Here is a 51708-nt window from a genome sequence, read left to right on the forward strand (position 1 = left end):
TTATCACTTCTCGCGTGATATTTCGGCTCTGGGGTGATCCTACATCTGTGCGTGGGCGTCTAATCCCCCCGGCGCGGGCCCTGCGGAATCCTTCCGCCAGGGCCCGCGCCGCTCTCGTGTGCGCACAGGGGCGCTGACCAGGCACTTCCCGGCAGAGGGGCGGCGGGAGCGGGTTTCCGGCCTGTCGGAACGATCAATTCCGGTCGTGATGATCCGTGGCGCGCGGCCCAAGCGAATGGCACGGACCTTGTCGAATGGGTGGCCAGGACGTCCGGGAGGGGTGATCATGAGAAGTCCAGAGCGCACTTCCCATGAGGAGGCACGGGTGGCCGAGACTCTGAAGAAGGGCAGCCGGGTGACCGGCGCCGCGCGCGACAAGCTCGCGGCAGACCTGAAGAAGAAGTACGACTCCGGTGCGAGCATCCGGGCGCTGGCCGAGGAAACCGGTCGCTCCTACGGATTCGTCCACCGGATGCTCAGCGAGTCCGGAGTCACGCTGCGCGGACGCGGCGGAGCGACACGGGGCAAGAAGGCGGCCTCGGCCTGACATCGGGGCGGCTCGATCGGTCCACCGGGTCTTTCGGTGGCCACCCGGTCGGCCGTGTGGTCGACCGGGTGGTTACTGTGCAGTCACTTAGCATCGGATGCAGTGCTGCACCGGAACCGGAGGCGCCCCATGACTTCGCTCCACGACTCTGAGCACGAAGAGCTCGTTTTCGACAAGGACGGTGTACGGCTCACCGTCGAGGACGCCGTTGCCACGGTGACCCTGACCAACCCGGCGAAGCGCAACGCCCAGTCTCCCGCTCTGTGGCGGGCGTTGACGGAGGCCGGCCGGTCACTGCCGGGCAGCGTGCGGATCGTGGTCCTGCGCGGTGAGGGCAAGTCCTTCTCCGCGGGCCTCGACCGGCAGGCCTTCACGCCCGAGGGCTTCGACGGAGAGCCGTCCTTCCTCGACCTCGCCCGCGGTTCCGACGCGGACCTCGACGCGGTCATCGCCGAGTACCAGGAGGCGTTCACCTGGTGGCGCCGCAGCGACATCGTGTCGATCGCGGCCGTCCAGGGACACGCCATCGGCGCGGGCTTCCAGCTCGCGCTCGCCTGCGACCTGCGGGTCGTCGCCGACGACGTGCAGTTCGCCATGCGCGAGACCAGCCTGGGCCTCGTCCCGGATCTCACCGGGACCCACCCGCTCGTCTCCCTCGTGGGGTACGCGCGGGCCCTGGAGATCTGCGCCACCGGGCGGTTCGTGCACGCCGAGGAGGCCGAGCGCATCGGCCTGGCCAACCTCGCCGTGCCCGTCGCCGAACTCGACGGCGCCGTACGGGACCTGGGCGCCGCCCTGCTCGCGGCCCCGCGCTCGGCCGTCATCGAGACCAAGGCCCTGCTGCAGGGCGTCACCGGACGCTCGTACGAGGAGCAGCGGGTCGCCGAGCGGGCCGCGCAGGCCCGCCGGCTGCGCGACCTGGCAGGGCTCGGCGACTGAGCCGTCCCGCGGCCGAAGCGTGTCCTCCGCCCCGGCCGTTCCCGGCGGTCCTGCGCGTCGAGTCCGTGCGGCGCCGCGGCCGCGCCGCCGCCGGCCTGTCAGCGCAGCTCCGACACCAGCACCGTGACCGCCGTCGCCTCCGGGGCGGCGGCGGTCACGGCTGCCCGGACCCCGCGGACCACGTCCAGCGGGTGGCGGCCCTCGGTGACCGCCAGCTCCACCCGGAGCCGGCCGTCGTCCTGCCGCACCGGAGAGCCGAAGACGTCCGTCAGGGCCGCGACACCCTCGACCGCCAAGGCCGCGAGCGCGATGGGGGAATCGGGGACCGGCGGCGTCGTTCGCCCGGGCGGCGGAGCGGGGGGCGTCGAATCCGGAGCCGCGTCGAGCAGCGCCGTCACCCGTAGGTTCACCGCGTCGACCGTGAGCCCCAGCCTCTCCTCCGCCGAGCCCAGCAGGGCGCTGCGGAGCCGTTCCGCCAGTACGGGCAGGGGGCGGCCCGCCACCGCCGCGAAGTCCAGCGAGATCACCAGGCCCCCGGGCGGTAGACCGCCCGGCGGCACGGGCAAGGGCGTTCCCGTCTCCCGGGCGAGCCGGAACCGCGGGCGCCCCGGCACCACGCCCCGTACGCCCTCCGCCGCCGTCACGAGCAGTGCCCGCACCGCCTGCTCCGCGATCCACGCGCCGTCCGCCGCCTCGCCGAGCGGCAGCAGCCGGTCCGTCGTGCGCCACACCTCAACCGTCGTCATTCCTCCAGACTGCCGCATACCCGGCGCGAGATCGGGCAACTGGCCCTAATGTGGGGCAAACGAGACAAAACGGAGAGAAGGGATGGCTGGCGATGGCCGACAGCCCGCGTTCCGAACAGCAGAACCCCACCCCCGTGACCAAGCGCGGGGGCGGCGACCCGGCCTCCCGGGGCCGTACGACGATCGCCGACGGGGTCGTCGAGAAGATCGCCGGCATGGCCGCCCGCGACGTCATGGGCGTCCACGCCATGGGCAGCGGGCTCTCCCGCACCCTCGGCGCCGTCCGCGACCGGGTGCCCGGCGGTGGTACGAAGTCCGGCGTGACCCGGGGCGTCAAGGCCGAGGTCGGCGAGCTGCAGACCGCGCTCGACCTGGAGATCGTCGTCGACTACGGCGTGTCCATCTCCGAGGTCGCCGGCGCCGTCCGGGAGAACGTCATCGCCTCTGTCGAGCGCATGACGGGACTCGAGGTCGTCGAGGTCAACATCGCGGTCAGCGACGTCAAGCTGCCGGAGGAAGAGGAAGAGGAGCCGGAGTCCCGGCTTCAGTAGGCGACGGCGGTAACGGCGGAAAGGGCTCAGCATGAGCATGGCGATGGTCGGCCTGGTGGCCGGCATGGCGCTCGGCTTCGCCGGGTACTTCGGCGGCTTCGGGGCGTTCGTCCTGGTGGCGGCGCTCGGGGTGATCGGTTTCGTGGTCGGCAGGTTCCTGGACGGGGACCTGGAGCCCGGTGAATTCTTCCGGGGCCGCGAGCGCGGCGACCGGCGGCGGTGACGGCGGGTGGCGGACCTGGTGAAGGACCGGGTAGGGGCGGCCGCCCGGGGAGCGACGACGATCGCCGACCGGGTCGTCGCGAAGATCGCCGCCCAGGCGGCGCGCGAGGCGCTCGACGCGGTGCCCAAGGAGGGTTCCGCGCCGCACGCCTCCGTCGTCGTGCACCGTGACGCGGCCCGGGTCTCGGTGAGTCTGGAACTCGACTACCCGGCCGACATCGCGCGCCAGTGCGGCGCCGTGCGCGGCCGGGTACGCCGCCAGGTGGTCGAACTGGCCGGCATCGAGGTGCACGAGGTGTCCGTCCACGTGGAGCGGCTGCACTCCGCGCGCACCGCCCACGACCGGAAACGGGGGCGACTGAAATGACCACGCCGACCCTGCCGGCCCCCGAGGAGGACGCGCCGCCCTCCGGACCGACCCCGCGGCGCTTCTGGGCCGTGCGGCGGATCCCCGCCGCCGTCCTCGCCGCCGTCCTGCTCGGCGGGGCGGGGCTGCTGCTGTACGACGTGGCCGCCGTCCGCGCGGAGCACCAGGCCATGGCCTGGCGCCGCTCCCTCGCCGACGAGCTCGCCACCCGCCCCCTCGACGACACCTGGGTGCTCGCCGGCGCCGCGCTCGCTCTGCTCGTCGGGCTGTGGCTGCTCCTCCTGGCGGCCACGCCGGGCCTGCGGGCCGTGCTGCCCATGCGGCGCGAACACGCCGACGTACGGGCGGGGCTCGACCGTGAGGCCGCGGCGTTCGCGCTGCGCGACCGCGCCATGGAGGTGTCCGGCGTGCAGTCCGTGCGGGTCCGGATGGGCCGGACCAAGGTGGGCGTCCGGGCCGTCTCGCACTTCCGCGGGCTCGACGAGGTCCAGTCCGACCTGGAGACCGTCCTCGGCGCCGGCATCGACGAACTGGGGCTCGCGCACCCGCCGGCCCTGACCGTACGGGTGGCCCGGCCGCCCAGGAAGGGGTGACGCGGTGACCGTCGTGCTCCGGCGCGTCAACCGGATCGTGCTGGCCCTCGTCGGCCTGCTGCTCGTCGTGGTCGGCGGCGCCGTGCTGGCCGCCGGCTTCGACCTGCCCGTCCCCTCGTGGTGGCCCTGGTCCGGGCCGGACGACGTGCTCCTCACCCGTTCCCAGCGGCAGCACTGGCGCGCCGAGAGCTGGTGGTGGCCGGTGGTCATCGCCGTGCTCGGCCTGGTCGTGCTGCTCGCCCTGTGGTGGCTCATCGCCCAGTTCCGCCGGGCCCGGCTCCGCGAGGTGGTCGTCGACAGCGGCGACGGCGAAGGGGCCGTCGTGCGCGGCCGGGCCCTGGAGGCCGTCCTCGAGGCCGACGCCGCCGCCCAGGAGGGCGTGGCCCGGGCCCGGGTGGCGCTCACCGGCCGACGCGCCGCGCCCCGGAGCCGGGTCGCGCTGCAGCTGGAGCCGTACGCCTCGCCGGCCGACGCCCTGACCGCCCTGTCCACCCAGGCGCTGGGCAACGCCCGTACGTCCACGGGGATTCCGGCCCTGCCCACCGAGGCCCGGCTGCGCGCGGTCAAGCACCGGGCCCGGCGGGTGACCTGAGGAGACGCCCTAGAAGCCGCTGCGCGCCCCGCCGTCCACCGGCAGCATCACGCCCGTGAGGTACGAGGCGGCGGGGGAGAGCAGGAACGCGGCCGTGCGGCCGAACTCCTCCGGGGTGCCGTAGCGGCGCAGCGGGATCTGGGCCTCGTTCGCCGCGCGCGTCGCGTCCGCGTCCCCGGACAGCCCGTCGAGATAGCGCACCCGGTCGGTGTCGATGCGGCTCGGGAGCAGGCCGACGACCCGGATGCCGCGCGGGCCCAGGTCGTTGGAGAGGGACTTGGCGAAGCCGGCCAGTCCGGGGCGCAGACCGTTGGAGATGGCCAGGCCCGGGATCGGCTCGTGCACCGAGCCGGACAGCACGAGGCCGATGACCCCGCCCTCGGTCAGCGTGTCGGCCGCCGCGCGGGCCAGCCGTACGGCGCCCAGGAAGACGGTGTCGAAGGCGGCAGCCCACTGCTCGTCGGTGTTGTCGGCGCCGAAGCCCGGCGCCGGGCCGCCCACGCTGATCAGGATGCCGTCGAAGCCGCCGAACCGGGACCGCGCCTCCGCGATCAGCCGGGCCGGGGTCTCCGGGTCGGCGTTGTCGGCGGCGACGCCCGCCGCGTTCGGGCCGAGCTCGGCCGCCGCCTCGGCGACGGTCTTCTCCTCGCGCCCGGTGAGCAGCACCTTCGCGCCCTCGGCCAGCAGCGCCTCCGCCGAGGCCCGGCCGAGCCCTCGGGTCGCGCCGGTCACCACGTACACACGGTCCTTCAGCCCAAGATCCATGGCCCGATTCTAGGTTGCCGCCTCCGGGCCCGCCGTGGACACCCGTACGGTGTGCGGCACCGGGCGTATGGCGGAGCCGTTCCTTCCGGACGGGTGACCCAACTCGGCCGCGTCCGCGCCGGATTCCCGTGGGCCCCGGCTCACGTGTCCTCGGCGGCCAGTTCGATCGCCGTGCCCACCAGGCCGATGTGGCTGAAGGCCTGCGGGAAGTTCCCGAGCTGCCGCCCGGTCGCCGGGTCGTACTCCTCGGCCAGCAGCCCCACGTCGCTGCACAGTCCGACGAGCCGCTCGAACAGCTCGCGGGCCTCCTTCACCCGGCCGGTCATCCGCAGCGCGTCCGCCAGCCAGAAGGAGCACACCAGGAAGGTGCCCTCCTCTCCCGGCAGGCCGTCGACCGAGGCGCCCTCGGTCGAGTAGCGGCGTACGAGCCCGTGCTGCGTCAGCTCCGCCCGTACCGCGTCCACCGTGCCCGTCACCCGCGGATCGTCCGGCGGCAGGAAGCCGACCCGCGGGATCAGCAGGGTCGCCGCGTCCAGCTCGACCGAACCGTAGGACTGCGTGAAGGTGTTCCGCACCGGGTCGTAGCCCTTCGCGCACACCTCCGCGTGGATCTCGTCCCGCAGCGTCCGCCAGCGCGCCGCGTCCCCGGGCAGCGAGGGATCGTCCTCCAGGGTGCGCACCGCCCGGTCGGCCGCCACCCACGCCATCACCTTGGAGTGCACGAAGTGCCGGCGCGGCCCGCGCACCTCCCACAGCCCCTCGTCGGGCTCCCGCCAGGTCGACTCCAGGAAGCCGAGCAGACTCAACTGCAGGTTCCAGGCGTGCCGCTGCGCCGGGATCCCGGCCTTGCGCGCCCGGTACAGCGAGTCCATCACCTCGCCGTACACGTCCAGCTGGAACTGCTCCACGGCCGCGTTCCCGGTCCGTACCGGCGCCGAGTCCGCGTAGCCGCGCAGCCAGGGGAGCGCCGTCTCGGGCAGCCGGCGCTCCCCGGCGGGCCCGTACATGATCTGCAGGTCGGCCGGGTCGCCGGCCACCGCGCGCAGCAGCCAGTCGCGCCAGGCCGCCGCCTCCTCGACGTACCCGGCGGACAGCAGGGCGTTGAGCGTGAGGGAGGAGTCGCGCAGCCAGCAGGCCCGGTAGTCCCAGTTGCGCACGCCGCCGAGCTCCTCCGGCAGGGAGGTGGTGGGCGCGGCGACGATGCCGCCGGTCGGGGCGTAGGTGAGCGCCTTGAGCGTGATCAGGGAGCGCACCACCGCGTCCCGGCAGGGCCCCTCGTAGGTGCAGCGGGCGGCCCACTCCCGCCAGTCGGCGAGCGACTGCTCCAGTGCCTCGTAGGGGTCGACGAGCACGGGGCGCCGCTCGTGGGAGGGGTGCCAGGTGAGGACGAAGGCCACCTTCTCGCCGGCGCCGACGGTGAACGCCGAGCAGGTCGCGAACTGCTGACCCCAGGTCTTCACCGGCGGTTCGCTGCGCAGCCACGCCGAGTCGGGCCCGGCGACGGCGACCCGGTGGCCGTCGGAGCGGCGCACCCACGGCACGATCGAGCCGTAGTCGAAGCGCAGCCGCAGCACCGAGCTCATGTCCACGCGCCCGCTGACGCCCTCCACGATCCGTACGACGTCGGGCGCCTTGTCGCGCTGCGGCATGAAGTCGACGACCTTGACCGTGCCGGTCCGCGTCTCCCACACGGTCTCCAGGACCAGACTGTCCTCGGCGTAGCGCCGGCTCGTACAGGTCGTGGCGCCCTGGGGGGCGATCCGCCAGTGGCCGTTGTTCTCGTCGCCGAGGAGCGCGGCGAAGCAGGCGGCCGAGTCGAAGCGGGGCAGACACAGCCAGTCGATCGACCCGTCGCGGCCGACGAGCGCGGCGGTCTGGAGATCCCCGATGAGGGCGTAGTCGTCGATACGTTGCGTCACGCTTTGGGCTGTTCCCGCAAGCGGCGACGGTCAATCAGCCCGGCGGGTGACCGAGGTGCGCTCGGACGGTCGGGCAGGCGGTCGCCCCGGCCCGCCCGGGAGTGCTCGGGCGGTCGCCGCGGCGGGCCCCGGCGGGCTCAGGCGGTCGGCCCGGCGGGCTCGGCCGGGCTCAGGCGGTCGCCCCGGCGGGCTCGGGGGCCCCCTCCGACGCGTCCGCCCCGGCGGCCGCCGCCTCCCGGTCGCGCTTCTCGCGCCGCGCGAGGACGAACCAGCCGACCGGGACGCCGGCCGAGAAGAGCCACCACTGCACGGCGTACGCCATGTGCGAGCCGATCGAGTCGTGGTCGGGATCGGGGATCAGCTCGGGAGTGCCGCCGGCCGGGTCGGGTGCGGTCTGCTCCAGGTAGCCGCCGAGGACGGCACGGCCGATGAGCTCGCTCTGCTGGGCGCTGTCGATCAGCATGACCTGACGGTCGGGCAGTCCCTTGAGGTCCTTGATGCCGCTGGCGCCGGTGGTCTCGTCGGCCATGAGCCGGCCGGTGACGGTCACCTCGCCCCGGGGGGCCGGCGGCACCGCCGGATAGGCGCGCTGGTCGCCGGCCGCCTCGATCCAGCCGCGGTTGACCAGGACGACCTTGCCGTCCTTCAGGACCAGCGGGGTCAGCACGTGCACGCCGACCCGCTCGTCGGACGAGACGCGCCGGCGGACGACGACCTCGTGCGCGGTGTCGAAGGTGCCGGTGGCGGTCACATGACGCCAGTAGTCGGCACGGGGGACGGTGTGCCCGGGGGAGGTGAGCTCCTCGACCGGGACGGGCTTCGCCTCGAGGTTGTCCGCGATCAGGGTGTTCTGGGCGACCCGGCGCTCGTGCCGGTGGAACTGCCAGAAGCCCAGCTCGATCATCACGGGGATGAGGACGAGGGCCACGAGGGTGAGGATCACCCACTGCCGGGACAACAGGAAGCGGTACACCCCACGACCGTACATCCGAGGCGGTGGGGTGACCGCACGGGGGTTCCGGTCACCGGGGCCGGCGACCAGAGGATCGTTTCGTCACACCTTGTCGACGATGCCCACCTTCCCCTCCGCGCGGGCGCAGTGGCCCCCGCAGTACCAGCTGCCCTCGACCTCGACGCCCTGCCCGATGATCTGGACCCGGCAGTGCTCGCAGATGGGTGCCATGCGGTGGATGGCGCAGGCGAAGCAGTCGAAGACGTGCACCGCGCCCTGCGCGTGCACCTCGAAGGACATGCCGTAATCGTTTCCGCAGACCTCACAACGTGCCATGCGCCACAGGGTGGGGCCCCGCGCGGGCGAAGGCCGGGCGGCGCGCCCGGCCGTCACCCGTCTGCCGTCGTCAGTCCTCGGCGGGGGCCACGTCCCGCAGCAGCTGCGTGTAGGCGGCCTCGTCGACGACCGGAGTGCCGAAGGCCTTCGCCTTCACGGTCTTGGAGGTGGCGGAGTCCGGATCGTTGGTGACCAGCAGGCTGGTGAGCCGCGACACACTCGTCGCCACGTGGAGCCCCGCCTCGACCGTACGGTCCTCCAGGAGCTCGCGGTCGACGGAGGTGTCACCCGAAAACGCCACCCTCATGCCCTGTTTGAGCGGTTTGTCCGCCTCGTAGCGCCCGGGGTTCGGGTACGGGCACGGGGGCCGCTTCCGCGCGGGCCGCCAGCTGTTCGCCCGGTACGAGGCCTGGTAGCCGATCCGCGGCTGCGCCGGCGCCGAGGCCCACTCGGTCAGCGGCCGGCACTCCAGCAGCGGCAGCCGCACATTGCGCTCGGCGGCCGCGTGCAGGCTCGGCCGGAACGCCTCCGCGAGCACCCGGGCGTCGTCGAGCGCGTTGTGCGCCCGCTGCTGCACCACGCCGAAGTGCGCGGCGAGCGACTCCAGCTTGTGGTTGGGCAGCGGCAGCGACAGCTCCTTGGACAGCGCGATCGTGCACAGCCGCTGCCGGACGGGCGCTGCGCTCTCGGCCCGCGCGTACTCGCGGGCGATCATCTGCCAGTCGAACATCGCGTTGTGTGCCACGAGCACCCGGCCGTCGAGCCGGGCGGAGAACTCCTCGGCGATCTCCGGGAACAGCGGCGCCCCTTCGAGCACGTCGCTCGTCAGTCCGTGGATCCACACCGGCCCGGGATCCCGCTCGGGATTGACCAGCGTGTACCAGTGGTCCTCGACGTTCCCCTGGGCGTCCAGCCGGTAGACGGCAGCCGACACTATCCGGTCGTCGCGGGCGAGTCCGGTGGTCTCCACGTCGACGACCGCGTACCCCTGTGGGTAGGCGGCCGGCCACGTCGCTGCTGTCGTACGGTCGTCGAGCATGGTCACTGAGAATACGGGCCCCCACCGACAGCCGGACCCCCGGTGCCCGATCAGCGACCGGAACCGGTCATCCCGTCCGACGCCCCGAGGGTCGCCGGGCGGCGAGCAGCCCGGTCACCAGAGCCCGTACGGAGGTGGCGAAGAGCGCCTCGGTGTCGATCGGCGCCGCGAGCGCGCGCGCCAGGGCCGGATCCGCGTCGGCGGTTCCGGCGGCGGCCTCCGCCGCCCAGAGGTCGGTCTCGGCCGGGGACTGGGCGGGGGCGCGGTCGCGGTTGCGTTCGACGAGGACGTGGCCGACGACCTGGAACTGGACGGCGCGCACCAGTTCGGCCGCGCGGGGCCCGCGCAGGCCGGCCTCGTGGGCCTCGTGGACGAGGGCGCGCTGGGCGGGCAGGAACATGCGTTCCGTCAGGCCGCGTTCGTGGACCAGGGCGACGAGATGCGGACGCTCGCGCAGGGCGCGGCGCAGCAGGACGGCCACCGAGACGATCCGGGCGGCCGGGTCGGTGCCGCGCGGGCGGAGGGTGCCGAGGTCGGCGACGGTGCGTTCGACGAGGGCGTCGAGGAGCGACTCGCGGTTGCCCACGTGCCAGTAGATCGAGGTCACCGCGGTGCCGAGTTCGGCGGCGAGGCGGCGCATGGTGAGGGCCGCGGGGCCGTGCTCCTTGACCAGGGCGGCGGCCGTGTCCAGGACCTCGTCACGGGTCAGCGCGGTGCGTGCCATCGGATCGATCCCCCAACTCGCTTGTGTGTCACGCCTCTTTACCCCTCCGGCCGGTGCGTGTAACTGTGTTACAGGCCGATACGTTCCCGGAAGGCGGTACGTCATGGCACGAGTACGGTACGGGGCGCGCACCGAGGCGGAGATCGCCGCGACCCGAGAGAAGAGCGCCGCGATCCCCGACATCTGGTCCACCGGAGTGGTGGCCGTCTGGGAGACCGATCCCGACGTCGTGGCGGCGGTCCTGCCGCCCCCGCTCAAGCCGACCGGGCGCCCGCTCGTCCGGGTCAACATCAGCAAGGTCGACCTGCCCGGCTATCCGCTCGGCGCGGGATCCGTCGCCGTCGCCGCCGCCCACGGCGACCAGGAGGGCTGGTATCCGCTGGTCATGCCGATGACCCACGAGCGCGCCCTGACCGGCGGGCGCGAGGTCTTCGGCGAGCCGAAGAAGCTGGGCGAGGTCCGCGTCGAGCGGGAGGGGCTCGTGGTGTCCGCGTCCCTCGCCCGGCACGGCATCGCCTTCGTCGAGGTACGGGGCGCCGTCTCGGGCGCGCTGCCGCTGCCCGAACCCGCCGAGAAGACCGACTTCTACTTCAAGTTCCTCCCGGCGGTGGACGGTTCGGGCTTCGACGGCGACCCCGTCCTGGTCCACTGCGTGCGCAACGAGAAGGTGCGCAGGCTGGAGAGGATCACCGGCGACGTCGTGCTGCGCGAGTCGATGTACGACCCGGTCGCCGACCTGCCGGTCCGCCGGCTCGTCGAGATCACCATCGGCGAGAAGACCACCGACCAGAAGGGGCGGGTCGTCGAACAGGTCAGCGCCCAGGACCTCCTGCCCTATCTGCACCAGCGGTACGACGACCCCCGACAGGCGCTCGACGCGCCGCCGGAAGGGAGCCGTGCCTGATGGAGCTGCGTGAGGGACAGGTCGCCGTCGTCACCGGCGCGGCCGGTGGCATCGGCCTCGCGATGGCCCGCCGCTTCGCCGCCGAGGGCCTCGCGGTCGTCATGGGAGACGTCGAGGAGGGCGCGCTCGCCCAGGCCGCCGAGGAGCTGATGGAGGGCGGGGCGCAGATCCTCGCCCGGATCGTCGACGTGAGCGAGCCCGACTCCGTCCGCGCCTTCGCCGACGCCGCGTACGAGACCTTCGGCGCCGTCCACGTGCTGTGCAACAACGCCGGGGTCGGCTCCGGCGCCGAGGGCCGCATGTGGGAGCACGAGCCCAACGACTGGAAGTGGGCCTTCGCGGTGAACGTGTGGGGCGTCTTCCACGGCATCCAGGCCTTCGTGCCCCGGATGATCGCGGGCGGCGAGCCCGGCCACGTCGTCAACACCTCCTCCGGCGACGGCGGCATCGCCCCGCTGCCCACGGCCTCCGTCTACGCCGTCACCAAGTCCGCCGTCGTCACCATGACCGAGTCGCTGTACGCGCACCTGAGGGCGGAACGGGCCCGGGTCGGCGCCTCCGTGCTGTTCCCCGGCCCGCACATGCTGCGCACCGGCCTGTGGGAGTCGCACCGCAACCGGCCCGAGCGGTACGCCAAACAGCGCCCCCGCAAGACCCCGTACCGCAGCCTCGACCAGTGGGAGGCCGCGATGAAGGAGGCCGGGCACGAGGTCGCCTTCACCCCGGTCGAGGAGGTCGCCGAGCACGTCGTCGACGGGATCAGGGCCGACCGGTTCTGGATGCTCCCGCCGAGCGAGCACAGCGACCGGCAGATCAGAGCGCGTTCGCGGTCGATGCTCGAGCGCGCGAACCCGTCGTACCTGGAGAGCTTCATCCTCGACTGAGAAGGGCTTGGCCATGAGCCACGAGGACCCGTATCTGATCATCTCCTCCGACTGCCATGCCGGCCTCCCCACCGAGGAGTACCGGCCCTATCTCGCGTCCCGCTTCCACCGCGCCTTCGACGAGTTCCTCGCCGGGCGCGAGGCCCGCCGCGAGGCCATGACCCGGCTCGGGGTGCGCAACGAGGACTTCGCGAACAAGTGGTTCAGCGACAACGAGGAAGGGCTGCGCGGCGGTTGGGACGCCGCCCAGCGGATCAAGGAGCTCGACGGCGACGGGGTGGCCGCCGAGGTCGTCTTCCCCGACGCGGACGCCGTCGACAGCCAGACCGCCGCGCCCTTCGGCGTCGGCCTCGGACTCTCCGGCGACCAGGACCCCGAGCTCGGCATGGCGGGCGCGCAGGCCCACAACCGCTGGCTCGCCGAGTTCGTCGGCCGGCACCCCGAACGCCACTGCGGGGTGGCCCTGTTGCCCGTCACCGCCGAGCCGGCCGCGGTCGTCGCCGAGATCCACCGTGCCAAGGAGTCCGGGCTCGGCGCGCTGATGATCCCCTCCATGTGGGTGGACAAGGAGCCGTACCACGACCCGCGGTACGACCCGGTGTGGGCGGCCGCCGCCGAGACCGGGATGCCGGTGGTCACCCACTCGGGCGCCGCGCCGCGCCACGAGTACGGCGACCACCTCGGGATCTACGTCTCCGAGGTCACCTGGTGGCCGGCCAGGCCGCTGTGGTTCCTGCTCTGGTCCGGGGTCTTCGAGCGCCACCCGGGGCTGCGCTTCGGCGTCGCCGAGTCCGGCTGCTGGTGGCTGCCGAACCTGCTGTGGTTCATGGACCGGCTCTATCTCGGCGCGCACGGCGGGAAGAAGCTGTCGCCGTTCGCCGAGCTGAAGCGCCCGCCGAGCGAGTACCTGGACCGGCAGGTGTTCGTCTGCGCCACCAACACCAAGCGGCGGGAGCTCGCCCAGCGCTACGAGATCGGCGTCGACAACATCCTGTGGGGCTCGGACTTCCCGCACCCGGAGGGCACCTGGCCCAGCACGCGCGCGTGGCTGCGGAACACCTTCCACGACATCCCGGTGGCGGAGACCCGGCGGATGCTGGGCCTGGCGGCCGCCGAGGTCTTCGGATTCGACGTCGGGAAACTGGATCCGATCGCCCGGCGGATCGGCCCCACGCCCGCCGAACTCGGGCAGCCCGCCGACCAGGCGGCCGTCGAGGCCTCCTGGGCCCGCTCCCGCGAGGTCGGCCGTCACTGGCTCACCGAGCACGACTTCCCGGTCCTGGGGGTGACCCCGTGACCGACCGCTACACCGTGATCTCCGCCGACTGCCATGCCGGCGCCGACCTGCTCGACTACAAGCCGTACCTGGAGAAGAGGCACCACGACGACTTCGACGCGTGGGCGGCCGCCTACGTCAACCCGTACGAGGACCTGCTCGCCGACACGGCCGACCGCAACTGGAACTCGCAGCGCCGGCTGAGCGAGCTGGAGGCGGACGGCATCGTGGCCGAGGTCGTCTTCCCCAACACCATCCCGCCGTTCTTCCCCAAGGCCTCGCTGATGGCCCAGCCGCCGAGTCGGGCCGAGTACGAGCAGCGCTGGGCCGGGCTCCAGGCGCACAACCGCTGGCTCGCCGACTTCTGCGCGGAGGCGCCGGGCCGCCGGGCGGGCGTGGCGCAGATCCTGCTCAACGACGTGGACGCGGCGGTCGCGGAGATCCGCCGTGCCCGCGAGGCCGGGCTCACCGGAGGCATCCTGCTGCCCGGTGTCCCGCCCGGCTCGCCGGTCCCCGAGCTGTACTCGGAGGCGTACGACCCGATCTGGGCGGTCTGCGCCGAACTCGACGTGCCGGTCAACCACCACGGCGGCTCGGCCTCGCCGCCGCTCGGCGACGAACCGGCGGCCCGGGCGGTGTTCATGGTGGAGACCACCTGGTTCTCGCACCGGGCGCTGTGGCACCTGGTCTTCGGCGGCGCCTTCCGGCGCCACCCGGGGCTCAAGCTGGTCCTGACCGAGCAGGGCTCGGGCTGGATCCCGGGCGTGCTCGACATGCTGGACTACTACCACGGGCGCCTGGTGTCGGCCGCGACGAAGGCCGCCACCGCGGAGTCCAAGTTCGGCGCCGGGCTCGCCGAGTCCATGGGGAAGGGGCCGCGCGAGGTCTGGCGGGACAACTGCTTCGTCGGCGCGAGCTTCATGCGCCCGCACGAGGTGCCGCTGCGCGAGCGGATCGGCCTCGACAAGATCATGTGGGGCAGCGACTACCCCCATGACGAGGGCACGACCCCGTACTCCCGCGAAGGCCTCCGCATCGCCTACGCGGGCCTGCCGCGGGAGGAGGTCGCCGCCATGGCCGGCGGCAACGCCGCCCGGGTGTACGGCTTCGACCTCGGCTACCTCGACACCCTGGCCGCGGTGCACGGCCCGACCGTGGAGGAGATCGCCGAACCCCTGAAGGAGGTGCCGGCGGGCGCCACGAGTCCCGCGTTCGCGCCGGGCGGGTCGGTCCGCGTGTGGTGACGTGCCGGGTGCGACCCTCCTGGGGTGACTGAAGCCCCCGCACACGACGAGGCCCACGGTGCCGGCCTCGGCTCCCGGCTCAACTGGCTCCGGGCCGCCGTGCTCGGAGCCAACGACGGAGTCGTCTCCACCGCGGGCCTCGTCGTCGGCGTCGCCGGCGCCACCGAGTCCCGGTCCGCCCTGCTCACCGCGGGTCTCGCCGGCCTGCTCGCCGGTTCGATGTCCATGGCGGCGGGGGAGTACGTCTCCGTGTCCACCCAGCGCGACTCCGAGCGGGCCGCCCTCGCCCTGGAACGCCGCGAGCTGCGCGAGCAGCCCGAGGCCGAACTCGCCGAGCTCACCGAGATCCTCGCCGGCCGCGGGCTGTCCCCGGACGTCGCCCGCGAGGCCGCCGTCCAGCTCACCGAACGCGACGCCCTGCGCGCCCACGCGCGCGTGGAGCTGGGCATCGACCCGGACGACCTGACCAACCCCTGGCACGCGGCCGGCGCCAGCTTCCTCGCCTTCACCGCCGGCGCCCTGCTCCCGCTCCTGGCGATCACCCTGCCCCCGGCCTCGTACCGCCTCTGGATCACGGTCCTGTCGGTCCTCGCCGCGCTCTCCCTGACCGGCTGGTCGTCGGCCCGCCTCGGCGCCGCCCCACCCGCCCGCGCGGTCCTCCGCAACGTCGTCGGCGGCGCGCTCGCCATGGCGGTGACCTACGGGGCGGGCTCGCTGCTGGGGGCGGCCGGGGTCTAGGGAGGGGAGGCGGCGCCTGTCGGAAGGTGCCACACCTCACGTTCTCCGGGCGGCGCCGCGGCTCCGCCCCCCTGCTCACCGCGATGGCGTACCGGTCGAGCGCCGTGGGCGCGGTCGCCGGGACCGGCGGCGCCCTCTTCCCGCTGTCCGACACCCTCATCGCCACCGGCGTCGCCGACCGGCCCCCGGCTGCCGGTGCCCGACTTCTGGGTCATGCTGACCTACGTCGCGGCGCAGTACCTGCTGACCGAGGGAGCCCTGCGCTCGATGTACGGTGAACGTCGTACAACCGCCTGAGCGCAGCTCAGCACAGCACAGCGAGGTCCCATGCGCGCCACCACCATCCACGCCCCCTTCGACATGCGCGTGGAGGACGTGCCCGACCCCGTCATCCAGGACGCCACGGACGTCGTCGTCCGCGTGCTCCGCGCCTGCATCTGCGGCAGCGACCTGTGGGCCTACCGCGGCGAGTCCGCCCGGCAGCCCGGCCAGCGCATCGGCCACGAGTTCCTCGGCATCGTGGAGCAGACGGGCGCCGACGTCCGCGGCTTCCGCGCGGGCGACCTCGTCGTCGCGCCCTTCGTCTGGTCCGACGGCAGCTGCGACTACTGCGCCGAAGGCCTTCAGACCTCCTGCCCCAACGGCGGCTTCTGGGGTTCCGTCGGCTCCGACGGCGGCCAGGGCGAGGCCGTCCGCGTCCCGTACGGCGACGGCACCCTCGTCAAGCTGCCCGCCGAGGCGGCCGGCGACGACCGCCTGCTCACCGCCCTGCTCGCGCTCTCCGACGTCATGGGCACCGGCCACCACGCCGCCCTCGGCGCGGGCGTGACCAAGGGCTCCACCGTCGCCGTCGTCGGTGACGGCGCCGTCGGCCTGTGCGGCGTCCTCGCCGCCAAGCGGCTCGGCGCCGAGCGGATCATCGCGCTCGGCCGGCACACCGCCCGCACCGACATCGCCCGCGCCTTCGGTGCCACCGACGTGGTCGCCGAGCGCGGCGAGGCCGCCGAGGCCGCCGTGCGCGAGCTCACCGGCGGCCAGGGCGCCCACGCCGTCATCGAGGCCGTCGGCACCGAACAGTCCATGCGCACCGCCGTGAACATCACCCGCGACGGCGGCTCCGTCGGCTACGTCGGCGTCCCGCACGGCAGCGGCACCGGCCTCGACCTGTCCGTCATGTTCGACCGGAACATCGCCCTGCGCGGCGGCGTCGCCCCGGTCCGCGCATACATCCCGGAGCTGCTCCCGGACGTCCTCGACGGCACGATCGACCCGTCCCCGGTCTTCGACCTGACCGTCGGCCTGGACGGCGTCCCCGGCGGCTACCGGGCGATGGACGAGCGCACCGCCCTGAAGGTGCTCGTCAAGCCGTGAGCCACGCGGGGTCGTCGGCCCCCGCGACGCCCGGCGGGCGCGACCAGTCCGCCGGGCCGCCCTCGTAGGACACGGGGGAGAGCGCGTACCGCAGCCGGCCCAGCGGGCCGTCCGCCTCCGCGAGGTGGTGCTCCGGCCGGTAGCGGGGGAGGGTGTGCGTCAGCCAGTGCCCGGTCTGCGCGAGCGCCAGCCGGACGAGGCGGGTACCGCCGTCCCGGTCCTGCTCGGTGAGCGACCGCAGGACCGCCGCCGCCAGGAGATAGCCGGTGCCGTGGTCCAGGGCCTGCGCCGGCAGCGCGCCCGGCTCCGCCGCCGACCCCTCCACGGCCGCGATGCCCGTCGCCACCTGCACCAGGCTGTCGAAGCCGCGCCGCTCTCCCCACGGCCCGTAGTCGCCCCAGGCCGACAGCCGGGCGATCACCAGACCGGGCCGGCCCAGGTCGAAGCGGTCCAGCGCGCCGGGCCGGTAGCCCGTCACCAACACGTCCGCCGCGCCGAGGAGTTCCTCGAAGGTGCGCCGGTCCGAGGGGCGCTCCAGGTCCAGCGCCGCCGTCCGCTTCCCGATGTCCGTGTCGGCGTGCTGGTCCGGCAGCTCGGGACTGCCGGGCGGGTCGATCCGCAGCACGTCCGCGCCGAGCAGCGCGAGCGTCCGGGTGGCGACCGGCCCCGCGATCACCCGGGTCAGGTCCAGGACCCGCAGCGGCCGGCCGGCCCGCCGCCCGGGCGCCGCGTCGTCGAGCCGCTCCCGGGTCAGCAGCGGGCGCGCCGCCACCTCCCGGCCCTGCTCGTGCGCCGCCCACTCCTCGGGCGTGCGCAGGGCGACCGCCAGGCCCCCGGCCGCGTACACCGCCGTCTCGACCTCGACCGCCTTGCGTTCGGCGATCGCCGCCGTCACGGCCTCCACCGAGTCGGCGACGCCGAGGGCGGCGAGCAACGCGGCCTTGTGGTGGGGGTAGTTGGCGTGCGTACGGACCCAGCCGTCGGCGGCCCGCCAGAAGCGCGACAGAGGTGCGAAGTTCACCGGCGCCCGGCCGTCCACCCGCAGGTGCCGCTCGCTCACGAAGGCGGTCGCCACCGCCCCGTCGTCCACCCGGACCGGCCCCGCGACTCCCGCCCGCTCCACCGCGGCGAGACCCGCCACGGCGACCGTGGCCCGCGCCAGGTCCATCACCGGCAGCCGTGCGGACAGCAGCCCCGAGACCCCGCCGTACGCGATCCGGTCGAGCAGGGCGGGATCGCCGCCCAGGGCCGACCACAACAACTCCGTACCGCTTCGCACTGTGGTGTTCATGGGAGAACTATGAACCGCCTGTGGCACTCAGTGCCACAGGCGGTCGGTCGGCTGCCGCAGCGGTTACTTGCGGACCGCGGCGAGCGCGTCCACGATGCCCGCGCCGTAGAAGCCGTTCTTCTTGTCGGCGCCTTCCTCGCAGACCCCGTCGACCACGCCGTCCCCGTTGATGTCGTACGGGTCGGTGCACGCGTGCTCGTCGGCCTGCGCGTACAGCAGCGCCTTGAGGGCCGCCGGGCTGGCGTTCGGGTGGGTCGACTTGAGCAGCGCGAGGACGCCCGCCACGTGCGGCGAGGCCATCGACGTGCCGGCCTTGTAGTTGTAGCCGCCGTTGACCGTGGTCGACAGGATGCGGCCGTTGACCGCCGGCGCGTCCGGGGTCTGGTACTCGGTGCGGTCGCCGCCGGGCGCCGCCACGTCGATGACGTCGTAACCGTAGTTGGAGTACGACGCCTTCAGGCCCTTGGCGCCGGTCGCGGAGACCGTCACCACGCCCGGCAGCATGCCCGGGTAGTCGAAGCACTGCTTCGGGTCGATGACCCGGTTGCCCGGCGTGGTGTCGTTCGGGCTGCTGGTGTCCAGGATCGAGTCGGCCGCGAGGTCGAACTTCGAGTTGCCGGCCGCCGCCACGTTGACCGTGCCCCTGCGCTCCGCGTAGCGGGTGGCGCGGGAGACCGCCTCGATGAGGGCCTTCTGGTCCTCGTCGTTCTTGCAGGCGAACATCCACGGGTCGGTGTAGTAGCTGTTGTTGGTCACGTCGACGCCGTGCTCGGCCGCCCACACGAAGCCGCAGACCACGGCCTCGGTGTAGAAGAAGCCGTCCGGGGTCGAGACCTTGATGCCGGCGAGCTTCACGCCCGGCGCGACACCGGTGACGCCGATGCCGTTCTTGGCGGCGCCGATGGTGCCGGCCACGTGCGTGCCGTGGTCGCTCTCGCCCGCCTTGGGACGCCACGAGCCGGGGGTCGTGTCGGCCTTGCCGGTCACGCAGTTCGCGGACGCGGCGGCGTCGAAGTTCGGCGCCAGGTCCGGGTGGGTGTCGTCCACGCCGGTGTCGATGATGCCGACGGTGACGCGCTTGCTGCCCAGGGTCTTCTGGTGGGCCTTGTCGGCCTTGATCGCCGGGAGGTCCCACTGCAGGGGCTCCAGCGGGTCCTGCTCGTCCGAGGCGGCGGCCGCGGCGGCCTTGATCTCGGCCGGGGTCAGCGCCTGGGCGCTCTCGCCGACGGAGTCGTCGGACTGCGCGGTCAGCGGGGCCGTACGGGTCGCGCCGGCCGAGACCACACCGCGCGCCTGCCGGATCGCCTTCGCGAAGTCCGGGTTCTGCGAGTGGACGACGATGACGCCTATCTGGTCGTAGGACACGACCACCTCGCCGCCGGCGGCGGCTATCGCCTTCTTCACCGACGCGGCCGACCAGGGGGCGTTGTCGACGTTGACGACGTACGACAGCTTCGGGCCGTCGGTGGCCACGGTCGCCGTCGGTGCGTCGCTCAGTTCCGCGGCGGAGGCGGCGCCGGAGGGAAGGAAGCCGAGCGAGGCCGTGAGCGCGAGACCGGCCGGCAGAGCGAGTACTCGGCCGCGCCTCGATCCCAGATGAGCCATGGGTTCTCCACATCATCCGTATGTACTGTCCGCGCGCCGATTGCGCGTGGACAGGTGCATGACGGGTGAAGCTATCGCCGATCTTCCCCGGTCAGCAATGAGTTGAGAAGACTTCATGAAGATCCGGGCAAAGAAAACCACCCGCGTGAACCACTTCGCCGCGGGCTCCGTGCCGTTGTGCAGGGGAGGAGCTCCGTTTCCGGGCTCCGCTTCCCGCATCCCTGGTGAGGCCCCCCTTGTCCATGCCGTCCGCCCCCGCGTCACGAGGAGAGTCCGTGGCTACCGAAGCACCGCCGCCGCCGAGAGACGGAGCGGAGACCGAGACCGGTCCCGTCCAGCCCACGACGGAGCAGTTCATCGAGGTCCAGGAAAGCGAGGAATTCGGCGAACTGCGCCGAACATACCGTTCGTTCGCCTTTCCGCTGACGATCGCCTTCATCGCCTGGTACCTGCTGTACGTGCTGCTCTCCAACTACGCGGGCGACTTCATGGGGACCAAGCTGATCGGCAACGTCAACGTGGCGCTCGTCCTCGGCCTCGGCCAGTTCGCCACCACGTTCCTCATCGCCTGGCTCTACTCGCGGCACGCCGCCGCGAAGCTCGACCCGAGGTCCGAGGCGATCAAGCACCGCATGGAGGCCGACGCATGAGCAACCCGGCACCCCTCGCGCACACCGTGCTCGCCGCCTCCTCCACCGAGCACCGGCCCCTGATCATCACCCTGTTCGCGGTGTTCGTCGCCGCGACCCTCGGCATCACCGTGTGGGCCGGCCGGCAGACCAGGAGCGCCTCCGACTTCTACGCGGGCGGACGGCAGTTCACCGCGTTCCAGAACGGCCTCGCGGTCTCCGGCGACTACATGTCCGCCGCCTCCTTCCTGGGCATCGCCGGCGCCATCGCCCTCTTCGGCTACGACGGCTTCCTGTACTCGATCGGCTTCCTCGTCGCCTGGCTGGTCGCACTGCTGCTCGTCGCCGAGCCGCTGCGCAACTCCGGCCGCTACACGATGGGCGACGTCCTCGCGTACCGGATGAGGCAGCGTCCCGTCCGCACCGCCGCCGGCACCTCCACCATCGTCGTGTCGATCTTCTACCTGCTGGCCCAGATGGCCGGCGCCGGCGTGCTCGTCTCGCTGCTGCTCGGGATCACCAGCGACGCCGGCAAGATCCTCATCGTGGCCCTGGTCGGCGTGCTGATGATCGTGTACGTGACCATCGGCGGCATGAAGGGCACCACCTGGGTGCAGATGGTCAAGGCGGTGCTGCTCATCGCGGGCGCGCTGCTGATGACCTTCCTGGTGCTGCTGAAGTTCGACTTCAACATCTCCGACCTGCTCGGCACCGCGGCCGAGAGGAGCACCAAGGGAGCGGCCTTCCTGGAGCCCGGCCTAAAGTACGGCGCCAGCGGCACCTCCAAGCTGGACTTCCTCTCGCTCGGCCTCGCGCTGGTGCTCGGCACGGCCGGTCTGCCGCACATCCTGATCCGCTTCTACACGGTGCCGACCGCCAAGGCCGCCCGGAAGTCGGTGAACTGGGCGATCGGCATCATCGGCGCCTTCTACCTGATGACGATCGCGCTCGGCTTCGGCGCCGCCGCCCTGGTCGGCCCGGCCGCCATCAAGGCCCAGAACCCGGCGGGCAACACGGCCGCCCCGCAGCTCGCCGAGTACCTCGGCGGCGGTGTCGGCACCACCGGCGGCGCCATCCTGCTCGCCGTCATCTCCGCCGTCGCCTTCGCCACCATCCTCGCCGTCGTCGCGGGCCTGACCCTCGCCTCCTCGTCCTCCTTCGCCCACGACATCTACGCCAATGTCATCCGCAAGGGGAAGGCCACGGAGAAGGAGGAGATGCGGGCCGCCCGCTGGGCCACCGTGCTCATCGGCGCCGTCGCGATCGTGCTCGGCGCCTTCGCCCGCGACATGAACGTGGCCGGACTCGTCGCGCTCGCCTTCGCGGTCGCCGCCTCGGCGAACCTGCCGACGATCCTCTACAGCCTCTTCTGGAAGCGCTTCACCACCACCGGCGCGCTCTGGTCGATCTACGGCGGCCTGGTCAGCTCCGTCTTCCTGGTGCTGTTCTCGCCCGTCGTCTCCGGCAACCCGAAGACGTCGATGTTCAAGGGCGTCGACTTCCACTGGTTCCCGCTGGAGAACCCCGGCCTGATCTCCATCCCGCTCGGCTTCCTGCTCGGCTGGCTCGGCACCGTCCTCTCGAAGGAGGAGCCGGACGCCGGCAAGTACGCGGAACTGGAGGTCAAGTCCCTCACCGGCGTCGGAGCGCACTGAGTCGTATACGTTCCGCTGTGAACCACCGGCCGCGTCGTAGAGTTCTACGACGCGGCCGTGCCGGTCCTCGTGACAATCGGCCCGTGCCCGGTGTCCGAGCGGTCACGTAGGCTCGACCATGTAGCGAACCGGAAAGACGACCGGGAAGAAGGGGAGGGGGCCAAGTGCTCATCGACACCTACGGCCGCGTGGCCACAGACCTGCGGGTCTCCCTCACCGATCGGTGCAATCTGCGCTGCACCTACTGCATGCCGGAAGAGGGCCTGCAGTGGCTGGCCAAGCCCGACCTGCTCACCGACGACGAGATCGTCCGCCTGGTCCGGATAGCCGTCACCGAGCTCGGCGTCACCGAGGTCCGCTTCACCGGCGGCGAGCCGCTGCTCCGCCCCGGCCTGGTCGGCATCGTCGAGCGCTGCGCCGCCCTGGAACCGCGCCCCCGGATGTCCCTCACCACCAACGGCATCGGGCTCAAGCGCACCGCGACCGCCCTGAAGGCGGCGGGACTGGACCGGGTCAACGTCTCCCTCGACACCCTGCGGCCCGAGGTCTTCAAGACCCTCACCCGCCGCGACCGGCACCACGACGTCATCGACGGCATGGCCGCCGCCCGCGAGGCCGGCCTCACCCCGGTCAAGGTGAACGCGGTCCTGATGCCCGGGCTCAACGAGGACGAGGCCCCCGACCTGCTGGCCTGGGCCGTGGAGCAGGGTTACGAGCTCCGCTTCATCGAGCAGATGCCGCTCGACGCCCAGCACGGCTGGAAGCGCGAGGGCATGATCACCGCGGGCGACATCCTGGAGTCGCTGCGCACCCGCTTCGAGCTGACCCCCGAAGGCTCCGACGAGCGCGGCTCCGCCCCCGCCGAGCGCTGGCTGGTCGACGGCGGCCCGCACACGGTCGGCGTCATCGCCTCCGTCACCCGGCCCTTCTGCCGGGCCTGCGACCGGACCCGGCTCACCGCCGACGGCCAGGTGCGCACCTGCCTCTTCGCCACCGAGGAGACCGACCTGCGGGCGGCGCTCCGCTCCGAGGCCGCGGACACGGAGATCGCCGACCTCTGGAAGAAGGCGATGTGGGGCAAGAAGGCCGGCTCGGGCCTCGACGACCCGAGCTTCCTCCAGCCCGAGCGCCCGATGTCGGCGATCGGCGGCTGAGCCCGGGCCGGCCGGCCCGGGGCGCCCGTCGCCTCCGCCGGGCGCCGCTCGCTCAGGCCGGGTCCCACTCGCTCAGCGGGACGACGTCCTTCAGGAAACCCCGTACGCCCAGGAACTGGGAGAGGTGCTCGCGGTGCTCCTCGCACGCGAGCCAGGTCTTGCGCCGCTCGGGCGTGTGCAGCTTGGGATTGTTCCAGGCGAGGACCCAGACGGCGTCGGCCCGGCACCCCTTCGCGGAACAGATCGGCTTCTCGTCACTCACCTGATCATTGTCCAGCAAGGGCGATGCCGAGCAGCCACGGGGGGAGCTGCCCGGCATCGGTCCGTCGCTCCGACGGGGGATGCGGAGCGCGTAGGCAGTATGTCACGGGCCATGGGGTGCGGTGCACCGGAACTTCATGATTGATCTGAGCATTTCTTGAGCTTCCCGCTCACGCTGCGTGATCGTTTCCCTCGTCCCGGCGTTCCGCATCCGCGTCCAGCGCCGGCCGCACCGGATGGGGGATGAGGGTGGCGGGAAGGGACGGCGCGGACTCGCGGCCCGCGTTGGCGATCACCACCGCGATGTAGGGCAGCACCGCCCCGACCACCAGCGCCACGACGGCCACGTGGCGTTCCACGTTCCACAGCGCGGCGGCGGCGATCACGGAGAGCGTGCGGATCGTCATCGACACGACGTACCGGCGCTGCCGGCCGCGGACGTCGTCGGCCAGGCCCTGCCGGGCACCCGTGATCCGGAAAACCTCGGGTCCGCCATGCTTCCGCATCACATCCACCACCCACAGCCGTGCCGGACCCTCCCCGGTCCGTACCTGATTCCACGGTACGCCCGTCGTCCCCGGCGAAGGAGGGCGGGGCACGTATGGACTCGTCCGACATGCGCCGTATGGCCGAGCCGCCGAGACTGGGCACACATGCGCACGAGGAGGCGACGATGGGTTGGTTGTGGGCGATCATTGTGGGCTTCGTCCTGGGTCTGATCGCGAAGGCGATCCTGCCCGGCAAGCAGCAGATCCCACTCTGGCTGACGACCGTGTTCGGCATTCTGGGCAGCGTGCTCGGCAACGCGGTCGCCACCTGGATCGGGGTCAACGACACCAAGGGCATCGACTGGACCCGTCATCTGCTCCAGCTCATCGGCGCCGTCGCCGTGGTCGGGGTGGGGGACATGCTGTGGGCCTCGATCCGCAGCAGCAGGCAGCGGGCCTGACCCCCCCAACCGACACACCGGAGGCCCGGTACGGCGCACAGCGCGCGTACCGGGCCTCCGGTCGTTCTCGACGGCGGTCCTCCGCTCCGGACCACGTCCCGATCCGGCCGGCGGTGTGCCGCTACGACGTCAGCCGGCGACCAGCTCGATCGCCGCCAGGTTCTTCTTGCCCCGGCGCAGCACCAGCCAGCGGCCGTGCAGCAGGTCGTCCGCCGACACCTCGGCGTCCTCGGCGGTCACCTTCACGTTGTTCACGTAGGCGCCGCCCTCCTTCACCGTGCGGCGGGCCCCCGACCTGCTCGGCGCGAGACCGACCTCGGTGAACAGGTCCACGACCTGGCCCAGCTCCGTCACGCGCGCGTGCGGCAGCTCGGACAGGGCCGCGGCCAGCGTCGCCGCGTCCAGGTCACCCAGCTCGCCCTGGCCGAACAGCGCCTTGGAGGCGTCGATCACGGCCTGGCACTGCTCGGCGCCGTGCACCAGGGTCGTGAGCTCCTCGGCGAGGGCCCGCTGGGCCGTCCGCGCCTGCGGCCGCTCCGCCGTCAGGGCCTCCAGCTCCTCCAGCTCCGCACGGGACTTGAAGGAGAGGATCCGCATGTAGGTGGAGATGTCGCGGTCGTCCACGTTCAGCCAGAACTGGTAGAACGCGTACGGCGTGGTCATCTCCGGGTCCAGCCAGACGGCACCGCTCTCGGTCTTGCCGAACTTGGTGCCGTCCGCCTTCACCATCAGCGGCGTCGCCAGCGCGTGGACCTGCGCCGCCGGCTCCAGCTTGTGGATCAGGTCGAGGCCCGCCACCAGGTTGCCCCACTGGTCGGAGCCGCCCTGCTGCAGCGTGCAGCCGTAGCGCCGGTACAGCTCCAGGAAGTCCATGCCCTGCAGCAGCTGGTAGCTGAACTCGGTGTAGCTGATGCCCTGCTCGGACTCCAGGCGCCGGGCCACGGAGTCCTTGGTCAGCATCTTGTTGACCCGGAAGTGCTTGCCGATGTCCCGCAGGAACTCGATCGCCGACAGGCCGGCGGTCCAGTCCAGGTTGTTCACCATGACCGCGGCGTTCTCGCCCTCGAAGGACAGGAACGGCTCGATCTGCGAACGCAGCCGGTTCACCCAGTTCGCGACCGTCTCCGGGTCGTTCAGGGTGCGCTCGGCGGTCGGCCGCGGGTCGCCGATCTGGCCGGTGGCCCCGCCGACCAGCGCCAGCGGCCGGTGCCCGGCCTGCTGGAGCCGGCGCACGGTGAGCACCTGCACCAGGTGGCCGACGTGGAGACTGGCCGCGGTCGGGTCGAAACCGCAATAGAACGTGACGGGACCGTCCGCGAGCGCCTTGCGCAGGGCCTCTTCGTCGGTGGACTGGGCGAACAGCCCACGCCACTTCAGCTCGTCGACGATGTCCGTCACGTCGTCCGTCTCCTCGTGATGATCACTGGTGCTTACGGGAAAGAAGTTGTCCCGATCAGTCTATGGGGGTCAGACCCCCTGGCTGACCGAGCTCATGTTGAAGTCCGGGACCCGCAGGGCCGGCATCGCGGCCCGGGTGAACCAGTCGCTCCACTCGCGCGGCAGCGTCTTCTCCGTCCGGCCCGCCTCGGTGGCCCGCGACAGCAGGTCGACCGGGGACTCGTTGAACCGGAAGTTGTTCACCGCGCCGACCACCTCGCCGTTCTCGACGAGATAGACGCCGTCCCGGGTCAGCCCGGTGAGCAGCAGCGTCGCCGGGTCGACCTCGCGGATGTACCAGAGGCAGGTCAGCAGCAGACCGCGCTCCGTGGCCGCGACCATCTCCTCCAGGGACCGCTCCCCGCCGCCGTCCAGGATCAGGTTCCCGGCTCCGGGCGCCACCGGCAGCCCGGTGAGGCCCGCGGTGTGCCGGGTGGTCATCAGATGGGCCAGCTTCCCGTCCCGTACCCAGTCCACGGGGGAGATCGGCAGACCGTTGTCGAAGACGGAGGAGTCGTCGCTCGAGGAGTGGGCGAGCACGAACGGAGCCGACTCCAGACCCGGCTCGTTCGGGTCGCTGCGCAGGGTCAGCGGCAGCGGCGAGAGCGTCTCGCCGAGCCGGGTGCCGCCGCCGGGCTTGGAGAAGACCGTACGGCCCTCCACCGCGTCCCGGGCCGTCGAGGACCACATCTGGTAGATCAGCAGGTCGGCCACGGCCGTCGGCGGCAGCAGCGTCTCGTACCGCCCGGCCGGCAGCTCGATCCGCCGCTCCGCCCAGCCGAGCCGGGTGGCGAGCTCCACGTCCATCGCCGCCGGGTCGACGTCCTTGAAGTCCCGCGTCGAGCGCCCGGCCCACGCGGAACGGGCCCGGTCCGGCGACTTGGCGTTGAGCTCCAGGGTGCCGTTCGGCTGGTCGTGCCGCAGCCGCAGCCCGGTCGAGGTGCCCAGGTAGCTGGAGGTCAGCTCGTGGTTGGCGAACCCGTACAACTCGCGGCCGCCGGCCCGGGCCCGGGCGAAGGCCTCGCCGAGGGCCGGCGCGAAGGCGTCGAAGACGGCGGAGGAGGTCTCCGCCGGGGCGTCGGTGAAGTCGGGCGACGCGGCCACGTCCGCCACCAGCGGCTGCGCGTCCTCGGCGGGACCCGCCGCCCGCGCCGCCGCCTCCGCCGCGCGCACCAGCGGCTCCAGGTCCTCGGCCGTCACCGCCGACCGCGACACGACACCGGAGGCGGTGCCCTGGGCGCCGTCCACGGTGGCGATCACGGTCAGCTGCCGGCCCCGGGTGACCCCGTTCGTGGTGAGCGCGTTCCCGGCCCAGCGCAGATTGGCCGAGGACTCCTCGTCGGCGATGACGACACACCCGTCCGCGCGGGACAGCTCCAGGGCCCGCTCGACGATCTCGTACGGCTTGCTGACGCGGCTCATCGACCGGCCTCCTGCGTCGTGTTCAGAATGTTGACGCCCCGGAACAGGGCGGAAGGGCAGCCGTGCGAGACCGCGGCGACCTGACCCGGCTGGGCCTTGCCGCAGTTGAACGCGCCGCCGAGGACGTACGTCTGGGGGCCGCCGACCTGCTCCATGGAGCCCCAGAAGTCGGTGGTCGTCGCCTGGTAGGCGACGTCCCGCAGCTGGCCGGCCAGGCGCCCGTTCTCGATGCGGAAGAAGCGCTGGCCGGTGAACTGGAAGTTGTAGCGCTGCATGTCGATCGACCAGGAACGGTCGCCGACCACGTAGATGCCCCGCTCCACGCCGCCGATCAGGTCCTCCGTGGAGAGCCCGCCCGGATCCGGCTGCAGCGACACGTTCGCCATCCGCTGCACCGGCACGTGGCCGGGGGAGTCGGCGAAGGCGCAGCCGTTGGAGCGCCCGAGGCCGGTCAGCCGCGCGATCCGGCGGTCCAGCTGGTAGCCGACGAGCGTGCCGTCCTTCACCAGGTCCCAGGACTGCGCCTCGACGCCCTCGTCGTCGTAGCCGACGGTCGCGAGCCCGTGCTCGGCGGTCCGGTCGCCCGTCACGTTCATGATCGAGGAGCCGTAGGCCAGCTTGCCCAGCTGGTCGAAGGTGGCGAAGGAGGTGCCCGCGTAGGCCGCCTCGTAGCCCAGCGCGCGGTCCAGCTCGGTGGCGTGGCCGATCGACTCGTGGATGGTCAGCCACAGGTTGGAGGGGTCGACCACCAGGTCGTAACGCCCGGCCTCGACGCTCGGCGCCCGCATCTTCTCGGCGAGCAGGCCCGGGATCTCCTCCAGCTCCTTGTCCCAGTCCCAGCCGGTGCCGGTCAGGTACTCCCAGCCCCGCCCGACCGGCGGCGCGATCGTCCGCATCGAGTCGAACTCGCCGGTCGTCCCGTCCACGGCGACCGCCGTGAGCTCCGGGTGCAGCCGCACCCGCTGCTGGGTGGTGACGGTGCCGGCGGTGTCCGCGTAGAACTTGTTCTCGAAGACGGTCAGCAGCGAGGCGTCCACGTGCGCCACGCCCTCCGCCCGCAGCAGCCGCGCGCTCCACTCCGCGAGCAGCCCGCTCTTCTCCTCGGCGGAGACGGTGAACGGGTCGATCTCGTACGAGGAGATCCACACCTTGTCCGCGTGCACCGGCTCGTCGGCGAGCTCCACGCGCTCGTCCGACCCCGCCGCCGCGATCACCTTCGCCGACAGTTTCGCCATGGCCACCGCCTGCGAGGCGACCCGCGCGGCACCGTCCATGGTGAGGTCGACGCCGGACGCGAAGCCCCAGGCCCCGCCGTGCACCACGCGCACCGCGTAGCCGAGGTCCGTGATGTCGGAGGAACCCGACGGCTTGGCGTCCCGCAGCCGCCACGAGGCGCTGCGCACCCGCTCCAGGCGGAAGTCGGCGTGCTCGGCACCGAGCGCCCGCGCCCGCGCGAGCGCCGCGTCGGCCAGCGCCCGCAACGGGAGCTGGGTGAAGGCTTCGTCGAGGGAATGCGGCCCAGATTGCACAGCTGTCTCCTGTCGTGTGAGACCGGTCGCCCCCGATCATGTCGTGCTTTCGGCCGCGATGCCCAACCTTTCTGTAGGGACCCGACAGTGACATCCGTACGCCACTGTCAGGGCCCGATTCTCTGGATCGTGGAACGGACCGATAGGTTTTCGACGTACCAGACCGCTTATCGAAAGGGTGATCCGTTGAGCCGCTCGGTTCTCGTCACCGGAGGCAACCGGGGCATCGGCCTCGCCATCGCCCGCGCGTTCGCCGAGGCAGGCGACAAGGTCGCGATCACGTACCGCTCGGGCGATCGGGCGGAGCTCGAGAAGCAGGGCTTCCTCGCCGTCAAGTGCGACATCACCGACACCGAGCAGGTGGAGCAGGCGTACAAGGAGATCGAGGAGAAGCACGGTCCGGTCGAGGTGCTGGTGGCCAACGCCGGCGTGACCAAGGACCAGCTCCTCATGCGCATGTCCGAGGACGACTTCACGTCGGTCCTCGACACCAACCTCACCGGCACCTTCCGGGTCGTGAAGCGCGCCAACCGCGGGATGCTGCGCGCCAAGAAGGGCCGCGTCGTCCTGATCTCCTCGGTCGTCGGTCTGCTGGGCTCCGCGGGCCAGGCCAACTACGCCGCCTCGAAGGCCGGTCTGGTCGGGTTCGCCCGTTCCCTCGCGCGTGAGCTGGGCTCGCGCAACATCACCTTCAACGTCGTCGCGCCCGGTTTCGTCGACACCGACATGACCGCCGTGCTCACCGACGAGCAGCGCGCCGGCATCGTCTCCCAGGTGCCGCTGGGCCGCTACGCGCAGCCGGAGGAGATCGCCGCCGCGGTGAAGTTCCTCGCCTCCGACGACGCCTCGTACATCACTGGAGCCGTCATCCCGGTTGACGGCGGATTGGGCATGGGTCACTGATCACATGAGCGGAATTCTCGAGGGCAAGCGCATCCTGATCACCGGTGTGCTGATGGAGTCCTCCATCGCCTTCCACGCCGCGAAGCTGGCCCAGGAGCAGGGCGCGGAGATCATCCTCACCGCCTGGCCGCGGCCGACGCTCACCGAGCGCATCGCCAAGAAGCTGCCCCAGCCCGACAAGGTCAAGGTCCTGGAGCTCGACGTCTCCAACGACGAGCACCTCGCGCGTCTGGAGGGCCAGGTCCGCGAGCACCTCGGTGACCGCCTGGACGGCGTCGTCCACTCCATCGGCTTCGCCCCGCAGGACGCCCTCGGCGGCAACTTCCTGAACACGCCGTTCGAGTCGGTCGCCACCGCCATGCACGTCTCGGCCTTCTCGCTGAAGTCCCTGACGATGGCGCTGCTGCCGCTGATGAGCGAGGGTGGCTCGGTGGTCGGCCTCACCTTCGACGCGCAGTTCGCCTGGCCGCAGTACGACTGGATGGGCCCGACCAAGGCCGCCCTGGAGGCCACCAGCCGTTACATGGCCCGTGACCTGGGCAAGCAGAACATCCGCTGCAACCTCGTCTCGGCCGGCCCGCTCGGTTCGATGGCCGCCAAGTCCATCCCGGGCTTCAGCGAGCTGGCGAGCGTCTGGGACAGCCGCTCCCCGCTGCAGTGGGACCTCTCCGACCCGGAGCCGGCGGGCCGCGCGATCGTGGCGCTGCTCTCCGACTGGTTCCCGAAGACGACCGGTGAGATCGTCCACGTGGACGGCGGTCTGCACGCCATCGGCGCGTAAGCCTCCGGCAGACGTGCTCCGGTAGACGTCCTCCGTCTGCCGTACGCCAGACGTACGGCAGACGGACGAAGGGCCGGGCTCCCGCCTCGCGGCGGGCGCCCGGCCCTTGTCGTTCCCGGGCCCCGCCGCCCCGACTCGAAAAGTCGCCCGAATCCCCGCAGACTGGGTCAGAGCGTGACGTTCAGAGCGTGACATTCCGGCTACTGACGGGGAGGAGGTACGGGTATGCGCGCGCCGCACTTCAGGGCCCCCGCGTTCTTCTCGGCCGCCGCACTCCTCGCGGGTCTGGCCGGCCTCGCCGTCGCCGCCGAGGTCCGGGCCGCTCCCGCTCCGACCGCGGACGCCACCGCGGGCGCCGTGTCCGTCACCGTCCGCGGGGCCGGATCGGGCGACGACGTCGGCGCCTCCTGCCGCACCCTCGTGCAGGGATCCGTCGTCACCGCCCACTGCCAGAACCCCTACCCCCGCACCGACCGCGTCCGCCTCCACGTGGAGTGCGACCGCTGGTGGGACCTCGACACCGACAGCGCCCCCGTCGACGTCGGCCCCGCCGACTACGCCCAGGTCACCGGGCGCTGCTGGAAAGAGGTCCGCTCGGCCTGGATCACCCACGAACCGGCGGCTCAGGGTTCCTGAGGCGCTCCAAGGTGCGGTCGGCTCCGCACTCAGCGCTTGGGCGCGGCTGCCTCCGGGCTCCTCAGGCAGAGGAACGGATAGCTCGCCGCCTCCGTCGCCGCGCGGTCGGCGTCGCCCTCGCGGATCGCCTCGACCAGACGCGCGTGGTCCATGTGGTTCTCCGGCCGCAGCTCCCGGCCCACGTCGCCGCGCAGCCACTCGCGCAGGACGTGCCCGAGGTCCGCGTAGAGCTCGGTGAGCACGTCGTTGTGCGAGGCCACCACCACCGCGTGGTGGAAGACCGCGTCCGCCGTCACGAACGCCTCGGCGTCGCCCGACAGCCACGCCTCCTCGCGCTTCAGGAGCAGGGCGTCCAGCTGCTTCAGGTCCCGGTCGGTGCGGCGCTGCGCGGCGAGCCGGGCCGCCGACGACTCCAGGGTGGAACGCAGCTCCGCCACGTCCCGGGGCTCGGAGCCGGCGAACCTGCGGTGCATGACACCGGCCAGCTCGCTCGTCGCCACGACGTACGTGCCCGAGCCCTGCCGGATGTCCAGCAGTCCGTTGTGGGCGAGCGCGCGCACCGCCTCGCGCACGGTGTTGCGGGCGACGCCCAGCTGCTCGACGAGCTCCGGCTCCGTCGGGATCCGCGATCCCACCGGCCACTCGCCGGAGGTGATCTGGTTCCGCAGCTCGGCGATCACCTGGTCGGAGAGTCCGGTACGCCGGGGGTGGCCGAGCGCCATGGCCGCACCTTTCGTTCGTCTGCTGAGGGAGACCGGTTGTTCGAGATTGGACAACCAATCATCCCATGATTCTATGATGGTCCCATGCCTGACGACCGCCAGACCCTCGACCCCGCCACCGAGCAGTCCCGCCGCGTCACGAGAGCGGCCACGCCTCCCGCGCCCGCGGGGCCCGCCCGCTGGGTCACCCGGCTCGTCGTCGTCGGACTCGTCCTCTCCGCGCTCAACCTGCGCCCGGCCATCACCAGTCTCGGCGCCCTGCTCGAAGAGGTCAGCGGAAGCCTCCACATGAGCGGCACGGTGGCCGGCGTCCTCACCTCGGTGCCGCCGCTGTGCTTCGCCGTCTTCGGCATCGCGGCCCCCCGCCTGGCCCGCCGCTTCGGGCCCGCCGCCGTGGTCTGCGCCGGCATGGCCGCGATCCTCGCCGGTCTGCTGCTGCGCCCCTTCGCGGGCGGCACCGCGGGCTTCCTCGCCGCCAGCGCCCTCGCCCTCATGGGCATCGCGGTCAGCAACGTCCTCATGCCCGTCCTGGTCAAGACCTACTTCCCGGACCGGATCGGCAGCATGACCGGCCTCTACTCCATGGCCCTCGCCCTGGGCACCTCGGTGGCCGCCGCCGCGACCGTCCCCCTGACCGACGCGCTCGGCGGCGGCTGGCGGCTCGGCCTCGGCGTCTGGGCGGCGCTCGCCGCCGTCGCCGTCCTGCCGTGGCTCCCGCTGCTCCGCAGCCGCGCCGCCGCGGCGGGCACGACGGGTACGACCGGCACCGCGGGCACGGCGGCCCGCAAGGGAGCGGGTGCGGGCGCACGCGCCGGCGGGGGAGCCGCGCCCGCCGCCGCGGCCAAGGTGCTCCGCAGCCGCACCGCCTGGGCCCTCGCCGTCTTCTTCGGCCTCCAGGCCACCGGCGCCTACATCACCATGGGCTGGATGCCGCAGATCTTCCGTGACGCCGGCGTCCCCGCCTCGACCGCGGGCGTGCTCCTCGCCGTCACCATGGTCATGGGCGTGCCGCTGGCCTTCGTCATACCCGGCCTCGCCACCCGGATGAGGCACCAGGGCCCGATCGTCGTCGCGCTCGGCCTGTGCGGCCTCACCGGCTACACCGGCCTCTTCCTCGCCCCCGCCGGCGGCGCCTGGATCTGGGCCGTCCTCCTGGGCGTCTCCAACTGCTCCTTCCCGCTCGCCCTCACCATGATCGGGATGCGTTCGCGCACCGGCGCCGGCGTCGTGAAGCTGTCCGCCTTCGCGCAGAGCGTCGGCTACCTCATCTCCATCCCCGGCCCGCTCCTCGTCGGCGTCCTCTACCAGCACAGCGGCGGCTGGGGGGTGCCCATCGCCCTCATGGGCGGCCTGATGATCCCCCAGATGATCGTGGGCGTCCTGGCGGGCAGGGACCGGGTCGTCGAGGACGAATGCTGAGATGGGAGACTGATCCCATGCCCGTACTCGAACCGAACCCCCCGAACGGCCAGAAGAAGCTCCTCATCGTCTTCGGCGCGATGATCGGCATCACCGTCGTCATCGGCATCATCGCCTCCCTCGCCTCGCCCTGAGCGCCGCGAGGGGCCGCTCCGCGCGGCCTGGTAGGGCTGTCCCCCCTGTCCCCTAGGGGGCAGGTCTCAGGGTGAAGTGGGTGGATCACCTGATGGGCCGGGAAGCCCGCGCTCCGTAGTTTGGAATCACCGAAAGCAAGCACGGAGATCCCATCCCACGGAGGCGGCCATGACGGCGCGAACCCACCCCGGTGCCCAGGCGGTCTGGACGGCCCCGACGACGCGGTCCGGCGTCGACACCCGCCTGCCCTGGTGGGCGCTCGCCCTGCCCGCGGCCGCGTTCATCGCCCTCCTCCTGCTGATAACGGGACCGGGAGAGGCGCAGGCCCTGAGCGGTGAGGCCGGGCTCGGACGCGTCCTGGAGCACATCCAGCAAACGCTCTCACTCTGAGTCGGGTCGGCCCGATTCGTGCGAAGCTGTGGAACATGAGCGTCGACACACCCCGCAGGATCGTGCTGCTCCGACACGCCAAGGCGGACTGGCCCCAGACCTCCGACCACGAGCGCCCGCTCGCCGAGCGCGGCCGCACGGACGCCCCCGTCGCGGGCCGCAAGCTCGCCGACACCGGCATCGCCTTCGACCTGGCCCTCTGTTCGACCGCCCTCCGCACCCGGGAGACCTGGAAGCTCGCCGTTCACGAGCTGCCCGAGCGCCCGAAGACGGTCTACGAGGAGCGTCTCTACGAGGCCTCCCTCGGCGAGCTCATCGCCCTGGTCAACGAGACCCCGGAGACCGTCGCCAACCTGCTGCTCATCGGCCACAACCCAGGGATGCACGCGCTCGCCGACGCCCTCGCGGGCCGAACCGAGGGCGACAGCCTCGCGCGGATGAACCGCAGCGGCTTCCCCACCTCCGCCTTCGCCGTCGTGTCCCTCACCGGCTCCTGGAAGTCCGTCGAGCACGGCGTGGGCACCCTGGTCGACTTCTGGACCCCGCACCCCTGAGCCGTACGCCCCCGCTCGTCCGTACGCGCTCGTACGCGAAAGGGCCCGGCCGTCGTCCGACGCCCGGGCCCTGTTCCGTACCCCGTGCTCAGTGCAGCAGCTCGCCCGTGCCGCCGTCCGCCGCCTCGACCTCTTCGCGGGTGATGCCCAGGAGGTAGAGGACGGTGTCCAGGAACGGCACGTTGACCGCGGTGTCCGCCGCCCGCCGCACCACCGGCTTGGCGTTGAACGCCACCCCGAGGCCGGCCGCGTTCAGCATGTCCAGGTCGTTGGCGCCGTCGCCGATCGCGACCGTCTGCGCCAGCGGCACCCCGGCCTCCTCGGCGAACCGGCGCAGCAGCCGCGCCTTGCCCGCCCGGTCCACGATCATCCCGGTGACCCGGCCGGTCAGCTTGCCGTCCACGATCTCCAGGGTGTTCGCCTGGGCGAAGTCGAGCCCCAGCTTCTCCTTGAGGTCGTCGGTGACCTGCGTGAAGCCGCCGGAGACCACGCCCACCTGGTAGCCGAGCCGCTTGAGCGTACGGATCAGGGTGCGCGCCCCGGGGGTCAGCCGCACCTCGGCGCGGACCTTGTCCACCACCGACGCGTCGAGGCCCGCCAGCAGCTCCACCCGCGCGTGCAGCGACTGCTCGAAGTCCAGCTCGCCGCGCATCGCGGCCTCGGTCACCTCGGCGACCTTGTCCTCGCAGCCGGCGTGCGCCGCGAACAGCTCGATGACCTCGTCCTGGATGAGCGTCGAGTCGACGTCCATGACCACGAGCCGCTGGGCCCGCCGGTGCAGCCCGGCGGAGACCACGGCCACGTCGACGCCGACCGCGTGCGCCTCGGTGGCGAGGGCGGTCCGCAGCGGCTCGGTCTCGCAGCCGGAGACGGCGAACTCGACCGCCGTCACCGGGTACTTCGCCAGCCGGAAGATACGGTCGATGTTGCCGCCGGTCCCGGCGATCCGAGCCGCTATGGCCGCCGTCTGCTCGGCGGTCAGCGGGTGCCCCAGCACCGTGACGTGCGAGCGTCCCTCGCCGCGCGGACGGTTGTCGCCCGTGCCCGAGATGATCTCGGCCTGCAGCTTCATGGACTCGGCCCAGCTGTGCACGGTGGCGCGCAGCTCACCCTGGGTGGCGACGGTGGGCTCGGTGACGAGCGCGCACAGGACGAGCCGGCCGCGGGACACGACCTGCTCGATGTCCACGACGTCGACCGAGAAGGCGGCCAGGGTGTCGAAGAGTCCGGCGGTGATCCCGGGACGGTCCTTCCCGAAGATCTTGACGAGAAGAGTGGGAACGTCCGCGGTGGGAACGTCCGGTGTCTGCGATGCGCTCATGGTGCTTCCACCGTATCGGGCACCGGGTGCCACCAGACCCCCCGTCCCGACTGACGGACACCCGCGTGGCTCCGGACGGGGGGCGTGTCCTGCGGATCAGGCCCTCCTCCGGCTGCCCCGGGCGGGCTACGCAAGCTCTTCACGCGGCCCGACTTTCGGATACGGGCCGGGGCCTGAAATAGTTCCCCAGGATGTTCACCATCCCTGGGCCTCCGACGACGGGGGTGCATCGGGGGACAAGTAGTGGGGCATGGAGTGCCAGAACTCGTACTGGAATTGAATGGAAGGACCTGGACCCTCGATCCGTCCAGGTCGTACACCCTGGGCCGTGATCCCCAGGGCGACCTGGTGATCGACGACGCCAGGGTCTCGTGGCGGCACGCCACCATCAGCTGGGGCGGCCGGAGTTGGGTCATCGAGGACCACGGCTCCACCAACGGCACGTTCGTACAGGGCCAGCGGGTCCACCAGGTGGAGATCGGCCCGGGCTCGGCCGTCCACCTCGGCAACGCCACGGACGGCCCGCGGCTGAACCTGGCCGCCGCCGGCGCCCCCGCGGCGCAGCAGGCCGTCCCGCAGCAGCAGCCGGCACCGCACGCCGCGCAGCAGCCCGCGCACCTCGGGGTGCACCAGGAGGTCACCCACCAGGCCCCGCCGCAGCAGCAGGGCTGGCAGCAGCAGGCGCCGCAGCAGGGCCAGGTCCCGCAGGCGGTTCCGCACCAGCAGCCGCACCAGGGCCCGCCGCAGGTGCCGCACCAGCAGCCCGGTCCGCACGGCGCGGCCCCGGTCCACGGCGACCGCAGCCCCACGACCTTCCACCAGCTGAACCTCGGCCGTGTCATGCGCATCGGCCGTGCGCTGGAGAACGAGCTGGTCGTCTCCGACCTCCAGGTCTCGCGGCTGCACGCCGAGTTCCACGCCACGCCCGACGGGCGCTTCGAGATCCGCGACCTGGGCTCGCACAACGGCACGTACGTCAACGGTCAGCCGATCGCCAAGGGCGGCTCCGTCCTCATCGGCCCCAACGACATCGTCGGTGTCGGTCACTCGACCTTCCGGATCGTCGGCAACCAGCTCGAGGAGTTCGTCGACACCGGCGAGGTCTCCTTCTCGGCCCGCCACCTGACGGTGACGGTCGACGGCGGCAAGCAGATCCTCAAGGACGTCACCTTCGGCGTCCCCGAGAAGTCGCTCATCGGCGTCATCGGCCCCTCCGGCTCCGGCAAGTCCACCCTGCTCAAGGCGCTCACCGGCTACCGGCCCGCCGACCAGGGCGACGTGCTCTACGACAACCGCAGCCTCTACAAGCAGTTCGCCGAGCTGCGCCAGCGCATCGGTCTGGTCCCGCAGGACGACATCCTGCACAAGGAGCTGACCGTCCAGAAGGCCCTGCGCTACGCGGCCAAGCTCCGCTTCCCCGGCGACACCGCCGCGGCCGAGCGCGAGGCCCGGATCGACGAGGTGCTGCGCGAGCTCAAGCTCGACATCCACAAGGAGAAGAAGGTCACCTCCCTCTCCGGTGGCCAGCGCAAGCGCGTCTCGGTGGCCCTGGAGCTGCTCACCAAGCCGTCGCTGATCTTCCTGGACGAGCCGACCTCCGGCCTCGACCCGGGCATGGACCGCGACGTCATGCAGCTGCTGCGCGGCCTCGCCGACGACGGCCGCACGGTCCTCGTCGTCACCCACTCCGTGGCCGAGCTGGGCCTGTGCGACAAGCTGCTGGTGATGGCGCCCGGCGGCTCGGTGGCGTACTTCGGTCCGCCGGAGGAGGCGCTGAACTTCTTCGGCTACTCCACCTGGGCCGACGTCTTCTCCGCCTTCGAGAACTACCGCGACTACGACTGGGCGGGCCGCTGGAAGGGCTCGCAGCACTACCAGATGTACGCCGCGGAGATCGACGCCGTCGCGGCCCAGCCGGTGCAGATGCCGCAGCAGGCGCAGCAGGCGATGACCAAGCCGCCCAAGCCGCAGGGCTGGGGCTCGCAGCTGTGGACGCTGATCCGCCGCTACGTGTCGGTGATCGCCTCCGACAAGGGCTTCCTGGCCCTGATGGTGATCCTGCCGGCCGTCCTCGGCGCGGTCTCGGTGGTCATCCCCGCCGACTTCGGCCTGGGCCGGCCCAAGCCGCCGTCCCGCTTCAACGGTGACGCCGGCACCATCATGCTGATCCTCGCGGTCGGCATGTGCTTCTCCGGCGCCGCCAACTCCGTACGAGAGCTGATCAAGGAACGGGTCATCTACGAGCGGGAGCGCGCCACCGGCCTGTCCCGCTCCGCGTACCTGATGTCCAAGGTCATCGTGCTCGGCGTGATCACCGCCTTCCAGGGCGTGATCATCTGCGGCATCGGCTTCTCCACCCGCGAGCTGCCCACCGAGGGCCTGCTCATGCCGCCCGCCGTCGAGCTCTGCATCCAGGTCATCGCGCTCGGCCTGACCTCGATGATGGTCGGCCTGGTCATCTCCGCCCTGGTGAAGACCGCCGAGAAGACCATGCCGCTGCTCGTCATGTTCGCGATCATCCAGGTCGTGTTCACCGGCATCCTCTTCCAGGTCTACGGTTCGCCCGGCCTGGAGCAGTTCGCCTGGCTCATGCCGTCCCGCTGGGGCATCGCCGGCGCCGGCACCACGCTCGACCTGGCGCACCTGATGCCGCCGTGGGACCACAAGAACCCCGACAACACCGACGCGCTGTGGGAGCACACCGTCGGCCAGTGGAGCCTCGACCTCGGCATCCAGCTGCTCATGGCCACCGTCTGCTGCGTCCTCGTGGCGCGGCTGCTGCGCCGCCACGAGCCGGAGGTCATGCGCAAGTAGCGCGGACCCGCACCGTACGCCCGAGGGCGGCACCCCTGCACGGGGTGCCGCCCTTCGGCATGTCTACGGCGACTCAGTACGCGCTGTTGACGTTGTCGATCGAACCGTAGCGGTCGGCCGCGTAGTTGCAGGCGGCGACGATGTTGGCGACCGGGTCGTACTGGTCGAACTTGGTGCCGGGGATGTGGTACGCCTTGAAGGTCGGGTAGATGACCTGCAGCAGACCCTTGGACGGGACGCCGTTGATGGCGTTGATGTCCCAGTTGTTGATCGCGTACGGGTTGCCGCTGGACTCGCGCATCACGTTCTTGTAGATGCCGTGGTACGTGCCCGGGATGTTGTGCTTGTCCATGATGAACAGCGCCTCGCGGATCCAGCCGTCGAGGTTGTTCGCGAAGACCGGCTTGCGGGCGGCGGCGCGGCTCGCGGCGGCCTTCGCCTCGGCGCGCTTCTTCGCCTCGGCCTTCGCCTTGGCGGCGGCCTTGGCCTTGGCGGCGTCGGCCTTGGCCTTCGCGGCGGCCTTGGCCTTGGCGGCGTCGGCCTTCGCCTTGGCGGCGGCCTCGGCCGCGGCCTTGGCCTTCGCGTCGGCCTCCTGCTTCGCCTTGAGGGCGAAGGTGGAGCTCTGCTCGGCGAGGCCGGCGGCCAGGGCCTTGGCCTGCGGGCTGTTCGCGTCGTAGGACCACGCGACCTGCTGGGTGTTCGCGAGGGCCTGGGGCTCGGTCTCGGTGGAGCCACCGTTACCCGGGACGAGAGTGAAGCCGAGCGCCGCGGCGCTCAGAGCGGCGACGCCGGCGATCGTGGCCTTGTGGGTCTTCTTCAGACCACGACTGTGGCCAGGGGTGTTCGCAGACATGCAGGACTACCTCTTCGAATCGCTGGGGGTCGCTCAGGCCGGGGCGGCGCTGCGCCTGCTCGGCGGCGACGGACGCAATTCTTAGCGGCAGCAAAATCCCGTGGCAAAGGTGTGACGTACGAAGCCGGGTAGTGGATCAGGGGCCTCGCGAGGAGGCCGCCGGGCGGGTCCGTGACCAGCTCCAGCGGCCCTCATCTGTCCTTTATGCGTCCACTAGGGGGATTCGTAAGTGACGTGGGTCCTATGCGCGGGCTCACATCGGGCGCGTAACGGTCTCACCCAGAGTTGCATCAGCAATGCGCGCGGTGAGGGGCCTCCTCCGGCAGGAGGAGATGGATGTCCCCGAACTCGTGCCAGAGGTACCGCTCCCGCACCGCCTCGGCGTACGCCCGCCGCAGCGCGGGCCGCCCCGCCACCGCCTCCAGCATCAGCAGATGCGAGGCCGCCGGCTCGTGCAGCCCGGTCAGCAGCCCGTCCACCACCCCTACCCCCCGCTCGGGCGTGACCACCAGATCCGTCCACCCCGAGGCGCCCCGCACCCACGCCTCGCCCCGGCCCGCCCCTCCTCCCGACGCCCCCACCCCGGCCGACTCCAGCGCCCGCACGGCCGTCGTCCCCACCGCGATGACCCGGCCCCCACCCGCTCGCGCCGCGTTCACCAGCCACGCCGACGTCTCGGGGACCTCGAAGCGCTCCGGATAGGGCGGCTCGTGCGCCTCCGCCGACGCCACGCCCGTGTGCAGCACCACCGGAGCGAACTGCACCCCCCGTCGCACCAGGTCCGCCACGAGCCGCGCCGTGAAGGGACGCCCGGCACTGGGCATCTCCGCCGAGCCCGCGCCGTCCGGCGCCGGCAGCGCGAACACCGTCTGGTACGCGGCGACCGGCTGGTCCCGCTCCGTATACCCGTACCGGATGGGCCGCCCGTACCGGGCCAGCAGCCCCGGCACCTCCGTGTCCGGGCGCGCCCACCACAGCCGCGCCGCCCCCGGCACCAGCGGCTCCTCCAGGACCAGCCGCGCCCCGCCCGGCAGCCGCACCACCGCCCCCACGGGGCCGCCCGGCCGCGGCCGGGTCGCCCCGGCCCCTCCACCGGGCGCCGACCCCGGCGGCTCCCACGGCTCCCGCAGCTCCACCGCCCACCGGCCGTCGTCGCCCCGCGTCGAGAAGTGCACGACCACCGGCACGCCGCCCGGCTCGGCGCCGAGCCGCCCGTCCACCGCCGCCGCCAGCGTCACCGAGGTGTTCACCACCAGCACGTCCCCGGCCCGCAGCAGCCCCGGCAGCTCCCGGAACGCCCGGTGCGTCACCTCCGTCCCCCGCGACACGAGGAGCCGTACGTCGTCCCGGCCGCGCCCCGGACCCCGCTGCTCGGCCGGCACCCGGGCCGACAGCTCCTCCGGGACGGACAGCCCGTCGAGCAGCACGGTCACCGCTCCGCCCCGAGGAGATCCCGCGCCTCGTACCGGCCGCTCGGCAGGCGCTCGTCGAGCAGCCGCAGGAACGCCGGGGCGATCTCCTCCGGCGTGGGCGCGCCCGTCAGATCCTCGTCCGGCTCGGCCGCCGCCAGCATGTCCGTCCGCATGCCGCCGGGATCCACCCACCACACCCGCAGACCGGGCTCCTCGACCGCGAGCACGGCCGACAGCAGATCCAGCCCGGCCTTCGACGCCCCGTACGCGCCCCAGGTGCGGTACGCCACCACCGCCGCGTCCGAACTCACGTCGATCACCGCCCCCGCCGGCGCCTCCCGCAGCAGCGGCAGCGCCTCCTGGACCAGCCCGAGCGGGGCCACCAGATTGGTCTCCAGCGCCGCCCGGAACCGGTCCAGAGGATGCTCCGCCAGCGGCACCAGCGGCTCGGCGCCCAGGATCCCCGCGTTGTTCACCAGGAGATCCACCCCGCCCAGCCGCTCCGCCGCGGCCACCAGGTCCTTGCGGTGCCCGGCGTCCGTGACGTCCCCCGCCGTCGCCGCCACCCGCACCCCCAGCCGCCGCGCCTCCTGCGCCGTCTCCTCCAGTACGGAACCGGTGCGGGCGTCCAGGACCAGGTCCCAGCCCCGCCCGGCCAGCCCGAGGGCCAGCGCCCGGCCGAGCCCTCTCGACGCCCCCGTCACGATCGCGACAGACATCCGCGCCATCCCCTTCGCGTCTTCTCGACTTCTCGACTTCTCGTGTTCTCGTGTTCGCGTGTTCTCGACTTCGCGACTTCTCGACGTGCTCGTCGTTCCGTCGTCCCGTTCTTCCTCGCGTCCCCGCCCCTGCGGGGACCGACGGGTTCCAGGCTCGTCGCCCGCTCCGCCCCGCCGCCTCGTCCGCGGGCCCCGAGCGCCCAGGGAACTTCGACCTAGGCCCCGGGTCCCGGTCCACCGCCGTCCCCGGGCGGATACGGACCGTCACACCCCGCCGGTACGGTGAACACATGAGCCATCGACCCAGCTCCGGACTGGCCGCCGTGAGCAGCGCCCTGCTGGCCATGAACCGCCAGATGGAGGTCCGCGACGTCCTCAAGACGATCGTCGCCTCCGCCCGCGAGCTGCTCGACGCCGAGTACGCGGCGCTCGGCGTCCCCGACGACCACGGCGGCTTCGCCCAGTTCGTCGTCGACGGCGTCAGCGACGCCCAGTGGCGCGCCATCGGCCCGCTGCCCCGCCAGCACGGCATCCTGGCCGCGATGCTCCACAAGGCCGAGCCCGAGCGGCTCGTCGACGTCCGTGAGGACCCGCGCTTCGAGGGCTGGCCCGACGCCCACCCCGAGATGTCCGACTTCCTCGGCCTGCCCGTCCGCGACGGCGACGAGATCCTCGCCGCCCTCTTCCTCGCCAACAAGCGCTGCCCGAAGCCGTCCGGCAGCTGCGGCTTCACCGCCGAGGACGAGGAGCTCCTGTCGATCCTCGCCCAGCACGCCGCCATCGCCCTCACCAACGCCCGGCTCTACGAGCGCAGCCGCGAGCTCACCATCGCCGAGGAGCGCTCCCGCCTCGCCCACGAGCTGCACGACGCCGTCAGCCAGAAGCTGTTCTCCCTCCGGCTCACCGCCCAGGCCGCCGCCGCCCTCGTCGACCGCGACCCGGCCCGCGCCAAGGAGGAGCTCCAGCAGGTCACCGAGCTCGCCGCCGAAGCGGCCGACGAGCTGCGCGCCGCCGTCGTCGAGCTGCGCCCCGCCGCCCTCGACGAGGACGGCCTCGTGCACACCCTGCGCACCCAGATCCAGGTCCTCGACCGCGCCCACACCGCCCGGGTCAGCTTCGACAGCGCCGGTGTCCGCGCCCTGCCCTCCGCCCAGGAGGAGGCCGTGCTCCGGGTCGCCCAGGAGGCCCTCCACAACGCGCTGCGCCACTCCGGCGCCGAGCGCGTCACCGTCTCGCTCAGCCGCAGCGGCCAGGGCGCCCGGCTCACCGTCAGCGACGACGGCAAGGGCTTCGACCCGGCGACCGTCCGCAGCGCCGGCCGCCACCTCGGCCTGGTCTCCATGCGCGACCGGGCCGGCGGGGTCGGCGGCACGCTCACCGTGACATCGGCCCCCGGACGGGGCACCACGATCGAGATGGAGGTCCCCGGTGGCTGAGAAGATCCGTGTCCTGCTGGTCGACGACCACCAGGTGGTCCGCCGCGGCCTGCGCACCTTCCTGGAGGTCCAGGACGACATAGAGGTCGTGGGGGAGGCCTCCGACGGCGCGGCGGGCGTCGCCGCCACCGAGGAGCTGCGGCCCGACGTCGTCCTCATGGACGTCAAGATGCCCGGCACCGACGGCATCGAGGCGCTGCGCCGGCTGCGCGAGCTGGGGAACCCCGCGCGGGTCCTCGTCGTCACCAGCTTCACCGAGCAGCGCACGGTCGTCCCCGCGCTGCGCGCCGGCGCGTACGGATACGTCTACAAGGACATCGACCCCGACGCGCTCGCCGGCGCCATCCGCTCCGTCCACGCCGGGCACGTGCTGCTCCAGGCCGAGGTGGCCGGCGCGCTGCTCAGCCAGGACGAGCAGGGCCCGGGCGGCGGCTCGGGCCGCGGCTCCACCCTCACCGAGCGGGAACGCGAGGTCCTCGGCCTGATCGCCGACGGGCGCTCCAACCGGGAGATCGCCCGCGCGCTCGTCCTCTCCGAGAAGACGGTCAAGACCCACGTCTCGAACATCCTCATGAAGCTGGACCTCGCCGACCGGACCCAGGCCGCGCTCTGGGCCGTACGGCACGGGCTGACCTCGTAGGTACGGCCGTTCCCCTTTTCATACTGTCGTGTGTATGTCCCCCGTTCGGCGCAACCCGGCGGGGGCGGCGGCGTTCTCCAAGGCGTGCTGCGGCGGACCGGCCGCGGCCACGACCAGGAGGAACCCGAAGTGAACAAGCTCAAGAAGGCCGCTGCCCTCACCATGGTCGCCGGTGGCATCGTCGCCGCCGGTGCCGGTGTCGCCTCCGCCCACGGCGGTGCCGACGCCCACGGGCAGGCCCTCAACTCGCCGGGCGTCGCCTCCGGCAACCTGGTGCAGGTCCCGGTCCACGTCCCCGTGAACGTCTCCGGCAACACGATCAACGTGATCGGCCTGCTCAACCCGGCCTTCGGCAACGCCGCGGTCAACCACTGACCCGACCGTCGAACCACCGGCCCCCGGACGATCCCCCCGGGGGCCGGCCCCTTTCCACCCGCCCCCCGGGCCCTCGCTCCTACCGCTCCCTACGACGGCGCTCCTAGAAGCCCCGTTCCCGCTCGCGTTCCTCCACATAGGCGTTGTACGCGGCCACCTGCGCCCGCCGCGCCACCCGCTCCACCGGCCGCAGCGCCGCCCCCCGCGCCGCCGGCCCCTCCTCCCGAGGCGCGGCTCGCGCCGCTCGGCGCTGGGGCGCCTCCCGGGCTTCGCCGCGCTGCGGCGGTCTCCGACCGCCGGTCGTGGGGCGGGTCGGCGGCGGGTGTCAGAAGCCCCGTTCCCGCTCGCGTTCCTCCACATAGGCGTTGTACGCGGCCACCTGCGCCCGCCGTGCCACCCGCTCCACCGGCCGCAGCGCCGCCCCCCGCGCCGCCATCTCGGCCGCGCTCACCGCGCCGCCGTGGCCGTGGTCGTAGGCCAGGTCGACGAGGAGGCCGATGCGCTGGGCCAGCTCCAGGACGCGGACCGCGCGGGCCGGATAGCCGGGGGCCAGGACCTCGCGGCCGGTCTCCGCGCGGGCGCGGTAGGCGTCGCGGGCCGCGTCGGCCGCCGGGCCCGAGGCGGCGACGTCGAGCCGGGTCAGCACGGTCGTCGCCTCGCGCAGCGCCTCCGCCAGCTCCCGCTCCGCCTCGCCCAGCGACGGCACGTCCGCCGGCGGCGCCTCCCGCACCGCCAGGCAGTGCCAGACCACCTCGACGTGCACGTCGCCCGCCGGACCCGCCTCGGAGACGGCGGGCACCAGCCCGTACGGCGCGCCGAAGCCGACCACCGCCTCCTCCGCCTCGAGGGCCCGCGCGTTGAACTCGGGCGGACCGCTCAGCCCCAGCGGATGACCCGGCGCGGGCAGCGCCACCCGCCAGCCGGTCACCCCGAGCCGCCGCAGCCGCCCGAGCGCCAGCGTCAGGCCCACCGGCCCCGCCTCGCCCGGCAGCCCCTCCACGCGGTGCACCGCGTCCTCCCCGACAATCGCGAGCGCCGCGTCGTCCGGCGACACCGCCCCGGCCAGCAGGGCATTGCCCCAAGCGGCCAGACGTCCTGAGCGTGGTTCCGAAAGCATGCCCACAGCGTAGGGACTCGTCGGGGCCCGAGACGCAAAGCAAGCCCTAAGGACCGGCCCGGCCCGCCGGTGGCGTAGGTTTTCCCTGGACGCCGCGCCCACAGGCGCAAGGCGGTGACACGACTCGACCGCAAGGGGAGACAACGCGACCATGAGCGATGTACTGGAGCTGGTGGACGTATCAGTGGTCCGCGACGGACGCGCTCTGGTGGACGAGGTCTCCTGGTCGGTCAAGGAGGGCGAGCGCTGGGTGATCCTCGGTCCCAACGGCGCCGGCAAGACGACCCTCCTCAACATCGCCTCCAGCTACCTCTTCCCGACCAAGGGCACCGCCACCGTCCTCGGCGAGCGCCTGGGCGGCGTCGGCACGGACGTGTTCGACCTGCGTCCGCGCATCGGCATGGCCGGCATCGCCATGGCCGAGAAGCTCCCCAAGCGCCAGACCGTCCTGGAGACCGTCCTCACCGCCGCGTACGGCATGACCGCCACCTGGCACGAGGACTACGACCCGGTCGACGAGGAGCGCGCCAAGGCCTTCCTCGACCGCCTCGGCATGACCGACTACCTGGACCGCAAGTTCGGCACCCTCTCCGAGGGCGAGCGCAAGCGCACCCTCATCGCCCGCGCGATGATGACCGACCCCGAGCTGCTGCTCCTCGACGAGCCGGCCGCCGGCCTCGACCTGGGCGGCCGAGAGGACCTGGTCCGCCGCCTCGGCCGGCTCGCCCGCGACCCGATCGCGCCCTCGATGATCATGGTCACCCACCACGTCGAGGAGATCGCCCCCGGTTTCACCCACGTCCTGATGATCCGTCAGGGCAAGGTCCTCGCCGCCGGCCCCATGGAGACCGAGCTGACCTCCCGCAACCTCTCCCGCTGCTTCGGCCTGCCGCTCGTCGTCGAGCACGTCGGCGAGCGCTACACCGCGCAGGGCCTGCCGCTGAAGTGACCGGCCGGGCGTCGTCACCGCACAGAACCGCGCCCTGTCCCGTACTGCCCCACCGCCCTACCATGACCATGTGGACATCGACGCATGGATCTGGTGGCTGATCGGCGCGGTGGGGCTCGGCATTCCCCTCGTTCTCACCGCGATGCCCGAGTTCGGCATGCTCGCCGTCGGCGCCGTCGCGGGAGCCGTCACCGCGGCCCTCGGCTTCGGCATCGTCGCCCAAGTCGTCGTCTTCGCCGTCGTCTCCGTCGCCCTCATCGCCGTGGTGCGGCCCATCGCCGCCCGGCACCGCGACGGCCACCCCCCGATCCGCACCGGCATCGACGCCCTGAAAGGCCGTCAAGCCGTCGTGCTGGAACGCGTCGACGGCTCCGGAGGGCGCATCAAGCTGGCCGGCGAGATCTGGTCCGCCCGCACCCTCGACTCAGGACTGAGCTTCGAACCCGGCGAACAGGTCGACGTCGTCGACATCGACGGAGCCACCGCCGTCGTGATGTGACCGAACCTCGCCCATGACCCTCCGCGGTCTGGGAAACTCGATCATCGAGATCATCATCTGGTCATCAACCCGGCAGCGAAGGGCACAGGGAACACGATGTCAGCAGTCATCATCGTCCTGATCATTCTGGTGGTGCTTGTCTTCATCGCCCTGATCAAGACCATCCAAGTCATCCCGCAGGCCAGCGCCGCCATCGTGGAGCGCTTCGGCCGCTACACCCGCACGCTCAACGCCGGACTGAACATCGTCGTCCCGTTCATCGACCGCATCCGCAACCGCATCGACCTGCGCGAGCAGGTCGTGCCCTTCCCGCCCCAGCCGGTCATCACGCAGGACAACCTCGTCGTCAACATCGACACCGTCATCTACTACCAGGTGACCGACGCCCGCGCCGCCACCTACGAGGTCGCCAGCTACATCCAGGCCATCGAGCAGCTCACCGTCACCACCCTCCGCAACATCATCGGCGGCATGGACCTGGAGCGGACCCTCACCTCCCGCGAGGAGATCAACGCGGCCCTCCGCGGCGTCCTCGACGAGGCCACCGGCAAGTGGGGCATCCGCGTCAACCGCGTCGAACTGAAGGCGATCGAGCCGCCCACCTCCATCCAGGACTCGATGGAGAAGCAGATGCGCGCCGACCGCGACAAGCGCGCCGCGATCCTCACCGCCGAGGGCATCCGCCAGTCCCAGATCCTCACCGCCGAGGGCGAGAAGCAGTCCGCCATCCTCCGCGCCGAAGGTGAGGCCAAGGCCGCCGCGCTCAAGGCCGAGGGCGAGGCCCAGGCCGTCCGTACGGTCTTCGAGGCCATCCACGCCGGCGACCCCGACCAGAAGCTGCTCTCGTACCAGTACCTCCAGATGCTCCCGAAGATCGCCGAAGGCGACGCCAACAAGCTCTGGATCGTGCCCAGCGAGATCGGCGACGCCCTCAAGGGCCTCTCCGGAGCCTTCGGAAACGTCGCCCCCGGCGTCCCCGGCTTCAACACCAAGGGCGGCCCGACCGCCGACATCCCCGCCCGCCGCGAAGAACCGCCGGTTGACTGACACGTACACGTAATCTCGGGCATGATCGGTACGAGCCCCTCGACTCCGGCGCTCACGGGGCGGGGAGGCGACTCACCGAACCCGTAAGGAGATGGCTTTGTCCATCTGGGACATGCTCGCGATCTTCGCGGCAGGTACCGCCGCCGGCGCCATCAACACCATCGTGGGATCGGGAACGCTGATCACGTTCCCGGTCCTCCTCGCCACCGGCCTCCCCCCGATCACCGCGAACGTCTCCAACGCCCTGGGCCTCGTCCCCGGCTCCATCAGCGGAGCCATCGGCTACCGCGGCGAACTCAAGGGCCAGACCACCCGCGTCCTCCGCCTCGGCACCGCCGCCCTCCTCGGCGGCCTCGTCGGCGCCGTCCTGCTCCTGGCCCTGCCGTCCGACGCCTTCGACGCGATCGTCCCCGTCCTCATCGGCATCGCCCTCGTCCTCGTCCTCCTGCAGCCCCGCATCGCCGCCGCCGTCCAGCGCCGCCGCGAGGCCAGCGGCACCGAGGCCCACCCCGACGGCGGCCCCGCCCTCCTCGTCGGACTCTTCCTCGCCAGCATCTACGGCGGATACTTCGGCGCCGCCCAAGGCGTCCTCTACCTCTCCCTCATGGGCCTGCTGCTCCACGACACCCTGCAGCGCATCAACGCCGTCAAGAACATCCTCGGCGCCGTCGTCAACGGCATCGCCGCGGTCTTCTTCCTCTTCGTCGCCGACTTCGACTGGACCGCCGTCCTCCTCATCGCCGTCGGCTCCACCATCGGCGGCCAGATCGGCGCCAAGGTCGGCAGACGCCTGCCCCCCACCGTCCTGCGCGGAGTGATCATCGCCGTCGGCCTCGTCGCCATCCTCCAACTCACCCTCAAATGACGCCGGCACCATGACGGAGGGCCCGCCCCGAGAAGGGGCGGGCCCTCACAGGTCCACGCACAGACTCAGGCGGCCTGCCCGGCCAGCCAGTCCGGCAGCTCCGACCGCTCGGCCGCCTTCAGCGCGAGCAGCATCGCGTCCTGCGGCGTCGGCACGAACGGCTGGTGCAGCAGCGGCATCCCCGCCTGCTCCGGCGTCCGGTCCGCCTTGCGGTGGTTGTCCTCCGCGCACGAGGCCACCGTGTTCAGCCAGTGGTCCCCACCCCCCTGCGCCCGCGGCACCACGTGGTCCACCGTCGTGGCACGCTTCCCGCAGTACGCGCACCGGTGCTGGTCCCGCACCAGCACACCCCGCCTCGACCACGGAGCCTGTCTTCGGAACGGCACCCGCACGTACCGGCAGAGCCTGATCACCCGGGGCACCGGCATGTCCACGGCGGCCGCCCGGACCCGAAGACCAGGGTGTTCCTGCTCCACGACGGCCTTGTCCTGCAGGACAAGCACCACCGCACGGTTGAGTGTCACCGTCGAAAGCGGCTCGAAGCTCGCGTTCAGTACCAGCGTGTCCCGCATTGTGCCCACCTCCCGTGTGCCGGCCCCAGCCCCCGTCTAGAGGCTCCGGGCTTGGATCAACTCTGGCCGGGCGCGCCGGGTAGGACAACGCAATATCTGCGCAAAGAAAGATGCCCGCTTCTGATCTCTCCAAGACCAGAAGCGGGCAAACAACGGGCGAAGCTCAGCCTTACGCGGGGATCTCGTACTCCGCCACGAGCTGGGCACGCCCCAGGGTGTGGAAGCGCAGATTGAAGCCGACCGCGGCCGGCGAGGCGTCGGCGTCGGGGCCCAGCTTCTCCTGGTCCACCGCGTACACCGTGAAGACGTATCGGTGCGGACCGTCCCCGGGCGGCGGCGCCGCGCCGCCGAAGTCCTTCGAGCCGTAGTCGTTACGGGCGTGCACGGCACCCGCCGGCAGCCCCTCGAACCCGCCCGAACCGGCACCCGCCGGCAGCTCCGTCACCGACGCCGGGATGTCGAACACCACCCAGTGCCAGAAACCGCTGCCCGTCGGCGCGTCCGGGTCGAAGCACGTCACCGCGAAGCTCTTCGTCTCCGCCGGGAAACCCTCCCAGCGCAGCTGCGGAGAGGTGTTCCCCTCCGCCTGCACCTGAGCGTCCTTCAGCACCCCACCCTCCACGACGTCGTCGCTCACCACCGTGAACGACGCCACCGGCGGGTGAAAGTCATGGGGAAGCGGCGCCCTCTTGCCCTCGGCCACGTCTCAACCTCCTGTCGCTACCTGCCCTACGGCACCGACCTTAGAGCCAGTTGCGACGCCCACCGACCTCCGCCAGCCACTGGTTCAGGTAGGCCGCCCAGTCGGTGGAGTGGAAGTCGTGCAGGCCGACGGTGAACGAGCGGTACGAGTCGCTGCCCTCGGTGAACAGACCCGGCTTCTTGTCCATCTCCAGCACGACGTCCATCTCCCGGTCGTCCGCCACGAAGCTGACCTCGACCTGGTTCAGACCCCGGTACTGCGCCGGCGCGAAGAACTCGATCTCCTGGTAGAACGGCAGCTTCTGCCGCGTCCCCCGGATGTGACCGCGCTCCATGTCCGCGTTCTTGAAGCGGAAGCCCAGCTGGATGAAGGCGTCCAGGATCGCCTGCTGCGCCGGCATCGGGTGCACGTTGATCGGGTCCAGGTCGCCCGAGTCCACCGCGCGCGCGATCTCCAGCTCCGTCGTCACACCGATGTGCATCCCGCGCAGCTGCTGACCCGCGATCGCCGTCACCGGCGTCTCCCACGGGATCTCCAGACCGAACGGCACCACGTGCACCGCACCGGCCTGTACCTCGAAGGCCCCGCCGAGGCGCACCTTCAGGAACTCGATGTCCTGCTTGTACTCCTGGTCGTTGCCCTCGACCTCGACGCGCGCCTGCAGTCCGACGGAAAGCCCCTCGATCTGCTGGGCGACCGAACCGCCCTGGATCCGCACCTCACCCTGGACGACGCCACCCGGGACGACGTTCTCCTCCGTGAGCACGGTCTCCACGGACGCCCCGCCCGCACCCAGGCTCGCGAGCAGCTTCTTGAACCCCATGTCCTGCGTCCTCTCCTAGATGGTCTGACCCGTACATACGCGTTGACGGTCCGACCCGTACATACGCGCCACGAAGGTAGCCGGTTCCCCGTACCCTCGGACGCCATGAGCGAGAGCCCCGACCGTACGCCGCTCCCGCGGACCTTCTTCGAGCGCCCCGTCCTGGAGGTCGCCCCCGATCTTCTCGGCCGCACCCTCGTGCGGAACTCCCCCGAAGGCCGGATCGAACTCCGCCTCACCGAGGTGGAGGCGTACGCCGGCGCGATCGACCCCGGCTCGCACGCCTTCCGCGGCCGCACCCCCCGGAACGCCGTGATGTTCGGCCCGCCCGGACACGCGTACGTCTACTTCACCTACGGCATGTGGCACTGCCTGAACCTGGTGTGCGGCCCCGAGGGCGAGGCGAGCGGAGTCCTGCTCCGCGCGGGGGAGATCCTCACGGGCGCGGAGCAGGCGAGGAAGCGACGCCTCTCGGCCCGTTACGACGCCGAGCTCGCCAAGGGCCCGGCCCGGCTGGCCACCGCCCTCGACGTCGGCCGCACCCTGAACGGCGCCGACGCCTGTGCCGGCCCGGACGCCCCCCTGTCCCTCCTCACCGGCACCCCGCCCGCGGCCGGCCAGGTCCGCACCGGCCCCCGCACGGGAGTGGGCGGCGAGGGCGCCCCGCACCCCTGGCGCTACTGGATCGACGCCGACCCCACCGTGAGTCCGTACCGCGCCCACACACCGCGGAAACGCTCGTCCTCAGGCCAGGCTTGACTCGGGTCCAGGAGGTGCGTAATGTAGCCCGAGCCGCTTGAGACGGGCAGTGCTCACTGAAGCCTCCCGGGAGCGGTCATCCACTGCTTACAACGAATCCCAACGGGGCTTATTTCGGCATGCCGGAATCTGTTCCCACCGGCTCGATTATGAGTCGCCAGGGAAATCCGCTAAAGTGGTGGACACGCCGGAAGGGCCCGGAAAGACGAAAGTCGAAAAGGGACCGGAAAGCACCGAGGAAATCGGATCGGAAAGATCTGATAGAGTCGGAAACGAAGGAAGCGCCCGGAGGAAAGCCCGAGAGGGTGAGTACAAAGGAAGCGTCCGCACCTTGAGAACTCAACAGCGTGCCAAAAATCAACGCCAGATTAGTTGATACCCCGTCCATCTTCGGATGGTCGAGGTTCCTTTGAAAAAGTCCACCTTCGGGTGGCACACAGCGAGGACGCTGTGAACGGATCGGACTATTCCTCCGAACCGTTCCGCTCAACGCGAGTGTAGAACCGGCTGTATTAATTTACTGGCCGAGTAAACATTCACGGAGAGTTTGATCCTGGCTCAGGACGAACGCTGGCGGCGTGCTTAACACATGCAAGTCGAACGATGAAGCCCTTCGGGGTGGA

At 72.0% G+C, this 51708-nt stretch carries 56 protein-coding genes, 1 rRNA gene and 1 pseudogene; 35 read left to right on the forward strand and 23 right to left on the reverse strand.

The annotated features are described in order from the left end of the window. Window positions 1–325: 325 nt before the first annotated feature. Together ACIGXE_RS05680 and ACIGXE_RS05685 are read left to right on the forward strand one after the other, a co-directional pair. On the forward strand, window positions 326–547 hold the full coding sequence (locus ACIGXE_RS05680) for a helix-turn-helix domain-containing protein (protein WP_006123601.1): 222 nt from the start codon (window positions 326–328) through the stop codon (window positions 545–547). A gap of 129 nt (window positions 548–676) precedes the next feature. Next, window positions 677–1486: an enoyl-CoA hydratase/isomerase family protein gene (locus tag ACIGXE_RS05685; protein ID WP_399743481.1), complete on the forward strand. Its 810-nt coding sequence runs from the start codon at window positions 677–679 to the stop codon at window positions 1484–1486. Window positions 1487–1584: 98 nt separating this feature from the next. On the opposite strand, the gene ACIGXE_RS05690 is transcribed toward ACIGXE_RS05685, so the two are convergent. Next, a complete protein-coding gene (locus ACIGXE_RS05690; protein ID WP_399743484.1) occupies window positions 1585–2232 on the reverse strand; it encodes a hypothetical protein in 648 nt (215 codons plus the stop codon). Window positions 2233–2324: 92 nt separating this feature from the next. Between ACIGXE_RS05690 and ACIGXE_RS05695 the strand changes: the two genes are divergently transcribed. Genes ACIGXE_RS05695 through amaP form a run of 5 tightly spaced genes read left to right on the forward strand, consistent with a single transcriptional unit; the run spans window position 2325 to window position 4557 of the window. Continuing rightward, complete coding sequence (locus ACIGXE_RS05695; protein ID WP_399743487.1) at window positions 2325–2783, forward strand: Asp23/Gls24 family envelope stress response protein; 459 nt, start codon at window positions 2325–2327, stop codon at window positions 2781–2783. Between the two features lie 31 nt (window positions 2784–2814). After that, window positions 2815–3006: a hypothetical protein gene (locus ACIGXE_RS05700; protein ID WP_399743490.1), complete on the forward strand. Its 192-nt coding sequence runs from the start codon at window positions 2815–2817 to the stop codon at window positions 3004–3006. A 15-nt stretch (window positions 3007–3021) separates the two neighbouring features. Beyond that, the gene (locus tag ACIGXE_RS05705; RefSeq protein ID WP_399743805.1) at window positions 3022–3372 is read left to right on the forward strand and encodes a hypothetical protein; all 351 of its coding nucleotides are present in this window, start codon (window positions 3022–3024) and stop codon (window positions 3370–3372) included. Continuing rightward, window positions 3369–3965: a DUF6286 domain-containing protein gene (locus ACIGXE_RS05710; RefSeq protein ID WP_399743493.1), complete on the forward strand. Its 597-nt coding sequence runs from the start codon at window positions 3369–3371 to the stop codon at window positions 3963–3965. Before ACIGXE_RS05705 ends, ACIGXE_RS05710 begins: the two co-directional genes overlap by 4 nt. A gap of 4 nt (window positions 3966–3969) precedes the next feature. After that, window positions 3970–4557, forward strand: coding sequence for an alkaline shock response membrane anchor protein AmaP (amaP, locus tag ACIGXE_RS05715; protein WP_399743495.1), 588 nt, complete (start codon window positions 3970–3972; stop codon window positions 4555–4557). Between the two features lie 9 nt (window positions 4558–4566). Here the strand turns inward: amaP and ACIGXE_RS05720 are convergent, their stop codons facing one another. The 6 genes from ACIGXE_RS05720 to ACIGXE_RS05745 all read right to left on the reverse strand — a co-directional run bounded on the left by ACIGXE_RS05720 (window position 4567) and on the right by ACIGXE_RS05745 (window position 10292). Then, window positions 4567–5322 carry an SDR family oxidoreductase gene (locus tag ACIGXE_RS05720; RefSeq protein WP_399743498.1) on the reverse strand — a complete coding sequence of 252 codons (756 nt, stop codon included), beginning with the start codon at window positions 5320–5322 and terminating at the stop codon, window positions 4567–4569. 140 nt (window positions 5323–5462) lie between these two features. Further along, window positions 5463–7241 carry a glycoside hydrolase family 15 protein gene (locus ACIGXE_RS05725; RefSeq protein WP_399743501.1) on the reverse strand — a complete coding sequence of 593 codons (1779 nt, stop codon included), beginning with the start codon at window positions 7239–7241 and terminating at the stop codon, window positions 5463–5465. A gap of 169 nt (window positions 7242–7410) precedes the next feature. Then, window positions 7411–8214, reverse strand: a complete 804-nt coding sequence (locus ACIGXE_RS05730) for an SURF1 family protein (protein WP_399743504.1) — start codon at window positions 8212–8214, stop codon at window positions 7411–7413. 81 nt (window positions 8215–8295) lie between these two features. After that, window positions 8296–8529 (reverse strand): hypothetical protein, encoded by a 234-nt coding sequence (locus ACIGXE_RS05735; protein WP_078489738.1) that lies wholly within the window; start codon window positions 8527–8529, stop codon window positions 8296–8298. Window positions 8530–8599: 70 nt separating this feature from the next. After that, window positions 8600–9574: a DEDDh family exonuclease gene (locus tag ACIGXE_RS05740; protein ID WP_399743508.1), complete on the reverse strand. Its 975-nt coding sequence runs from the start codon at window positions 9572–9574 to the stop codon at window positions 8600–8602. A 61-nt stretch (window positions 9575–9635) separates the two neighbouring features. Next, complete coding sequence (locus ACIGXE_RS05745; protein WP_399743510.1) at window positions 9636–10292, reverse strand: TetR/AcrR family transcriptional regulator; 657 nt, start codon at window positions 10290–10292, stop codon at window positions 9636–9638. A gap of 103 nt (window positions 10293–10395) precedes the next feature. Here ACIGXE_RS05745 and ACIGXE_RS05750 point away from each other — a divergent pair, with 103 nt between their 5' ends. The 7 genes and pseudogenes from ACIGXE_RS05750 (at window position 10396) to ACIGXE_RS05780 (ending at window position 16709) form a co-directional block, all read left to right on the forward strand. Continuing rightward, the gene (locus ACIGXE_RS05750; protein WP_399743513.1) at window positions 10396–11196 is read left to right on the forward strand and encodes an acetoacetate decarboxylase family protein; all 801 of its coding nucleotides are present in this window, start codon (window positions 10396–10398) and stop codon (window positions 11194–11196) included. Further along, window positions 11196–12080 carry an SDR family NAD(P)-dependent oxidoreductase gene (locus ACIGXE_RS05755; RefSeq protein ID WP_399743516.1) on the forward strand — a complete coding sequence of 295 codons (885 nt, stop codon included), beginning with the start codon at window positions 11196–11198 and terminating at the stop codon, window positions 12078–12080. The genes ACIGXE_RS05750 and ACIGXE_RS05755 overlap by 1 nt, the downstream gene beginning before the upstream one ends. Before the next feature lie 13 nt (window positions 12081–12093). Further along, window positions 12094–13377, forward strand: coding sequence for an amidohydrolase family protein (locus ACIGXE_RS05760; RefSeq protein ID WP_399743519.1), 1284 nt, complete (start codon window positions 12094–12096; stop codon window positions 13375–13377). Continuing rightward, a complete protein-coding gene (locus tag ACIGXE_RS05765) occupies window positions 13374–14600 on the forward strand; it encodes an amidohydrolase family protein (RefSeq protein WP_399743522.1) in 1227 nt (408 codons plus the stop codon). The genes ACIGXE_RS05760 and ACIGXE_RS05765 overlap by 4 nt, the downstream gene beginning before the upstream one ends. A gap of 24 nt (window positions 14601–14624) precedes the next feature. After that, window positions 14625–15338: a VIT family protein gene (locus tag ACIGXE_RS05770; protein WP_399743525.1), complete on the forward strand. Its 714-nt coding sequence runs from the start codon at window positions 14625–14627 to the stop codon at window positions 15336–15338. Between the two features lie 59 nt (window positions 15339–15397). Continuing rightward, a pseudogene (locus tag ACIGXE_RS05775) lies at window positions 15398–15635 on the forward strand (lysoplasmalogenase family protein); the annotation flags it as partial. 30 nt (window positions 15636–15665) lie between these two features. Next, window positions 15666–16709 (forward strand): zinc-dependent alcohol dehydrogenase family protein, encoded by a 1044-nt coding sequence (locus ACIGXE_RS05780; protein ID WP_399743528.1) that lies wholly within the window; start codon window positions 15666–15668, stop codon window positions 16707–16709. Here ACIGXE_RS05780 and ACIGXE_RS05785 read toward each other — a convergent pair. Together ACIGXE_RS05785 and ACIGXE_RS05790 are read right to left on the reverse strand one after the other, a co-directional pair. Beyond that, window positions 16699–18000 carry a CoA transferase gene (locus ACIGXE_RS05785; protein WP_399743531.1) on the reverse strand — a complete coding sequence of 434 codons (1302 nt, stop codon included), beginning with the start codon at window positions 17998–18000 and terminating at the stop codon, window positions 16699–16701. The genes ACIGXE_RS05780 and ACIGXE_RS05785 overlap by 11 nt on opposite strands. Before the next feature lie 63 nt (window positions 18001–18063). Then, window positions 18064–19605, reverse strand: a complete 1542-nt coding sequence (locus ACIGXE_RS05790) for a S8 family peptidase (RefSeq protein ID WP_399743534.1) — start codon at window positions 19603–19605, stop codon at window positions 18064–18066. Window positions 19606–19880: 275 nt separating this feature from the next. Here ACIGXE_RS05790 and ACIGXE_RS05795 point away from each other — a divergent pair, with 275 nt between their 5' ends. The 3 genes from ACIGXE_RS05795 to moaA all read left to right on the forward strand — a co-directional run bounded on the left by ACIGXE_RS05795 (window position 19881) and on the right by moaA (window position 23043). Then, window positions 19881–20255: a DUF485 domain-containing protein gene (locus ACIGXE_RS05795; RefSeq protein WP_399743537.1), complete on the forward strand. Its 375-nt coding sequence runs from the start codon at window positions 19881–19883 to the stop codon at window positions 20253–20255. After that, entirely contained in the window at window positions 20252–21889 is a 1638-nt protein-coding gene (locus ACIGXE_RS05800; protein ID WP_399743540.1) for a cation acetate symporter, read from the forward strand. The genes ACIGXE_RS05795 and ACIGXE_RS05800 overlap by 4 nt, the downstream gene beginning before the upstream one ends. A gap of 164 nt (window positions 21890–22053) precedes the next feature. Next, window positions 22054–23043, forward strand: coding sequence for a GTP 3',8-cyclase MoaA (moaA, locus tag ACIGXE_RS05805; protein ID WP_399743543.1), 990 nt, complete (start codon window positions 22054–22056; stop codon window positions 23041–23043). A gap of 52 nt (window positions 23044–23095) precedes the next feature. Here moaA and ACIGXE_RS05810 read toward each other — a convergent pair whose 3' ends face one another. Beyond that, a complete protein-coding gene (locus ACIGXE_RS05810; protein ID WP_399743546.1) occupies window positions 23096–23362 on the reverse strand; it encodes a hypothetical protein in 267 nt (88 codons plus the stop codon). A 112-nt stretch (window positions 23363–23474) separates the two neighbouring features. After that, on the reverse strand, window positions 23475–23810 hold the full coding sequence (locus ACIGXE_RS05815; RefSeq protein WP_399743549.1) for a DUF3099 domain-containing protein: 336 nt from the start codon (window positions 23808–23810) through the stop codon (window positions 23475–23477). A 167-nt stretch (window positions 23811–23977) separates the two neighbouring features. On the opposite strand from ACIGXE_RS05815, the gene ACIGXE_RS05820 reads away from it, so the two are divergent. Then, window positions 23978–24253, forward strand: coding sequence for a GlsB/YeaQ/YmgE family stress response membrane protein (locus ACIGXE_RS05820; RefSeq protein WP_399743552.1), 276 nt, complete (start codon window positions 23978–23980; stop codon window positions 24251–24253). 129 nt (window positions 24254–24382) lie between these two features. On the opposite strand, the gene tyrS is transcribed toward ACIGXE_RS05820, so the two are convergent. The 3 genes from tyrS to ACIGXE_RS05835 all read right to left on the reverse strand — a co-directional run bounded on the left by tyrS (window position 24383) and on the right by ACIGXE_RS05835 (window position 28641). Continuing rightward, window positions 24383–25651 (reverse strand): tyrosine--tRNA ligase, encoded by a 1269-nt coding sequence (tyrS, locus tag ACIGXE_RS05825; protein WP_399743555.1) that lies wholly within the window; start codon window positions 25649–25651, stop codon window positions 24383–24385. 69 nt (window positions 25652–25720) lie between these two features. Continuing rightward, the gene (locus ACIGXE_RS05830; RefSeq protein WP_399743559.1) at window positions 25721–27112 is read right to left on the reverse strand and encodes a metallopeptidase TldD-related protein; all 1392 of its coding nucleotides are present in this window, start codon (window positions 27110–27112) and stop codon (window positions 25721–25723) included. Then, a complete protein-coding gene (locus tag ACIGXE_RS05835; RefSeq protein ID WP_399743562.1) occupies window positions 27109–28641 on the reverse strand; it encodes a TldD/PmbA family protein in 1533 nt (510 codons plus the stop codon). Before ACIGXE_RS05835 ends, ACIGXE_RS05830 begins: the two co-directional genes overlap by 4 nt. A 186-nt stretch (window positions 28642–28827) precedes the next feature. Here ACIGXE_RS05835 and fabG point away from each other — a divergent pair, with 186 nt between their 5' ends. The 3 genes from fabG to ACIGXE_RS05850 all read left to right on the forward strand — a co-directional run bounded on the left by fabG (window position 28828) and on the right by ACIGXE_RS05850 (window position 30961). Next, on the forward strand, window positions 28828–29544 hold the full coding sequence (gene fabG, locus ACIGXE_RS05840) for a 3-oxoacyl-[acyl-carrier-protein] reductase (RefSeq protein ID WP_399743565.1): 717 nt from the start codon (window positions 28828–28830) through the stop codon (window positions 29542–29544). 4 nt (window positions 29545–29548) lie between these two features. Beyond that, on the forward strand, window positions 29549–30325 hold the full coding sequence (fabI, locus tag ACIGXE_RS05845) for an enoyl-ACP reductase FabI (RefSeq protein WP_399743569.1): 777 nt from the start codon (window positions 29549–29551) through the stop codon (window positions 30323–30325). 225 nt (window positions 30326–30550) lie between these two features. After that, window positions 30551–30961 carry a hypothetical protein gene (locus tag ACIGXE_RS05850; RefSeq protein WP_399743572.1) on the forward strand — a complete coding sequence of 137 codons (411 nt, stop codon included), beginning with the start codon at window positions 30551–30553 and terminating at the stop codon, window positions 30959–30961. A gap of 29 nt (window positions 30962–30990) precedes the next feature. On the opposite strand, the gene ACIGXE_RS05855 is transcribed toward ACIGXE_RS05850, so the two are convergent. Continuing rightward, window positions 30991–31683: a FadR/GntR family transcriptional regulator gene (locus tag ACIGXE_RS05855; protein ID WP_399743575.1), complete on the reverse strand. Its 693-nt coding sequence runs from the start codon at window positions 31681–31683 to the stop codon at window positions 30991–30993. An 84-nt stretch (window positions 31684–31767) separates the two neighbouring features. Here ACIGXE_RS05855 and ACIGXE_RS05860 point away from each other — a divergent pair, with 84 nt between their 5' ends. The 4 genes from ACIGXE_RS05860 (at window position 31768) to ACIGXE_RS05875 (ending at window position 34181) form a co-directional block, all read left to right on the forward strand. Next, a complete protein-coding gene (locus ACIGXE_RS05860; RefSeq protein ID WP_399743578.1) occupies window positions 31768–33102 on the forward strand; it encodes a CynX/NimT family MFS transporter in 1335 nt (444 codons plus the stop codon). Between the two features lie 17 nt (window positions 33103–33119). Next, window positions 33120–33236: an SGM_5486 family transporter-associated protein gene (locus ACIGXE_RS05865; RefSeq protein ID WP_399743581.1), complete on the forward strand. Its 117-nt coding sequence runs from the start codon at window positions 33120–33122 to the stop codon at window positions 33234–33236. 169 nt (window positions 33237–33405) lie between these two features. Continuing rightward, a complete protein-coding gene (locus tag ACIGXE_RS05870; RefSeq protein WP_399743584.1) occupies window positions 33406–33627 on the forward strand; it encodes a hypothetical protein in 222 nt (73 codons plus the stop codon). A gap of 35 nt (window positions 33628–33662) precedes the next feature. Beyond that, entirely contained in the window at window positions 33663–34181 is a 519-nt protein-coding gene (locus ACIGXE_RS05875; RefSeq protein ID WP_399743587.1) for a SixA phosphatase family protein, read from the forward strand. 88 nt (window positions 34182–34269) lie between these two features. Here ACIGXE_RS05875 and serB read toward each other — a convergent pair whose 3' ends face one another. After that, window positions 34270–35502 (reverse strand): phosphoserine phosphatase SerB, encoded by a 1233-nt coding sequence (gene serB / locus ACIGXE_RS05880; protein WP_399743590.1) that lies wholly within the window; start codon window positions 35500–35502, stop codon window positions 34270–34272. A gap of 243 nt (window positions 35503–35745) precedes the next feature. Here serB and ACIGXE_RS05885 point away from each other — a divergent pair, with 243 nt between their 5' ends. Then, window positions 35746–38316 (forward strand): FHA domain-containing protein, encoded by a 2571-nt coding sequence (locus tag ACIGXE_RS05885; RefSeq protein WP_399743593.1) that lies wholly within the window; start codon window positions 35746–35748, stop codon window positions 38314–38316. Window positions 38317–38389: 73 nt separating this feature from the next. Here the strand turns inward: ACIGXE_RS05885 and ACIGXE_RS05890 are convergent, their stop codons facing one another. The 3 genes from ACIGXE_RS05890 to ACIGXE_RS05900 form a co-directional block, all read right to left on the reverse strand. After that, the gene (locus ACIGXE_RS05890) at window positions 38390–39169 is read right to left on the reverse strand and encodes a transglycosylase SLT domain-containing protein (RefSeq protein ID WP_399743596.1); all 780 of its coding nucleotides are present in this window, start codon (window positions 39167–39169) and stop codon (window positions 38390–38392) included. 290 nt (window positions 39170–39459) lie between these two features. Further along, on the reverse strand, window positions 39460–40602 hold the full coding sequence (locus ACIGXE_RS05895; protein ID WP_399743600.1) for an S-adenosylmethionine:tRNA ribosyltransferase-isomerase: 1143 nt from the start codon (window positions 40600–40602) through the stop codon (window positions 39460–39462). Beyond that, window positions 40599–41300, reverse strand: coding sequence for an SDR family NAD(P)-dependent oxidoreductase (locus ACIGXE_RS05900; RefSeq protein ID WP_399743603.1), 702 nt, complete (start codon window positions 41298–41300; stop codon window positions 40599–40601). Before ACIGXE_RS05900 ends, ACIGXE_RS05895 begins: the two co-directional genes overlap by 4 nt. Before the next feature lie 290 nt (window positions 41301–41590). Between ACIGXE_RS05900 and ACIGXE_RS05905 the strand changes: the two genes are divergently transcribed. The 3 genes from ACIGXE_RS05905 to ACIGXE_RS05915 all read left to right on the forward strand — a co-directional run bounded on the left by ACIGXE_RS05905 (window position 41591) and on the right by ACIGXE_RS05915 (window position 43751). Next, complete coding sequence (locus ACIGXE_RS05905; RefSeq protein WP_399743606.1) at window positions 41591–42736, forward strand: GAF domain-containing sensor histidine kinase; 1146 nt, start codon at window positions 41591–41593, stop codon at window positions 42734–42736. Further along, entirely contained in the window at window positions 42729–43376 is a 648-nt protein-coding gene (locus ACIGXE_RS05910) for a response regulator (RefSeq protein WP_399743609.1), read from the forward strand. Before ACIGXE_RS05905 ends, ACIGXE_RS05910 begins: the two co-directional genes overlap by 8 nt. A 129-nt stretch (window positions 43377–43505) precedes the next feature. Continuing rightward, entirely contained in the window at window positions 43506–43751 is a 246-nt protein-coding gene (locus ACIGXE_RS05915; RefSeq protein WP_399743612.1) for a chaplin, read from the forward strand. Window positions 43752–44076: 325 nt separating this feature from the next. Here ACIGXE_RS05915 and ACIGXE_RS05920 read toward each other — a convergent pair whose 3' ends face one another. Further along, entirely contained in the window at window positions 44077–44868 is a 792-nt protein-coding gene (locus ACIGXE_RS05920) for a hypothetical protein (protein ID WP_399743615.1), read from the reverse strand. A 151-nt stretch (window positions 44869–45019) separates the two neighbouring features. Here ACIGXE_RS05920 and ACIGXE_RS05925 point away from each other — a divergent pair, with 151 nt between their 5' ends. From ACIGXE_RS05925 to ACIGXE_RS05940, 4 genes are all read left to right on the forward strand, one after another. Beyond that, complete coding sequence (locus ACIGXE_RS05925) at window positions 45020–45817, forward strand: ABC transporter ATP-binding protein (RefSeq protein WP_399743617.1); 798 nt, start codon at window positions 45020–45022, stop codon at window positions 45815–45817. A 70-nt stretch (window positions 45818–45887) separates the two neighbouring features. Then, window positions 45888–46316 (forward strand): NfeD family protein, encoded by a 429-nt coding sequence (locus tag ACIGXE_RS05930; RefSeq protein ID WP_399743621.1) that lies wholly within the window; start codon window positions 45888–45890, stop codon window positions 46314–46316. 96 nt (window positions 46317–46412) lie between these two features. Continuing rightward, window positions 46413–47363 carry an SPFH domain-containing protein gene (locus ACIGXE_RS05935; RefSeq protein ID WP_399743624.1) on the forward strand — a complete coding sequence of 317 codons (951 nt, stop codon included), beginning with the start codon at window positions 46413–46415 and terminating at the stop codon, window positions 47361–47363. Between the two features lie 91 nt (window positions 47364–47454). Continuing rightward, window positions 47455–48228 carry a sulfite exporter TauE/SafE family protein gene (locus ACIGXE_RS05940; RefSeq protein ID WP_399743627.1) on the forward strand — a complete coding sequence of 258 codons (774 nt, stop codon included), beginning with the start codon at window positions 47455–47457 and terminating at the stop codon, window positions 48226–48228. Between the two features lie 65 nt (window positions 48229–48293). On the opposite strand, the gene ACIGXE_RS05945 is transcribed toward ACIGXE_RS05940, so the two are convergent. From ACIGXE_RS05945 to ACIGXE_RS05955, 3 genes are all read right to left on the reverse strand, one after another. Beyond that, the gene (locus tag ACIGXE_RS05945; protein WP_128976739.1) at window positions 48294–48800 is read right to left on the reverse strand and encodes an HNH endonuclease; all 507 of its coding nucleotides are present in this window, start codon (window positions 48798–48800) and stop codon (window positions 48294–48296) included. A gap of 169 nt (window positions 48801–48969) precedes the next feature. After that, on the reverse strand, window positions 48970–49503 hold the full coding sequence (locus tag ACIGXE_RS05950; RefSeq protein ID WP_399743631.1) for a YbhB/YbcL family Raf kinase inhibitor-like protein: 534 nt from the start codon (window positions 49501–49503) through the stop codon (window positions 48970–48972). Between the two features lie 40 nt (window positions 49504–49543). Continuing rightward, the gene (locus ACIGXE_RS05955; protein WP_399743634.1) at window positions 49544–50326 is read right to left on the reverse strand and encodes a sporulation protein; all 783 of its coding nucleotides are present in this window, start codon (window positions 50324–50326) and stop codon (window positions 49544–49546) included. Between the two features lie 105 nt (window positions 50327–50431). On the opposite strand from ACIGXE_RS05955, the gene ACIGXE_RS05960 reads away from it, so the two are divergent. Together ACIGXE_RS05960 and ACIGXE_RS05965 are read left to right on the forward strand one after the other, a co-directional pair. Next, complete coding sequence (locus ACIGXE_RS05960; protein WP_399743637.1) at window positions 50432–51085, forward strand: DNA-3-methyladenine glycosylase; 654 nt, start codon at window positions 50432–50434, stop codon at window positions 51083–51085. Window positions 51086–51620: 535 nt separating this feature from the next. Beyond that, a 16S ribosomal RNA gene (locus tag ACIGXE_RS05965) occupies window positions 51621–51708 on the forward strand; the annotation flags it as partial.

This window comes from Streptomyces sp. NPDC053431 (assembly GCF_044544925.1).
Classification (GTDB): Bacteria; Actinomycetota; Actinomycetes; order Streptomycetales; family Streptomycetaceae; genus Streptomyces.

Excerpts from the sequence above, each read along its gene's own strand:
- ACIGXE_RS05960 (WP_399743637.1), top strand. The coding sequence starts at position 50,432 with ATGAGCGAGAGCCCCGACCGTACGCCGCTCCCGCGGACCTTCTTCGAG.
- ACIGXE_RS05900 (WP_399743603.1), bottom strand. The coding sequence starts at position 41,300 with ATGTCTGTCGCGATCGTGACGGGGGCGTCGAGAGGGCTCGGCCGGGCG.
- ACIGXE_RS05780 (WP_399743528.1), top strand. The coding sequence starts at position 15,666 with ATGCGCGCCACCACCATCCACGCCCCCTTCGACATGCGCGTGGAGGAC.
- ACIGXE_RS05855 (WP_399743575.1), bottom strand. The coding sequence starts at position 31,683 with ATGGCGCTCGGCCACCCCCGGCGTACCGGACTCTCCGACCAGGTGATC.
- ACIGXE_RS05735 (WP_078489738.1), bottom strand. The coding sequence starts at position 8,529 with ATGGCACGTTGTGAGGTCTGCGGAAACGATTACGGCATGTCCTTCGAG.
- ACIGXE_RS05755 (WP_399743516.1), top strand. The coding sequence starts at position 11,196 with ATGGAGCTGCGTGAGGGACAGGTCGCCGTCGTCACCGGCGCGGCCGGT.
- ACIGXE_RS05945 (WP_128976739.1), bottom strand. The coding sequence starts at position 48,800 with ATGCGGGACACGCTGGTACTGAACGCGAGCTTCGAGCCGCTTTCGACG.
- ACIGXE_RS05815 (WP_399743549.1), bottom strand. The coding sequence starts at position 23,810 with ATGCGGAAGCATGGCGGACCCGAGGTTTTCCGGATCACGGGTGCCCGG.
- ACIGXE_RS05870 (WP_399743584.1), top strand. The coding sequence starts at position 33,406 with ATGACGGCGCGAACCCACCCCGGTGCCCAGGCGGTCTGGACGGCCCCG.
- serB (WP_399743590.1), bottom strand. The coding sequence starts at position 35,502 with ATGAGCGCATCGCAGACACCGGACGTTCCCACCGCGGACGTTCCCACT.
- ACIGXE_RS05905 (WP_399743606.1), top strand. The coding sequence starts at position 41,591 with ATGAGCCATCGACCCAGCTCCGGACTGGCCGCCGTGAGCAGCGCCCTG.
- ACIGXE_RS05925 (WP_399743617.1), top strand. The coding sequence starts at position 45,020 with ATGAGCGATGTACTGGAGCTGGTGGACGTATCAGTGGTCCGCGACGGA.
- ACIGXE_RS05810 (WP_399743546.1), bottom strand. The coding sequence starts at position 23,362 with ATGCCGGGCAGCTCCCCCCGTGGCTGCTCGGCATCGCCCTTGCTGGAC.
- ACIGXE_RS05860 (WP_399743578.1), top strand. The coding sequence starts at position 31,768 with ATGCCTGACGACCGCCAGACCCTCGACCCCGCCACCGAGCAGTCCCGC.
- ACIGXE_RS05690 (WP_399743484.1), bottom strand. The coding sequence starts at position 2,232 with ATGACGACGGTTGAGGTGTGGCGCACGACGGACCGGCTGCTGCCGCTC.
- ACIGXE_RS05875 (WP_399743587.1), top strand. The coding sequence starts at position 33,663 with ATGAGCGTCGACACACCCCGCAGGATCGTGCTGCTCCGACACGCCAAG.
- ACIGXE_RS05830 (WP_399743559.1), bottom strand. The coding sequence starts at position 27,112 with ATGAGCCGCGTCAGCAAGCCGTACGAGATCGTCGAGCGGGCCCTGGAG.
- ACIGXE_RS05760 (WP_399743519.1), top strand. The coding sequence starts at position 12,094 with ATGAGCCACGAGGACCCGTATCTGATCATCTCCTCCGACTGCCATGCC.
- fabI (WP_399743569.1), top strand. The coding sequence starts at position 29,549 with ATGAGCGGAATTCTCGAGGGCAAGCGCATCCTGATCACCGGTGTGCTG.
- ACIGXE_RS05800 (WP_399743540.1), top strand. The coding sequence starts at position 20,252 with ATGAGCAACCCGGCACCCCTCGCGCACACCGTGCTCGCCGCCTCCTCC.
- ACIGXE_RS05695 (WP_399743487.1), top strand. The coding sequence starts at position 2,325 with ATGGCCGACAGCCCGCGTTCCGAACAGCAGAACCCCACCCCCGTGACC.
- ACIGXE_RS05850 (WP_399743572.1), top strand. The coding sequence starts at position 30,551 with ATGCGCGCGCCGCACTTCAGGGCCCCCGCGTTCTTCTCGGCCGCCGCA.
- ACIGXE_RS05865 (WP_399743581.1), top strand. The coding sequence starts at position 33,120 with ATGCCCGTACTCGAACCGAACCCCCCGAACGGCCAGAAGAAGCTCCTC.
- ACIGXE_RS05720 (WP_399743498.1), bottom strand. The coding sequence starts at position 5,322 with ATGGATCTTGGGCTGAAGGACCGTGTGTACGTGGTGACCGGCGCGACC.
- ACIGXE_RS05955 (WP_399743634.1), bottom strand. The coding sequence starts at position 50,326 with ATGGGGTTCAAGAAGCTGCTCGCGAGCCTGGGTGCGGGCGGGGCGTCC.
- ACIGXE_RS05745 (WP_399743510.1), bottom strand. The coding sequence starts at position 10,292 with ATGGCACGCACCGCGCTGACCCGTGACGAGGTCCTGGACACGGCCGCC.
- ACIGXE_RS05820 (WP_399743552.1), top strand. The coding sequence starts at position 23,978 with ATGGGTTGGTTGTGGGCGATCATTGTGGGCTTCGTCCTGGGTCTGATC.
- ACIGXE_RS05785 (WP_399743531.1), bottom strand. The coding sequence starts at position 18,000 with ATGAACACCACAGTGCGAAGCGGTACGGAGTTGTTGTGGTCGGCCCTG.
- ACIGXE_RS05700 (WP_399743490.1), top strand. The coding sequence starts at position 2,815 with ATGAGCATGGCGATGGTCGGCCTGGTGGCCGGCATGGCGCTCGGCTTC.
- ACIGXE_RS05920 (WP_399743615.1), bottom strand. The coding sequence starts at position 44,868 with ATGCTTTCGGAACCACGCTCAGGACGTCTGGCCGCTTGGGGCAATGCC.
- ACIGXE_RS05750 (WP_399743513.1), top strand. The coding sequence starts at position 10,396 with ATGGCACGAGTACGGTACGGGGCGCGCACCGAGGCGGAGATCGCCGCG.
- ACIGXE_RS05685 (WP_399743481.1), top strand. The coding sequence starts at position 677 with ATGACTTCGCTCCACGACTCTGAGCACGAAGAGCTCGTTTTCGACAAG.
- ACIGXE_RS05790 (WP_399743534.1), bottom strand. The coding sequence starts at position 19,605 with ATGGCTCATCTGGGATCGAGGCGCGGCCGAGTACTCGCTCTGCCGGCC.
- ACIGXE_RS05710 (WP_399743493.1), top strand. The coding sequence starts at position 3,369 with ATGACCACGCCGACCCTGCCGGCCCCCGAGGAGGACGCGCCGCCCTCC.
- ACIGXE_RS05940 (WP_399743627.1), top strand. The coding sequence starts at position 47,455 with ATGGCTTTGTCCATCTGGGACATGCTCGCGATCTTCGCGGCAGGTACC.
- ACIGXE_RS05935 (WP_399743624.1), top strand. The coding sequence starts at position 46,413 with ATGTCAGCAGTCATCATCGTCCTGATCATTCTGGTGGTGCTTGTCTTC.
- ACIGXE_RS05890 (WP_399743596.1), bottom strand. The coding sequence starts at position 39,169 with ATGTCTGCGAACACCCCTGGCCACAGTCGTGGTCTGAAGAAGACCCAC.